42 protein-coding genes (2 of these 42 running past the window's edge) are annotated in these 57,671 nt (G+C 62.9%); 19 read left to right on the top strand and 23 right to left on the bottom strand.

Going from position 1 to position 57,671, the window contains the following annotated elements; translation table 11 throughout:
- The 5 genes from ACOYYX_RS31010 to plsY form a co-directional block, all read left to right on the top strand.
- Positions 1 to 178: the 3' portion of a glycosyltransferase family 39 protein gene (locus ACOYYX_RS31010; RefSeq protein ID WP_422926540.1), read on the top strand. The gene continues 1,460 nt to the left of window position 1, outside the view; only the last 178 of its 1,638 coding nucleotides appear in the window; its start codon lies beyond the left edge, outside the window; its stop codon occupies positions 176 to 178.
- Complete coding sequence (locus ACOYYX_RS31015) at positions 175 to 1,020, top strand: lipopolysaccharide kinase InaA family protein (protein ID WP_422926541.1); 846 nt, start codon at positions 175 to 177, stop codon at positions 1,018 to 1,020. Before ACOYYX_RS31010 ends, ACOYYX_RS31015 begins: the two co-directional genes overlap by 4 nt.
- A 204-nt stretch (positions 1,021 to 1,224) precedes the next feature.
- Positions 1,225 to 2,448: a glycosyltransferase family 4 protein gene (locus tag ACOYYX_RS31020; RefSeq protein ID WP_422926542.1), complete on the top strand. Its 1,224-nt coding sequence runs from the start codon at positions 1,225 to 1,227 to the stop codon at positions 2,446 to 2,448.
- 135 nt (positions 2,449 to 2,583) lie between these two features.
- Positions 2,584 to 3,339, top strand: a complete 756-nt coding sequence (locus ACOYYX_RS31025; protein WP_422926543.1) for a sugar phosphate nucleotidyltransferase — start codon at positions 2,584 to 2,586, stop codon at positions 3,337 to 3,339.
- Positions 3,336 to 5,108 (top strand): glycerol-3-phosphate 1-O-acyltransferase PlsY, encoded by a 1,773-nt coding sequence (gene plsY / locus ACOYYX_RS31030; RefSeq protein WP_422926544.1) that lies wholly within the window; start codon positions 3,336 to 3,338, stop codon positions 5,106 to 5,108. The genes ACOYYX_RS31025 and plsY overlap by 4 nt, the downstream gene beginning before the upstream one ends.
- Before the next feature lie 159 nt (positions 5,109 to 5,267).
- Here the strand turns inward: plsY and ACOYYX_RS31035 are convergent, their stop codons facing one another.
- The 5 genes from ACOYYX_RS31035 to ACOYYX_RS31055 form a co-directional block, all read right to left on the bottom strand.
- Positions 5,268 to 7,358, bottom strand: coding sequence for a tetratricopeptide repeat protein (locus tag ACOYYX_RS31035; RefSeq protein WP_422926545.1), 2,091 nt, complete (start codon positions 7,356 to 7,358; stop codon positions 5,268 to 5,270).
- Between the two features lie 499 nt (positions 7,359 to 7,857).
- Positions 7,858 to 8,658 (bottom strand): sugar phosphate isomerase/epimerase family protein, encoded by an 801-nt coding sequence (locus ACOYYX_RS31040; RefSeq protein WP_422926546.1) that lies wholly within the window; start codon positions 8,656 to 8,658, stop codon positions 7,858 to 7,860.
- Positions 8,659 to 8,887: 229 nt separating this feature from the next.
- A complete protein-coding gene (locus tag ACOYYX_RS31045; RefSeq protein WP_422926547.1) occupies positions 8,888 to 10,255 on the bottom strand; it encodes a DUF1501 domain-containing protein in 1,368 nt (455 codons plus the stop codon).
- A 92-nt stretch (positions 10,256 to 10,347) separates the two neighbouring features.
- Positions 10,348 to 12,870, bottom strand: a complete 2,523-nt coding sequence (locus tag ACOYYX_RS31050; protein WP_422926548.1) for a DUF1549 domain-containing protein — start codon at positions 12,868 to 12,870, stop codon at positions 10,348 to 10,350.
- A gap of 636 nt (positions 12,871 to 13,506) precedes the next feature.
- The gene (locus ACOYYX_RS31055; protein WP_422926549.1) at positions 13,507 to 13,947 is read right to left on the bottom strand and encodes a hypothetical protein; all 441 of its coding nucleotides are present in this window, start codon (positions 13,945 to 13,947) and stop codon (positions 13,507 to 13,509) included.
- Between the two features lie 295 nt (positions 13,948 to 14,242).
- Between ACOYYX_RS31055 and ACOYYX_RS31060 the strand changes: the two genes are divergently transcribed.
- Positions 14,243 to 15,910 carry a hypothetical protein gene (locus ACOYYX_RS31060; protein ID WP_422926550.1) on the top strand — a complete coding sequence of 556 codons (1,668 nt, stop codon included), beginning with the start codon at positions 14,243 to 14,245 and terminating at the stop codon, positions 15,908 to 15,910.
- A 205-nt stretch (positions 15,911 to 16,115) separates the two neighbouring features.
- Here ACOYYX_RS31060 and purD read toward each other — a convergent pair whose 3' ends face one another.
- Positions 16,116 to 17,627, bottom strand: coding sequence for a phosphoribosylamine--glycine ligase (gene purD, locus ACOYYX_RS31065; RefSeq protein WP_422926551.1), 1,512 nt, complete (start codon positions 17,625 to 17,627; stop codon positions 16,116 to 16,118).
- 262 nt (positions 17,628 to 17,889) lie between these two features.
- On the opposite strand from purD, the gene ACOYYX_RS31070 reads away from it, so the two are divergent.
- The 3 genes from ACOYYX_RS31070 to ACOYYX_RS31080 all read left to right on the top strand — a co-directional run bounded on the left by ACOYYX_RS31070 (position 17,890) and on the right by ACOYYX_RS31080 (position 21,025).
- Complete coding sequence (locus tag ACOYYX_RS31070; protein ID WP_422926552.1) at positions 17,890 to 18,906, top strand: aspartate-semialdehyde dehydrogenase; 1,017 nt, start codon at positions 17,890 to 17,892, stop codon at positions 18,904 to 18,906.
- A 144-nt stretch (positions 18,907 to 19,050) separates the two neighbouring features.
- Entirely contained in the window at positions 19,051 to 19,815 is a 765-nt protein-coding gene (truA, locus tag ACOYYX_RS31075) for a tRNA pseudouridine(38-40) synthase TruA (RefSeq protein ID WP_422926553.1), read from the top strand.
- Between the two features lie 43 nt (positions 19,816 to 19,858).
- Positions 19,859 to 21,025 (top strand): glycosyltransferase family 4 protein, encoded by a 1,167-nt coding sequence (locus ACOYYX_RS31080; protein ID WP_422926554.1) that lies wholly within the window; start codon positions 19,859 to 19,861, stop codon positions 21,023 to 21,025.
- Here ACOYYX_RS31080 and ACOYYX_RS31085 read toward each other — a convergent pair.
- Positions 20,984 to 22,693, bottom strand: a complete 1,710-nt coding sequence (locus ACOYYX_RS31085; RefSeq protein WP_422926555.1) for an ArnT family glycosyltransferase — start codon at positions 22,691 to 22,693, stop codon at positions 20,984 to 20,986. The genes ACOYYX_RS31080 and ACOYYX_RS31085 overlap by 42 nt on opposite strands.
- 539 nt (positions 22,694 to 23,232) lie before the next feature.
- Between ACOYYX_RS31085 and ACOYYX_RS31090 the strand changes: the two genes are divergently transcribed.
- The gene (locus ACOYYX_RS31090) at positions 23,233 to 24,270 is read left to right on the top strand and encodes a hypothetical protein (RefSeq protein WP_422926556.1); all 1,038 of its coding nucleotides are present in this window, start codon (positions 23,233 to 23,235) and stop codon (positions 24,268 to 24,270) included.
- Between the two features lie 158 nt (positions 24,271 to 24,428).
- Positions 24,429 to 25,862 (top strand): Si-specific NAD(P)(+) transhydrogenase, encoded by a 1,434-nt coding sequence (gene sthA, locus ACOYYX_RS31095; RefSeq protein WP_422926557.1) that lies wholly within the window; start codon positions 24,429 to 24,431, stop codon positions 25,860 to 25,862.
- Positions 25,863 to 25,887: 25 nt separating this feature from the next.
- Here sthA and ACOYYX_RS31100 read toward each other — a convergent pair whose 3' ends face one another.
- From ACOYYX_RS31100 to ACOYYX_RS31110, 3 genes are all read right to left on the bottom strand, one after another.
- Positions 25,888 to 27,030, bottom strand: coding sequence for a VWA domain-containing protein (locus ACOYYX_RS31100; RefSeq protein ID WP_422926558.1), 1,143 nt, complete (start codon positions 27,028 to 27,030; stop codon positions 25,888 to 25,890).
- Positions 27,031 to 27,128: 98 nt separating this feature from the next.
- Positions 27,129 to 28,556, bottom strand: a complete 1,428-nt coding sequence (locus ACOYYX_RS31105) for a sigma 54-interacting transcriptional regulator (protein ID WP_422926559.1) — start codon at positions 28,554 to 28,556, stop codon at positions 27,129 to 27,131.
- A gap of 179 nt (positions 28,557 to 28,735) precedes the next feature.
- A complete protein-coding gene (locus ACOYYX_RS31110; RefSeq protein ID WP_422926560.1) occupies positions 28,736 to 29,725 on the bottom strand; it encodes a ribose-phosphate diphosphokinase in 990 nt (329 codons plus the stop codon).
- Positions 29,726 to 29,970: 245 nt separating this feature from the next.
- Here ACOYYX_RS31110 and ACOYYX_RS31115 point away from each other — a divergent pair, with 245 nt between their 5' ends.
- A complete protein-coding gene (locus ACOYYX_RS31115; RefSeq protein WP_422926561.1) occupies positions 29,971 to 32,064 on the top strand; it encodes a thioredoxin-like domain-containing protein in 2,094 nt (697 codons plus the stop codon).
- Between the two features lie 87 nt (positions 32,065 to 32,151).
- Here the strand turns inward: ACOYYX_RS31115 and ACOYYX_RS31120 are convergent, their stop codons facing one another.
- Both ACOYYX_RS31120 and leuS read right to left on the bottom strand, forming a co-directional pair.
- Positions 32,152 to 35,013: an Hsp70 family protein gene (locus ACOYYX_RS31120; protein WP_422926562.1), complete on the bottom strand. Its 2,862-nt coding sequence runs from the start codon at positions 35,011 to 35,013 to the stop codon at positions 32,152 to 32,154.
- Positions 35,014 to 35,297: 284 nt separating this feature from the next.
- Entirely contained in the window at positions 35,298 to 38,120 is a 2,823-nt protein-coding gene (leuS, locus tag ACOYYX_RS31125; protein WP_422926563.1) for a leucine--tRNA ligase, read from the bottom strand.
- Between the two features lie 674 nt (positions 38,121 to 38,794).
- On the opposite strand from leuS, the gene ACOYYX_RS31130 reads away from it, so the two are divergent.
- A complete protein-coding gene (locus tag ACOYYX_RS31130; protein WP_422926564.1) occupies positions 38,795 to 39,556 on the top strand; it encodes a peptidoglycan recognition protein family protein in 762 nt (253 codons plus the stop codon).
- 124 nt (positions 39,557 to 39,680) lie between these two features.
- On the opposite strand, the gene ACOYYX_RS31135 is transcribed toward ACOYYX_RS31130, so the two are convergent.
- The 7 genes from ACOYYX_RS31135 to pyrR form a co-directional block, all read right to left on the bottom strand.
- Complete coding sequence (locus ACOYYX_RS31135; RefSeq protein WP_422926565.1) at positions 39,681 to 40,256, bottom strand: NUDIX domain-containing protein; 576 nt, start codon at positions 40,254 to 40,256, stop codon at positions 39,681 to 39,683.
- A 246-nt stretch (positions 40,257 to 40,502) separates the two neighbouring features.
- Positions 40,503 to 41,384: a succinate--CoA ligase subunit alpha gene (gene sucD, locus ACOYYX_RS31140; protein ID WP_422926566.1), complete on the bottom strand. Its 882-nt coding sequence runs from the start codon at positions 41,382 to 41,384 to the stop codon at positions 40,503 to 40,505.
- A gap of 87 nt (positions 41,385 to 41,471) precedes the next feature.
- Positions 41,472 to 42,722, bottom strand: coding sequence for an ADP-forming succinate--CoA ligase subunit beta (gene sucC / locus ACOYYX_RS31145; protein WP_422926567.1), 1,251 nt, complete (start codon positions 42,720 to 42,722; stop codon positions 41,472 to 41,474).
- A gap of 138 nt (positions 42,723 to 42,860) precedes the next feature.
- Entirely contained in the window at positions 42,861 to 43,490 is a 630-nt protein-coding gene (locus tag ACOYYX_RS31150) for an NYN domain-containing protein (RefSeq protein ID WP_422926568.1), read from the bottom strand.
- Between the two features lie 97 nt (positions 43,491 to 43,587).
- The gene (locus tag ACOYYX_RS31155; RefSeq protein WP_422926569.1) at positions 43,588 to 44,916 is read right to left on the bottom strand and encodes a dihydroorotase; all 1,329 of its coding nucleotides are present in this window, start codon (positions 44,914 to 44,916) and stop codon (positions 43,588 to 43,590) included.
- The gene (locus tag ACOYYX_RS31160; RefSeq protein ID WP_422926570.1) at positions 44,913 to 45,917 is read right to left on the bottom strand and encodes an aspartate carbamoyltransferase catalytic subunit; all 1,005 of its coding nucleotides are present in this window, start codon (positions 45,915 to 45,917) and stop codon (positions 44,913 to 44,915) included. Before ACOYYX_RS31160 ends, ACOYYX_RS31155 begins: the two co-directional genes overlap by 4 nt.
- A gap of 87 nt (positions 45,918 to 46,004) precedes the next feature.
- The gene (gene pyrR, locus ACOYYX_RS31165; protein ID WP_422926571.1) at positions 46,005 to 46,550 is read right to left on the bottom strand and encodes a bifunctional pyr operon transcriptional regulator/uracil phosphoribosyltransferase PyrR; all 546 of its coding nucleotides are present in this window, start codon (positions 46,548 to 46,550) and stop codon (positions 46,005 to 46,007) included.
- Between the two features lie 200 nt (positions 46,551 to 46,750).
- Here pyrR and ispH point away from each other — a divergent pair, with 200 nt between their 5' ends.
- The gene (ispH, locus tag ACOYYX_RS31170; protein WP_422926572.1) at positions 46,751 to 47,713 is read left to right on the top strand and encodes a 4-hydroxy-3-methylbut-2-enyl diphosphate reductase; all 963 of its coding nucleotides are present in this window, start codon (positions 46,751 to 46,753) and stop codon (positions 47,711 to 47,713) included.
- A 99-nt stretch (positions 47,714 to 47,812) separates the two neighbouring features.
- Here ispH and ACOYYX_RS31175 read toward each other — a convergent pair whose 3' ends face one another.
- Both ACOYYX_RS31175 and wecB read right to left on the bottom strand, forming a co-directional pair.
- Complete coding sequence (locus ACOYYX_RS31175) at positions 47,813 to 48,631, bottom strand: hypothetical protein (RefSeq protein WP_422926573.1); 819 nt, start codon at positions 48,629 to 48,631, stop codon at positions 47,813 to 47,815.
- A gap of 114 nt (positions 48,632 to 48,745) precedes the next feature.
- Positions 48,746 to 49,906 (bottom strand): non-hydrolyzing UDP-N-acetylglucosamine 2-epimerase, encoded by a 1,161-nt coding sequence (wecB, locus tag ACOYYX_RS31180; RefSeq protein WP_422926574.1) that lies wholly within the window; start codon positions 49,904 to 49,906, stop codon positions 48,746 to 48,748.
- Positions 49,907 to 50,310: 404 nt separating this feature from the next.
- Between wecB and ACOYYX_RS31185 the strand changes: the two genes are divergently transcribed.
- From ACOYYX_RS31185 to ACOYYX_RS31200, 4 genes are read left to right on the top strand one after another with little or no spacing between them, the layout of a single operon-like run.
- Positions 50,311 to 50,979: a CerR family C-terminal domain-containing protein gene (locus ACOYYX_RS31185; RefSeq protein WP_422926575.1), complete on the top strand. Its 669-nt coding sequence runs from the start codon at positions 50,311 to 50,313 to the stop codon at positions 50,977 to 50,979.
- A gap of 13 nt (positions 50,980 to 50,992) precedes the next feature.
- Positions 50,993 to 52,360 carry an ABC transporter permease gene (locus tag ACOYYX_RS31190; RefSeq protein ID WP_422926576.1) on the top strand — a complete coding sequence of 456 codons (1,368 nt, stop codon included), beginning with the start codon at positions 50,993 to 50,995 and terminating at the stop codon, positions 52,358 to 52,360.
- 54 nt (positions 52,361 to 52,414) lie between these two features.
- Positions 52,415 to 53,203 carry an ABC transporter ATP-binding protein gene (locus ACOYYX_RS31195; RefSeq protein WP_422926577.1) on the top strand — a complete coding sequence of 263 codons (789 nt, stop codon included), beginning with the start codon at positions 52,415 to 52,417 and terminating at the stop codon, positions 53,201 to 53,203.
- Entirely contained in the window at positions 53,200 to 54,369 is a 1,170-nt protein-coding gene (locus tag ACOYYX_RS31200; protein ID WP_422926578.1) for an HlyD family secretion protein, read from the top strand. Before ACOYYX_RS31195 ends, ACOYYX_RS31200 begins: the two co-directional genes overlap by 4 nt.
- A 10-nt stretch (positions 54,370 to 54,379) precedes the next feature.
- On the opposite strand, the gene ACOYYX_RS31205 is transcribed toward ACOYYX_RS31200, so the two are convergent.
- The gene (locus ACOYYX_RS31205; RefSeq protein WP_422926579.1) at positions 54,380 to 55,033 is read right to left on the bottom strand and encodes a hypothetical protein; all 654 of its coding nucleotides are present in this window, start codon (positions 55,031 to 55,033) and stop codon (positions 54,380 to 54,382) included.
- Between the two features lie 407 nt (positions 55,034 to 55,440).
- The gene (locus ACOYYX_RS31210; protein ID WP_422926580.1) at positions 55,441 to 56,271 is read right to left on the bottom strand and encodes a hypothetical protein; all 831 of its coding nucleotides are present in this window, start codon (positions 56,269 to 56,271) and stop codon (positions 55,441 to 55,443) included.
- Positions 56,272 to 56,592: 321 nt separating this feature from the next.
- On the opposite strand from ACOYYX_RS31210, the gene ACOYYX_RS31215 reads away from it, so the two are divergent.
- Positions 56,593 to 57,671: the 5' portion of a hypothetical protein gene (locus ACOYYX_RS31215; RefSeq protein ID WP_422926581.1), read on the top strand. The gene runs 481 nt beyond the window's last position; only the first 1,079 of its 1,560 coding nucleotides appear in the window; it begins with the start codon at positions 56,593 to 56,595; the stop codon falls past the right edge of the window.

Here is a 57,671-nt window from a genome sequence, read left to right on the forward strand (position 1 = left end):
CGGCACTCGCGAACTCGAGGCTTCGAGCAAGCGAGCCGCCACGCTCAGGGCAATTCTCAGCTATGCGGCAAAGCCCTCAGCCGAGTTCCCCGAACGTCACGGCGGACGCATCGAGAACGGCGGCATCCGCATCTATCGCTACGAACGTCCCAGCACGTGGGAGGGGATACAGGAATGACCCACGGTTCGTTCTGGGCTCGGTTGTTGAAGGGGACCTCGTGGATCTGGATGGCCGACCGCCATCGAGAGGCTCTGCCCGAAGGCCTGCGCGAGCAGGTCATGTCGATCGAGAGCCGCGATCGCTACCACGCCAAGCAGGGCCGATCCACCGCTCGGGTCGTCTTCCACTCCGGGGAAGGCGACCTGACTGTTTATCTCAAACGCCACTTCGAGCTTCCCTGGAAGGCTCGGCTGGCCGCGATCGTCCATCCTAAGGGGCGCCATACGCCGGCTTCGGCCGAGTGGGCCCACCTCGAACGCGTGCGAGCCCTCGGGATCGACGTCCCCGAGGTCGTCGCGGCCGGCGAGCAGATCGGCCCTCTCGGGACGCTCAATAGCTTCTTGATGGTCGCCGAGCTGACCGGTTGCCTCCCGCTGAATGAGGCCATGCCCGAGCTCGTGGCGATGCTGGACGCTCGCGATCTCGAAACGACGAAGCATGCCCTGATCGAGAGCATGGCGACGATCGTCGCGAAGCTCCATCGATCCTGCTTATTTCACAAGGATCTTTATCTCTGCCACTTCTACATCGACATGCGATTCGAAGGGACACCCGGCAATCATCTCTCCCTCATCGACCTCCATCGCCTCGGCGAACATCGGTGGACGGCCGAGCGTTGGCGGACCAAGGATCTCGCCCAGCTCCTGTTTTCGACCTTCGAGATATCAGGGATCACCGATCGAGACCGGATGCGTTTCTGGGTCGCTTACCGGAAACGCTTGAAGATATCCCGACAAAAGTGGCATGAGCAGATGATCGTCATGAAGGCGTCGCGCTATCTCGCTCATAACCGTCAATAACGTCCGACTCAGCCCCATGCCCCGCTGCCGGTACGTCTCCCCCCGTCTCGTACGCGAACTGGCTCGGTGATGTGTCAGGACTGAGTCGAGGCCCTTCAGTTACAAGCTTCGAGTGCCGCAGCATCGGTTTCTCAGGGATGCGGAACGGCTGCCAGCGGCGACCAGACGTCGCCCTCGGAATTCAAGAGGCGGAGGGATTTGGCGATGCGTTTGGCTCTCAATTTCCAGCGGATTGACCCGACGAAGGGGGGAGCAGAGACCTACGTGGTCGACCTCTGCCAGCGCCTGGTCAAGGCCGGGCATCAGGTGGACCTCTACGCCGAGTCCTGGCGCGAGGGCGTCCTGCCGTCCGAGATCCGCTGCATCGCCGTCCCGGTCAACGGCCGCACCCGCCTGGCACGGATGAAGAGCTTCGCCGTCAACTCCGAGGCCGCCCTACAGAAGCACTCATACGACTGCACGCTCGGCTTCATCAACACCTGGCACCACGACGTGATCATCCCCCAGGGGGGCGTCCAGCGTGCGAGCCTCGAGTCGAACTCGAAGCGATATGCGCCCGGCCTGCATCGTCGACTCTATCGCCTCGGCAAGATGATCAACCCGAAGTTCTGGGCCTACGAGGCGATTGAGAAGAAGCAGTACGACGAGCAGCGACAGGCCCGCGTGGTCGCCGTGAGCCACATGGTCAAGGAACACCTGCAGCACTTCCGCCACGTGCCGCGGACTCGGATCCATGTAATCCCAAACGCGATCGACCTCGACCGCATCAAGGTCATCAACCCCGAGGTCGTCCGCTACACGTTCCGGACCGAGCACGGGTTGGCCCAGGACGCACTCATCGGGCTCTTCGTCGGCCACAACTTCGCCCTCAAGGGCCTGAAGCCGTTGCTCCTGGCACTCGCCGAGCGGAAGAAGACCCATCCCGAAGGCCGGCCGATTGAGCTGATGGTCTGCGGCGGTGGCAAGATCGCTCCGTTCAAGCGACTCGCCGACAGCCTCGGCCTGAGCGACTCGATCCACTGGATCGGCTTCATCCCCGACATCCGGGCCAGTTACTGGTCGAGCGACTTCTTCGTGCAGCCGACCTACTACGACCCCTGCTCACTCGTCGTCTTCGAGGCCCTCGCGTGCGGCCTGCCGGTCATCACGACGGCTTGCAACGGCGCGGGCGAGGTCATGATGCAGGGGCGCGAAGGGTATATCCTCTCGGCCCCCGACGCGACCGTTGAACTCGTCGACGCCCTGAATCAGCTCACCGATTCCGAGCGCCGGAATATCATGTCGGAACATGCCCGGGAACTGGGCATGGCCCAGTCGTTCGACAACCACGTGTCGCGGCTCATCAAGGTCTTCGAAGAGGTCGCCGCGTCGAAGCCGCGTCGGGGCCCGCACATGTTCCGATCGTCGCACGAGCAAATATCGAAATGAACAGCATGCCGAGCGAAATCCCCTCTCGACGGGAATGTCATCCCATACTGTCCAATTACCTCGTCGCCTGACACGGGCCGGTGTCTCGGTCGCGAACTATCGCAACACCCTCGCCCCTCGTTGGAGTGAATTCATATGCAGGCTGTGATTCTCGCGGGTGGCAAGGGTACGAGGCTGCGACCTTTCACCCACGTCTTCCCAAAGCCGCTCATGCCTCTGGGCGAGGCCGACCCGATGCCGATCATCGAGGTCGTGCTCCGTCAGCTCTCCCGCTTCGGATTTCGCGATGTCACGGTGATTACGGGTTACCTGACCGAACTGATCGAGGCTTTCTGCGGCACAGGCCGCAAGTTCGGCACCCGGCTCCAGTATCGCCGCGAGACGACCCCACTCGGCACGGCGGGCGGACTGACCCTGCTCGATCGGCCGACGGAGCCGGTCTTGGTGATGAACGGCGACATCCTCACAACCCTCGACTACCGCGCGATGTACGACTTCCATCGCGAACGGGGCGCGGCGGTGACCATCGCCTCGTACCCTCGCCAAGTCCGCATTGACTTCGGCGTGCTCGAGTTCGCCAACGATCCGCACATCCTGGCGGGATACCGGGAGAAGCCCGAGTACTCATTCCAGGTGAGCATGGGTGTCTACATCCTCGACCCGATTGCGTGGGATTTCCTGACGCCGGGCCAACCCCTGCTGATGCCCGACCTCATCGAATCCATGCGGAAGGTTGGGCACACGGTCCACTGCTTCAAGCAGCCTTGCTACTGGCTCGACATCGGCCGACACGATGACTACGCCACGGCCAATGACATCTTCGAGACGCGCCGAACCGCCTTCCTGGGCGAGCCGGCCGGGGCGAAGCTCAAGATGGGGAGAGATCAGTGAGCCCGAACGCCTGGGCTGTCGGGTCGGTCATCCTCGCGTACCTGATCGGTGCCCTGCCCTTTGGGTATCTCATCGCGCGCTGGCTACGCGGCATCGATATCCGCACGGTCGGATCGGGGAACATCGGTGCGACGAACGTCGGGCGGGTCCTTGGATTCCGCTTCTTCGTCCTCGTCTTCACGCTCGATCTCCTGAAGGGGTTCCTCCCCACCTACTTGTTCCCAAAGGGGGTGGCGGCGTACACCGAGGGCACCTTCCCCGACCTCGGCGTCGCGGTGGCCCTGGCGACGATCATGGGCCACAACTTCCCTGTCTATCTGAAATTCAAGGGTGGTAAGGGGGTCGCGACGAGCCTCGGGGCCCTGCTCGCGCTCGATTGGATGGCGAGCGTCGCCTCGGCGGTGGGCTTCGGGCTCTCGCTACGCCTGACGCGATACGTTTCGCTCTCGTCGATGCTAGGAAGCCTGGTCTTCCTGGCCACGTACCTCTTGAGGGTCGGCGACCCGTTTCAGCGAGAACATCGGGCCATGACCATCGTGACCTTCGGGCTGGTAATCCTCCTTTTCGCGAGGCATCGCAAGAACATCGTCCGGCTCCGCGAGGGGACGGAACCCAAGGTCTCCTTCAGGCGGAGTCGCGAACAACCCTCCGGCCATGTGACCCGGATCGTCATGGTCGCGATCGCCTCGATCGCCATCGCCTTGGTGGTGATCCTGACCGCCCCGGCGCGGCGCCCTACCGAGTTGACGGTCGGTCGGTTCGAACTCAAAGAAGTGGACCGTGTTGGGACCGGACATCAGCGGGCCGACCGAGTGACATTTGCCAACAACGGCAAGCTCGTGGCCGTGAGCTGCCCCCGCTACAACCGTGTCGTCTTGTTTGAGCTGACGAAACGGATGGAGTTGGAGGAAGTTCGCGACATCGAGCTGGCCGGGCGACCGGTCGCGATCTGCGCGACGAGGGATCGCCTCTACGTCCTCGAACGACCCAGCGGCGATCAGAGGCACGTCGAGCCCGGCTGGTGGGAGACCTTCGACTTCCGCGGAGAACCTATGGGAGAGCGTCAAATGGCGGGCATGTACCCGGACGACCTCGTCGTCTCGTCGGACGCTCGCCACGTCTTCGTCATCAGCTCGGGACGAGCCGAGGGAGACGCCAAGCGACCCATGCCCGCACTCGAGGTCTTCAACGTCGAGAAGGAACGACCGAAACTCGTGAGCCGCCTCGAGTTCGACAAATCCGGCGACGACCCCGCCCGCTTCGCGCTCTCGAAGAGCGGGCTGGTCGGCGCCGTCACTCTACTCGGTACGAATCAGCTGGCGGCAATCGACCTCACCGACCTGACACGGCCGAAGCAGGTCGGACGGTCGGACATCCAGGAAGACCATGTGCCTCGCTTCTCCACGATCGACGGGGATTCGATCCTCATGGGCCTGGGTCCGGAGACAGAAGCCACCCTCGTGACCTCGCCCGTCGTTCACGACTTCCCCAGCGGTTGGATCGCCTGCGCCATGCCGAACGAGGCGAGCCTGATCCTCTATGAGGCCGATACACAGAAATCACTCGGAAGCATCCCACTCCGGGCCGGCGGCCTCAACCTGACACGCACCCGTCCGACGGCCGTCGACTTCGACCCCAATCAGGGGCTCCTGGCGGTTGCGAATCGGTCGGGTGGTGTTCACATCATCACGATCAAGGAGTCGGGAGGTCACCGCGAGGCTCTCCAGGACGCTGGAGTCTCACGGGCGTCGACAACCACGACCAAGTAAGAGGCTTGACTGAAGCGCCAAATACAACATCCTCAAGGGAGCGGGTTATAAAGCCCATTCCCTTGAGGATATGTTATTTTCCGATTTCAGCAGGAAACCACGACTGCCGCCTCCTGGTGGCCACGACGCTGGGTCGGCGGCGTCCCGTACCCGGCTCGATCAGGCATACGACTTCACCTCGACCCAGGGAGACCCGAGGCGCTGGTCGATCTGTCGCTTGATCATGGCACGGCGATCGTTCTGACGGTAGACCGACTGAGCCAGCGCTACAAAGCGGGGGCCAAAATCCCCGTCCCGGTCACACTGGCGGATTTCTTCCTCGACGTCCCAGAGACGAGCGTTGACCCGCTTCAGTTCGGCCTGCAACGCGATGATCTGCCCGGTCGACTCGACGGCGAAGCCGAAGGTCTTTCGCAGGGAGGCGAGCTCGGCGTGGACGCTGCGACGCTTCTCTTCGAGTGGGATCCGCTCGGCCTTCAGTTCAAGGATCGAGATCTTGTCGACGAGCTCACCGATGGAGATGGAGACGGTCACGGGGTCGCGTCGGGCGGCTCGATTGCGGATCATCTCGAGTTGCTTGGCCATGCGGCGGAAGACGGTTTGCCAGTCGCCGAGGGCTTCCTGGCGGAAGAGACGCATCGTGGGATACCACGGCGAATCCTCGCGATCGGCCAGCCAGCGCCAATCCGAAGCCTTGCTCAGCGGAACCCAGACGGGAATCCCCAGCCCACCCGCGAGGTGAGCGAGCGAGGTATCCGAAGTGATCATCAAATCGAGGTTGATCATCACCGCGGCGGTGTCCATGAACGCACCCGACTCCGCGTCGAGTTCATCGGCCAAGTCGATGACCTGGTGCTTTCGCGCGAAGTCCGCGAGTTGGGCCGAGCCTTCGTTCTTCTGGAGGCTGTAGAGCCGAACACCGGGAACATCGGCGATCGTCTCGAAGTGCCGCAAGGGGATCGAGCGTTGCCGATCGCCGTTGTACTGGTTCGAACCTTGCCAGTGGATTCCGACGCGGAAGCCTTCGCTCGCGGTGAGTCGAGCCCGCCAGTGCTGGATCAACTCGGGGTCGGCGAAGAGATAAGGTATCCTGTCCGGGATCGTCTCGCTCGCCGTCCGGAATGCGCTTGGCAGACTCAATAGCGCCGAATGCATGTCGAATGGCGGCAAACCCTGCCCCTTGGCGATCAAGCGGTCAATCCCCTCGCAGCGCTCGAGGATCGGCACAAGGGCCGGTTGGCACTCGACCACGACGGTCGCCCCGCGTTCCTTAAGCATCGGGGCGTAACGGATGAACTGGAGCGTGTCGCCCAGGCCTTGCTCGCAATGAAGCAGGATCGTCTTGCCGGTGATATCCTGGCCGTCCCAGACGGGCTGGTCGTGGGAGGGGAAGCTTCCGGTTTTACAACGCCAGCGCCACTCGTACTCGGGCCAGCCCTGGGCGAACTTACCCTGGATCAGCCAGCAAATGGCCCGGTTAAAGTGGGCATGTGCGTAGTTGGGATCGATCTGCAAAGCGTTCTCATAGCAGATCTCGGCGTCCTCATAACGGCCGAACTTCATGAGGGGCCAGGCCAGGTTGTTGTGGGCCTCTGCGAGGTAAGGCTTTTTCTGGATGGCCCTGCGGAACCGTTCGAAGGCGTCTTCGAAGCGGTCCAGCGCCATCAGTGTGTTGCCAAGGTTGTTCTCGGCGTCGGCGTTATGCGGGTCGACTTCAAGGGCCTTGAGGTAAGCGGATTCGGCCTCGCCAAAACGCTCGAAGGAGGCCAGGACGAGCCCAAGCCCATTCCAGACCTCGGCGGATCGAGGGTCGATCCGCAACGCCTGACGGTAGCTCTGTTCAGCCTCAGCGAGCCGTTCCAACTCGACGAGCAAGTTCGCGAGGTTGTGGTGGGCCGCGGCGAAGTCGGGATTGAGGGTGATGGCCGAACGGTAGTGCTCGGCGGCCTTCTCGCGCTCGTGGACCATTCGATAGACGGCCCCGAGGTTGCTGTGGACCTCGGCGAAGTCCGGCTTGAGTCTCAGGACCTCTTCAAAATGGGCGATCGCCGACGGGAGACGGCCCAGACGGACCAGGAGGACCCCCAGATTGGAGCGGGCTTCGAGGTGCTTCGGTGCGTGATGCAGTGCCGTCTCGAAAGACTTGATCGCGTCCTCACCACGGCCGAGCTTCCCGAAAGCGATTCCAAGGTGGTTGTAGATCTCCGCATCATTGGGACGGCTTCGCAGGAGGTGCTGGTAGAGTTCCACCGCCTCTTCAAATGATCCGGCGCTCGCAAGTGCGAATTGCTGCCCGGGCTCGCGACTGCGGATATCGAAGTGCGGGCGAGGGCTCGGGGCGGCGTTTGCCCCTCTTGCCCTGCGGCCTGCCCGAATTCCGTGCCCAGCATGATGGTTGGACATTCGCATCTCCCGGACGCCCAAAATTCCGACAGCCGATCTTCCGACGATCCTGACTTTGAGACGACGCCCGAAGCGCTCTCGGTTCGATCTTCCGTGACGGTGGCTCGCCCGTGATCGACTTGCCCACCACCCGCCGACCGGGCATTGAGCAGTTCGATCGGCTCGCACCGCCGAGCGATCGACACACGAGGGCGTACGAAACGTCGTCGGGTTCCATCGTGAGTGAAGGCGCAAAGAAGTGGCCTCGGCGCCTGCAAGTGGCGCCGAGTGCGGCGGATTTAACTCAATCCTGAATTTCGATCAACCCGAGATTCAGCGACGCAAATGACTGGCGAGGCTTTTTGACTCAATTATTGATGCGAGGCGGGATGTCATCAGGCGAGGGCTTCGGCTGATACGCCAACCAGAGCGCACGGAAGTAGCGGAGGACGCGATCCGGGTCGGTGCTCGCGGGGATCTCGGCGAGCGTGTAGCCGTTGTAGCCGGAATCGGCGAGTAACTTGAAGAGCTCGGCCCAGGGATAGGCCTCGTCGTAGAGGTCGCGGAGGTGGACTTCGCGGATCTTTGGGGCGACGAGCGCGAAGTTCTCGCGGATCGAGCCCTTCACCACATCGCCCGGGTTGGAGTTCCAGCAGACAAAGACGTTGGGGTGATCAGCGTACTTAATGATCTTCGCGAGGTTGGGCAGGTCCGAGGTAACCGCGCCGTGAACCTCCACGCGGATCTCGACGCCGAAGCCCGCCGCGTCCTCGCCCACCTCATGCAACGCGCGGCCGATCTGACGCAGGGTGGCGTCGAGGTCGGCGCCTCGGGGGATCCCGTTGGGTCGGACCTTCACGCCGGGCGACCCGATGTCGTGGGCGAGCCGGACGTACTCCTTGGTCCCCGCGATATTCTTCATCACCTCGGCGGGGTCGGTCGATTGGTACTCGAAGGCACTCCCGAGACCGGCGAGTTCGACCGGAGAGTCGGCGAATCGCTTGCGGACCTCTCGACGCTCGTCGGCGTTCAGCGTCACCTCGACTTTGTGCGCATGGCTGGTCCTCAGTTCGACTCCCTCGTACTTGAGGGCCTCCAACTTCTGGAGGATCGTCGGCAGATCCCAGTCTTTTGCGATGTTGTAGGTGATGGTCCCCAATTGCAGCATCGGGTCGAATCTCCCCTTGGCGATGGACGAGCGGGACGTCAGCCCGCGATCGCGAAACGCGGCGGTGTGTCCCGCCGCCAGGTTCGACCCGCTAATCTCCCGAATCTCCGAGGCCGGATCAAGCCGACAGCCACCGAAAGACGCCTGCCTTCGAAATGAAAGACGGCTCGCCCCTTCATGATCCTGGGAGCGAGCCGTTTGGGCTCGATGGCCCCATTTCTCGACAGTCTCAGCAAAGTTCGTGGATCAATTGACCCGTCGATCCGATCGTGATCGGGCGGCCGGCGCGATTGCGGAAGGTCGTCTCGGGATCGATGCCCATCTGCCGATATAAGGTGAACAGCAAGTCTTGCGGGGAGATCGGCCGGTCCTTGGGCACCTCGCCCCTGGCGTTCGAGGATCCGACGACCTGACCGCCGGCAAAACCGCCGCCGGCCACGAGCACGCTCATCACGTCCCCCCAGTGATCGCGACCGGGGATCGGGTCGATGCCGGGCAAGCCTTGATTGATGCGAGGGGTCCTCCCGAACTCGCCCATGACGAGGACGACCGTCGAGTCGAGGAGCCCTCGCGTGTGCAGGTCATCGACGAGGCTTCCGACGGCGTTGTCCAGCACCGGGAGCACGTTGTGCATGCCGCTGTCGAGGCTCGAGTGGTAGTCCCAGCCGCCGTAGGTGAGGGTGACGAACCGGACACCGGCCTCGACGAGGCGACGGGCCATGAGCGCACTCTGGCCCCAGACATGGCGGCCGTAGCGATCCCGCAGCCTCGGGTTTTCCTTGCGGATGTCGAATGCGGCGCGGGCGGCAGGGCCCGTGACCATCGTGAAGGCTTCCTGGGCGAAGCGGTCGAGGCCGTCCATCAGGCCCGAGGCATCGACGTCTCGGCGCACGTTGTCGAAGGCGCTCAAGAGGTTCTGACGACGGTCCATCCGGGGAGCGTCGACACCGGCGGGCGGCGTGAGGTTGGGGACCTGATAAGCGTCGGAGTTCGGGTCGCCGTCGGCCGAGAACGGGTTGTAGGCCACGCCCAGGTAGGCCGCGCCATGGTAGCCTGGTGCGAGGCCGACCGAGTGCGTGTTGGGGAGGCCGACATAGGCCGGCATTCCCGGAGTCCGAGAACCCTTGACCTTGGCGATCACCGAGCCGGCCGACGGATATTGGGCGGCCAGGTCGACCGCGTTCGAGCCGAGGTAGCCTGTCAGCATCCAGTGAGCGGCGGCGAAGTGGTCGCCATTGCGGTGGTGCATCGAACGGATGATGGACATCTTATCCATCATCCGGGCGTGGTACGGGAGCAGCTCCGAGACCTGGATCCCGGGGACTTTCGTATTCATCGCCTTGAGCGGCCCTCGGAACTCCGAGGGGGCATCGGGCTTGGGGTCATACGTCTCGTGCTGGGGCGGGCCGCCGTCGAGCCAGACGAGGATGACGGAGAGGTCGCGAGGAGCAGACTTTCCCGTCGTTGCGGCCACGCTCTTGGCTCGCAGGAGATCGACGAGGTTGAGGCCGGTGGCGCCGAGGACCCCAGCTTTGAGCAGGGATCTTCGGCTCATGCCGTCGCACCGAGGGTTGGGCTGGCCGATCAGATCAAGCATGGCGGGGTGCTCCGTCGTGAAGAGGGCACGGGCAACGCTCGGAGAGTTTGGGGTGGGCGTTTACCGCGAGGGCGTCTTGCTCCGCGTGGACGTCAGTCGTTGAACTGGAATTCCTTGGCGTTCATCAGAGCCCAGATCAGATCCTCGTAAGCCTGGCGCTTCTGATCGGGATGGGCGGCGAGATGGGCCAAGGCCGTCGCCGATTCGCCGCTCGACGGGGTCCGGGCGTAGGCCGTCCAGAAGAGTTCGTCGACCTTTTCAACCTCGGGCCGGGCATCCTTGGCAAGCGCCTCTGCACGGCTGCCGGCCGCGGCGAGCTTCGTCTGGATCTCGCCGGAGTTGATGAGCATCAGGCTCTGACCGAGGCTCGCGTCGGTGACGCGTTCGCACTCGCAAGGCGTGTCGCGCTTCGGTCGGCCGAAGGTGTCGAGGAACGTCGAGCCGACGCTCTCATCCGGTAGTTCAATGGCTCGCGTCCCCTGGGGGAGGCCGCTGAAGTCGGTCGGCACCCCGGAGAGTTGCGAGACTGCGTCGAGCAAGACCTCCGCCGACATCCGCTTGGGATAGTGGCGGGCGAAGCTCTGCTTGTCCTTGAGGTTGAATTCATTGGGTACGCTCGACAGTCCGTAGACCTTGCTCGTCGTGATGGTCCGGACGAGATGCTTGAGGTCGTAGCCGCTCTTGATGAAGTCGGCGGACAGGGTTTCGAGCAGTTCCGGGTTCGACGGCGGGTTCGTCTCACGAAGGTCGTCGAGCGGCTCGGCGACACCACGGCCGAAGAAGTGGGCCCAGTAGCGATTGACCAGGGCCTTGGCGAAGAAAGGGTTCTTCGGATCGGCCATCCAGTCGACGAGCTTCTGCCGAGGGTCGTTGCGGATGGAGATCTTGAAGACCTCACCGCCGAGCCCCTTGGGGGTCATGACCTGCCCCGTCTTGGGATGGGCCACGGCTCCGGAACGGGCGGTGAAGATCACCTCGTCATCGCGGCCGGCTCGCTGCGCGTTCATCGACGGCTTGCGGCCGACTCGGGCGAAGAAAGCGGCGAAGCCGTAGTAGTCGTTCTGACTCCACTTCTCGAACGGATGGTGGTGGCACTTGGCGCACTGCAAACGCATCCCGAGGAAGACCTGCGCCGTGTCATCGACGAAGGCATCTGCCCCCTTGATCCGGCGATACCACTGGACCGGAGGCGACGTCTCGGGCGTGCCGCTGGCGGCGAGGATCCCCCGGACGAACTTGTCGTAGGGGACGTTCTTGCTCAGGTTCTCGCGAATCCAGTCATAGAAGGTGTACGTACCGCGCTGGGCTTTCGGGTTCCCCTCACGCTTGTTGCGGAGGATGTCCGCCCACTTAATCGCGAAGAACGAGGCATATTCGGGACGTTCGAGGAGCTTGTCGACCAGCTTGTCCCTCTTGTTCGGATCCGCATCGGCGACGAACCCCTTGACCTCGGCGGCGGTCGGCAAGGTGCCGATCACGTCGAGCGACGCGCGACGGATGAACTCCGCATCGGAGCAAGGCTCGGAGGGGACGATCCCTAGCGCCTCCCACTGCTTGCGGACGGCGACGTCGACCAGGTTCGTGCTCGAGAAATTGTAACTCGCCGAGTCGAGCTTCTTGCCGAGAGGGACGATCGCGTTGTAGACGGCGACCTGCCCCTGGTAGCGGGCCATGACGGCGACCTGGCCGGCCAGGTTCAGCGTCTCCACGAGCCCACCCTCGGCGACGGAGGCGATCTCGACGTCGTTCGACTGATACTGGGCCCAGCGTGTCACATCCTCGGTGCTCCCGTCGCTGTAGCGAGCGGTCACGACGACCTGCTGTTTCGCGCCGCGCGGCATGACCCGGGAATTCGGGAAGATTTCGATGCTGGCAAGCGCGGGATCGGTCGGCTTGCCCATCGGCATACCCTGGGCGATCCAGCGGAGGATGACCTGATATTCGTGCGAGTTCGCCTCGAGCTTGCGACCGCCACCGTGGGGCATCTTCGCGGTGCCCTTGAGAAGGAGGAGGCTTTGCTCGGGGACTGCAGGGAAGAGACGGCGTCCCCTGCCCTCGTTGACGAGCGTCTCATAGTCGAGGTTCGGCTCGAACCCGAGGAGGCTGAGGCGGAAGCCGTTCTGCCCGCTGGCCTTGCCATGGCAGCCGCCCGAGTTGCATCCTAGCTTGGTGAAGACCGGGACGACCTGATTGGCGAAGTTCACCGGGAGGCCGGAGGCGAAGTCCTTCACCACTACGGACACCTCGGAGGTCGTCCCGCCCTGATCGATGACGATCGAGGTCGAACCATCCCCCTTGGCGACGACGACGCCCGAAGCATCGACCGTGGCCACCTTGGGATCGGTGGATTTGAACTTGGTATTGGTGGTCACGTCATGCGTGTTTCCGTCCGCCTCGACGCGATCGACCGCGAGTTGCTGGACGGCGTCGGGCCCACGCAGGACGAGCTTCGCAGGCAAGGGGCGAAGTGAGGACGGTGGCTGTGAGAGAACGGCGGTCGAATTCTTGACCGTGGATGAAGGTGCATTGGCTCCCAGCAGGGCCAGGCTCGCCATTCCGATCAACCACAACGAGGACAGCACCGTCCTCGAGTTTGCCGCATGCGGGCTTCGCATCGATATATTCTCCTGAGGCACGTCCCCGACATTGCGGGCCTTGAAGTCAATCTAACCCCTACTTGGAGGGTCGACAACCCGTTTGTTAAATATTTTTTTCACACTACCGCCTCAATTGCGAACATTTGATGAGCATCCAGACAGAACGCAAGACCCCGAATGTCGACACGAAGGGGTCGGGAATTCGGAAGGATGGCTAGGCGCCGGGCACTCGGGCGCTTAAGGTAGAGACTCGATTGCGATGACCGGGTAGCTCAGTCGGTAGAGCAACGGACTTTAAACGTTGGCTATGCCCAATGAGGAGCCTCACGCGGGAAGAAACCCGAACCGCGATGAGTGAATGCCGCAGTTTGCTGGAACGCCCTGAGAGCCTTCGACACCACAACGTCGCCGGTAACGGCAAGCGTGACGGTCTGAAAAGACGAAGGATTGGGTAATCAGCAGGCAAGGGACCGGCGGATCGTCGGCCTCGGCCTCAGAGACTAGACGCGGCACGCCTGCGATGGCGATGGTATAGTCCAGACTGTCAACATCGAGCCCGAGGCTTTCCGGCCGAGGAACCTCGATGGTCGGTGAAAGCCGATGCGGTAAGTTAATCCGTTGGTCCTGGGTTCGAGTCCCAGCCCGGTCACTCAACTACCCTTTCCTCTTGCGGGACGACGTGCCCGTCTTCTCCCCGCCGCTTCCACTCCCCCTCTTCGGGGTTGAGACCTGATGGGTCGTCACGCTGGCTAGCAGCATCTTGAGCCTGGCCGCGGCTTCGCCCGAGCAGCGTGACAGTTCCGACATTTCGGCGAAGCTAAGTTGAGGGTCCGGGAAGGGCAATTTCCCTTCGGCCTCCTCGGCCGTTCCCATCAGACGATAGGACCGTTCCTTCTGCTGGATCTTCACTCCGCACTTCTTCAGCAATTCCAGCTCGCGGTAAAAAGTGCGGAGTCCGATCCGCAGCTCTGCAAGGACCGCATCGCGACTCCTGGGCGTTTCCGCGAGGAACATGACGAGACGATGAAGTCTGGCGGCCCTGCTCAATGTGATGTGGACGCTGGGCCTTCGTCGAGGGCTGTTCGATCGTTTCATAGCGGCAATCCCTTTACGATGCAGGGCAGTAGGAGAAATGCGGATCGAATCCCTCGTTGGCTTTCCCTATCGGAACGACCCTCCTCTCAGCCTCCCTTGACTTCTCTAGCCGTCGATCCTAGTGGTTGTCCGGTTTGGATCGAATTTGTGGATTCCTTCAAGCCAGCCGGAAATGCTGCCGATTACGAAGAACGGTCTGGCGTAGTGCCAGGGTTAGGGCGAGGGGGCGTATGGTAGCGAGCCCACCTGCCGATCGCTCGAACCGGTCTGCCCCACGCAATTGGGAGTCTGGTCAATGTCGACGAGGAAGCTCCACCCCCGAAATCGGTCTCTCAAGCCCACCACGGAGGGGCTCGAGGATCGTAGACTGCTCTCCGCGACGGTTACGGGGACCGATAGCGATGGCGACACATGGTCCCTCCGTTTGATCGGACCGGGGGACATCAGCGTCACCAAGCAGAACGGAGCGGACGGCCAGCCCGGTGCTCTCGATTCGGCCACCGAAATCAATACGATCACCATTGCCGGTACGGACCCGACCAAGACGCGGCTCGTTGGATCCGTCGTCAAGGGAGCCAACGGTGACGGCAAGGTCTTTTTCCAAACGCTGAACAAGATCCCTAGCAATGCTGAAGGTCGCGCGACGGGCAACGGCCTCCTTTCCATCAGCATGCCGAGCTTCTGGCTCGGGAATACAACTCCTTACACCAGCACAAGCACGAGCGTCCCGACCGCACCGTCGATTACGGTACCGGACGGCGTGGGTACACTCCAGTTCGGTGGCGTAGATACCACACACGACCAGCCGACCACACCGCCGAGCCTCGCTCAGAGCGACCAGGCGACGATCCAGCTCGGGCCAGCGCTCCACGGCGGCACCTCGATCATCATCGACAAGTCGATCAGCAGCACGGCGACGATCCCCGCCTCCGGCACTTCCACGACGCCCACGACCATCCAGCACGGCGTCGTCTTCGAAGTGTCCGGCCGGCTCACACTCTTCCAGGCCAATTCGATCGATGGGAATGAGGCCATCCCGCCGGGCCAATTCTCGAACTCCAACTCGGCGGCGACCGGCTTCGGCGGTACCTGGGTCGTTTCGGGTACTCCCGGATCCACCATTTTCTTCGGTAATCCCCAGATTCTTGGTGGCTTAACCGGTCAGATCGGCAACCTCCGCATCGGCGGCAACGCAACCAACTTCACGACTGCCGTTTACGACACAACCGGCAACTCCGGTGCCAAGATCACGAACTACTCGATTGGCGGCGAGACCAGCAACGTCATGGTTGTCGCCCCTAACGGTATTCGAAATATGTACTTCGGCAACGGCATGGACCAGACCCAGGTCTATACGCACGTGCTGAACACGCTCCAGGCAAACCGAGGTGCGATCGGATCGACGATCCAGACCGATCGCGCGGCGGGCAAGCTCACCTTCGGCGGAGACGTCGTGAATACGAACGTCTTCACGGGTTACGGCCAGTCGTATGGCGACCTCGTCAACAACATCACGGGTGCCGCGACGTCGACAACCTCGCTGAGCCCGGTGCCCCCATCCTCGACGCTGAACGCTCAGGTAGGTGGTGGGATGACGGTCCTGGTCGCCGGCGACGTCACGAACTCGGTCTTCACCGCGTCGGTCCAGCCCGACAGCTCCGGCGTCTTCGGCACGGATCAGGACCTCAAGATCGCCGGTGCCCATATCGACGCGAAGGTCGAGGGCAACATCAACAACTCTTCGGCCACGCCGGACAAGCCGTCGACCGCTTTCTATGCCCAGAACGTCAACCTGAAGCGCGGACCGGTGATTCCGCCGAACGTCCCGCAAGAGCCTTACAGTGGTGGGACCCGTCCGACCCGCAGCCCTGGCGTCCCCAACGTCAACCCGACCCACTTGGGCACGGTCCGGGCGCATACGCAGACCGCACGTTCCACGCCCCGCGGTCCTCGCTCCACCTGAGGTGGGTCGAACCTCCCGGTAGACTCGCCATCAATCAAATGAAGGGTCGAGGTAGAGTTCCTTCTGCCTCGACCCTTTTTGTCCATGATCCAAAATGCGAAAGGGAGGTCTCGTCTGAATTTGGGACGAGACCTCCCCTGCATTGTCATCGAACGAGTTGGACTATTCCAGGTTGCTGCGTCGACAGAAATGGCATCCGCACAGCTCAGGATTGGGTGGCGCGGAGGGCCTTGTCGGCGATGTCGCGGCGATACCAGGCTCCCGCATACCGGATCGAGCGGACCGCCTCGTAAGCCCGGGCCTGAGCATCAGCCAGAGTCGCTCCCAACGCCGTGACGTTGAGGACGCGTCCGCCGTCCGTCACCACGCGGGGATCTCGACCCAGGCTGGTGTCTATCCGCAAGTTCGTGCCGGCATGGAAAACCTTCACGTCCTTCATGCGGTCGGCTTCTTCGAGGTTGTTGATCACCCGGTCGCGCTCATAGTGGCCGGGATACCCTTCGGAGGCCATGACGACGCTGACGGCGGGACGCGGATCCCACTTCATCGTCACGGTGTCGAGTTTCTCGTCCACGACGGCGTCGAGCACCTCGAAGAGGTCCGACTGGAGCCGCATCAGGACGGCCTGGCACTCGGGATCGCCGAGACGCACATTGAACTCGAGGACCTTAGGTCCCTGGTTCGTGAGCATCAGGCCAGCGTAGAGGACCCCCCTGAATGGGCGTCGGGCCCGCTTCAAGGCATGGACGACGGGGACGAGGACCTCACGCTCGATTTCTTCCATCAATTCGGGCGTCACGATGGGCGCCGGCGAGTAGGCCCCCATGCCGCCCGTGTTAGGGCCTTCGTCGTGGTCGAATGCCCGCTTGTGGTCCTGGCTCGACTCGAGGGGGATGATAGTCCGGCCGTCGGTCAAAGCGAGGACGCTCGCCTCCTGACCATCGAGGCGTTCCTCGAGGATCATGCGGTCCCCCGCCTTGCCATAGACCCGCCGGACCATGATCTGGTCGATGGCGTCGAGCGCCTGTCGGAGATTGTCGCAGACGTAGACGCCCTTGCCCGCGGCGAGCCCGTCGGCCTTGAGGACCATGCCTAGAGGACGACCGAGGACATAGTCCCGGGCTTCGGCCGCCGTGCTGAAGAGCCGGCGCTGGCTGCGCTCCTCGATCTCGACCTGAACGCCCGGCCCGAGCTGCTCGCGCGGATCCATGATCCGGTCGATGGCCTCGAGGGTCTCGGACGCCGTCCGACACATCAGGGTGTGCCGGATGGTCGAACGACCCTTAGACCGGACGACGAGCGAGACCTCGCGTGAGAGGATGTAGTGTTCGGCGTCGGGGGCGGAGCGGAAGATGCGGTAATCGGCGGTGGGGATGCCGGCCTGTCGCATCAATTCCTTGGCGAAGACCTTACTCCCTTCGAGCTCGGCCGCGTCGCGGCGGGGGCCGAAGATCCGCAGGCCCTCGCGCTGGAAGGCGTCGACGATGCCGTTGGTGAGGGGTTCTTCGGGCCCGACGACCGTCAGGTGGATCCCTTCACGCTTCGCGAACTGAATCAGGCCGCGGACATCATTCGCATCGATCGAGACGTTCTTGACGTCGAGCGCGGTGCCCGCATTCCCGGGGGCGCAGAAAACCGCGGTAACCTTGGGCGACTGTTTCAGTTTCCAGCAGAGGGCGTGCTCACGCCCGCCTTTGCCAATCACGAGGACTTTCAACGCGACCACCTCAATCAGGGAATCCGCCGACGGCAACTCAGTAGCCTAGCTATTCTAATGACTCGCCCACTCGATCGCACAGGCCTAAACGACCCCCGTGGGTGACTTGCGTTGAAAAGTGCCCCGTCGACGCCTTATGATGGTGCTTTTCCGCCAGCACAAACTCCCTCAAGTGAACCGTCCGATCGAGTAAGGTGTCGGCGTAACGTCCCTTCGTAGCAAAGGGTACGAGAAGGTTCCCGGGTAGGGAGAGGAGATCGCCGTGAAGAGCGTTGCCGTCGTGGGTGCCAGCGGGGCTGTTGGTCAGGTGATGATCCGTTTGCTCGAGGAGCGGAACTTCCCCGCGTCCTCGATCAAATTCCTCGCGTCGGAACGAAGCGCCGGCAAATCGTTGACGTTCGGCGGCAAAGAGTACCCCATCCAGCCCCTGTCTCCGGGAGCGTTTGAGGGGGTCGACATCGTCCTGTCGAGCACCCCGGCCTCGATCTCGCGCGAATACAGCCCGATCGCCGCCAAGGCCGGCGCCGTGGTCGTCGACAACTCGAGCGCCTTCCGCATGGACCCGGACGTCCCCCTCGTCGTGCCCGAGGTCAACCCTCACGACGTGGCGAAGCACAAGGGGATTATTGCCAACCCCAACTGCTCGACGATCCAGATGGTCGTGGCCCTCAAGCCGCTCCATGATGCCTTCCGGATCAGGCGGGTCATCGTCAGCACGTATCAGGCCGTCTCGGGCGCTGGTCAGAAGGGAATCCACGAGCTTCAGGCCCAGACCGCGGCCCTCGTCTCGGGGAACACGCCCCCGGCCCCGAGCAAGTTCGCCCACTCGATCGCCTTCAACTGCATACCGCAGATCGATGACTTCCTCCCTTCCGGTTACACCAAAGAAGAGATGAAGATGGTCAACGAGACGCGCAAGATCATGGGGGACGACTCGATCGACGTCTGTCCCACCTGCGTCCGTGTCCCGGTGGCCAACAGTCACAGTGAATCAATCCTGATCGAAACCGAGAAGCCGATCACCGTCGAAGCTGCTCGCGAGATCTGGGCCAGCGCCCCCGGCCTGATCATCGTCGACGACAACGCCAACAAGCTCTACCCGCTCCCGTCGTCGGCCTCCAACCGTGATGAGGTCTTCGTCGGCCGGATCCGCCAGGACCTCCACCGTCCCAACGCCCTGCTCTTCTGGTGTGTCAGCGACAACCTCCGCAAGGGTGCAGCGACGAACGCCGTGCAGATCGCGGAGGAGCTGGTCAAGCTTGCCCCCGCAAGCGTCTGATTTCTTCGAGCGACCCGGCCGTTTTCTGCGGCTGGGTCGCGCTGTTGCTGGCGACATCGCGAAGATCACGGCTTCCTTCGAGATGACAGTCCTTGCAACGTCCGCATCCTACCTTCAGACTCAATCGGAGCGACTCACGGATCGATGCGGAACATCAAGCTCCTCTTGAGCTACGACGGGACCGACTTCTTCGGCTGGCAGCGACAGCCGAATCACAGGACGGTCCAACAGGTCGTCGAAGAAGCCCTGGGAGCCTTGACGGGGGTCACACCCTCGATGAACGCCAGCGGCCGGACGGATGCCGGCGTCCATGCGCTTGGTCAGGTCGCGCACTTCTACACGGCCTCGAGGCATCCGTGCGAGGTCATCGTCAAGGCCTTGAACGCGACGCTGCCCGTCGACGTCCGGATCCTCGGGGCCTGGGATATGCCCCAGTCTTTCCACGCGACGCTCGACGCCAAATCCAAGATGTATCGCTACGTGATCGACAACGGCCGCGTCGCGGATCCGTTCAAGCGTCGCTACAGCTATCACGTCTACAAGGCCCTCGACGTCGAGGCGATGCAGCGAGCCTCTCGAGCCCTTCTCGGCCGGCACGACTTCCGAAGTTTCGAGACCAACTGGCCCAACCGGACGAGCAGCGTGCGGACGATCATGTCGCTCGAAGTCCTCCGGCAGGGTGATGCCGTCTGGATCGAGGTCGAGGCCGACGGCTTCCTCTACAATATGGTCAGGTCAATCGCCGGGACTCTCGTCCAAGTTGGCATGAAGCGTCGCCCCGAAGAATGGGTCCGCGAAGCGCTCGTCGCCGAGGACCGTCGCGAGGCTGGCCCCACGGCGCCCCCCGAAGGCCTCTTCATGGTCGTGGTCCGCTACAGCGATTCGCAACCACTCGATTTCAAACCCTGAGCGTGTCGGTCCTCAATGGCCTTCCCTGAGTGAGCACTCGTTCATGCGAATCGTCCACGTGATTACTCGGCTCATCCTCGGGGGCGCGCAGGAAAATACGCTACTCACGGTCGAGGGTCTCCATCACCGGTATGGCGACGATGTGACTTTGATCTCAGGGCCGGCTGAAGGGCCCGAGGGGGATCTCTTCGACCGCGCCTATCAGCAAGGCCTGAAGGTCGAGGTGATGCCCGAGTTGATCCGGGCCATCAAGCCGGGCACCGACCTCAAGGCCTATCGCCAGTTGCGGAGTGCCTATCGTCGCTTAAAACCCGATGTCGTGCATACGCACAGCTCCAAGGCCGGAATCATCGGCCGGGTCGCCGCCTGGCACGAGAAGGTCCCGGCCGTCGTCCACACGATCCACGGCCTCCCCTTCGGCCCCTCCGAGAGGCCGCTCAAGAACCGCCTGTACGTCGGGCTCGAACGTTGGGCGGCGAAGAACTGCCACGCGATCGTGAGCGTGTGCGATTCGATGACCGAACAGGCCCTGGCGGCCGGCGTGGGAAGGCCCGAGCAGTTCTCGACCGTCTACAGCGGTATGGACGTAGATGCGTTCCTGAATCCTCCCCGACCTCGGGATGAGGTTCGGCGAGAGCTCGGGCTACTCGATCACGAGGTAGCATTCGGCACCGTCGCGCGACTCTTCGAGCGCAAAGGACATGACGACATCCTGGCCGTCGCGCCTGGAATTCTCGAGGAGAACCCGAACGTCCGATTCGTGTTCATCGGCGACGGCATCCTGCGCGACAAGCTCATCGCCGAGACCGAGCAGCGAGGCATCCGCCACGCATTCCATTTCATCGGCCTGGTGCCGCCGACCCGGATTCCCGAACTGCTCGGAGGCCTCGATGCCGTGGTGCATCCCAGCCTGCGCGAAGGGCTCGCTCGCGTCCTTCCGCAATCGCTGCTCGTCGGTCGACCCGTCATCAGCTACGACGTCGATGGTGCCCGGGAGGTGGTGATCCCGGAGACGGGCGTCCTGCTCAAGACGCGAGACCTCGAAGGCCTCACCGCGGCGATTCTGCGACTCGCCGGGAATTCCAGCTTGCGAGCCTCGATGGGGGCGGAAGGCCGGCGCCGATTCGCCGACCAGTTCCGCCACGAGACGATGACGTCTCAGCTGCGCTCACTTTACTCGCGTCTGCTGGCGGGGCGGGCCCTCTGCTGAGCGGTTGACCCGCACCAGGACGAACTGGAGAACCTCTTCCGAACCGGTGTTGAGGTTCGTCCAGGTCATCTTATCCTTCAGCTCGACCTCGAGGTAAGACTTCTGGTGGAACTCCTTGAGTTCCTGGGGCAGCAAAGCCGTCACGACGGCCCCCCGTTCCAGGATCAGGTCATAGAGCTGATGCCACTTGCGGATTGTCGGCAAGGGTTTGCCGTACGCATAGATCAGGCTCGGTTCCTGGAACGAGTGCAGCACCGGCTGGGCATCGAGTTCCTTCGACAGCTCTTTGAGTCGAGCGGCGACGAAGCGAGGCGCCCGGTACGGCTCCGCCGAAGGCAAGAGCCAGCCGCCCAGTCCTGCCATCACGCAGGCCCAGGTAACGATCAGTGCGTGCATCGCCCGTTCGGTCGCTCCGCCGTGAATACGGCGCAGGGCGTAGATCGTTCCGGTCGCGAGGATCGCGGCAACAAACAGGAGCGGCCAGCGGAGGAGGGAGTCGCGCATCAGGGCCATCGTGGCCATGGCCACGACCAGGACGAGACTCGTCCCGCCGAGCAGGGCCACGGCGAGGCGTCCGAGATGGCAACGCCTGAGGTTGACCTGTTCCTTCACGACGGACACTACCATCCAGCCGACGAGCATCGAGCACGCGGGGATCGCCGGCAGATAGTAGTGGACGAGCTTGGTCTTCACGCACTCGAGCAGGATCAACGGCCCTACGATCCAGCCAAACAGGAACCCAAGTTCTGGGCTCGAACGTCGTCGGGTCCACGCAGCCAGGACCGCCGCGGGCACGAGTGCCGACCACGGATGGAAGGTGCCGAGAATCGTCACCAGGTAATAGCCCGGGAACCCGCCGTGCTTTTCCAAACCCGTCGTCACGCGGTTCACCATCTGCTCGCCGACCGCGACGCGGAAGAAGTCCCCGTGCGAGACGATCCCGACCGCGATCAACCAGGGGGCGACGAGCAAGGCGTAGATCAAGAGCCCCGAACCCCAATGAAGCCTTCGCCAGCATGAGGTCGGACCGCCCGCGCGCCAGGAGACGAGGCCGGAGACGGCGATGAGTCCTAGGCCGACTGGCCCCTTCGTGAGCGTCGCCAGCGCCATGAGGACCCAGAAGCCCGCCGCGAGCCAGCGCGATTCCCTGCGGCTAAGCTCCCAGAGGCAGAACTGCGCCGCGACAAGCCAGAGGGTGAGCGTGGCATCGGTCGTGGCTAACTTCGACTCGGCCACCATGATCGGCGCCGTCGCGAGCATGAACGCCGCCAAAGAACCGGCTCGATGGCCGATGAGACGACGACCGAAATGCCAGACCAGGAGGCAGGTCGCCGCCCCGGCCAGGCCCGAGACCAGGCGCATGCCGAAGGTGTTGTCACCTACCAGGGCCACGGACCCGCGCATGAGCCAGTAGATCAGGACCGGCTTCTGATATCGCGGTTCGCCGTTGAAGGTGGGATGAATCCAGTCGCCCCGCGCCCGCATCTCGCGGACGCAGGTCGAGTAACGGGGCTCATCCCGATCCCAGAGGCTCGTGCGGTCGTTGCCGAGCAGGTTCAGTGTCAACGCCAGGAGGACGAGTAGGCCGGGTTCGATGTATCGAGTCGCGCGACGCGCGGTCGGTTCTGGTTCGTGCGAATCATTCGCGGGAGATGTCAGTGTGGACACGGTTCCCTCCGTGCTCCCGCTCCGAGGCGAGCGACATCCTTATCGAGGCACCGTTCGCCGGCACCACGGTTCGCCTGGTCGGGGCGGTGAGTATAATCAAAGGTCCCCGGGTCAGGGAGAGGACTTTGTGATCGTCGATCCGGCCGCAATACCGAGGCGTAAGTCTTCCTCAGCGAAGAATTTCAGACAGGGACATGAGCGGGTCGAGCCTTCTACCCGAGGCGGGGCGAGGCGTCGGCCAATCGAGGACGTGGACGATGGCTGTTCAGACCGAAGCGGAATGCTTGCTCGCGCAAGGCACCTTGTACAAGAACCGGGCCCTCCTCCGGAAAGAGGAAGACACACCCATCTTGGCGGGCTTCAAAGCGGGGGCCTTCTCACTCTACTACGGCGACGAGCCGATCTTCCATTTCGACCTCGAAGGACGCTGGCAGCGTGCCTACATCAGCGGGCGGCACTTCCTCAAGTCGCTCGACACCTCGGTCCGCTACATCGACCGCGTCCGAGAGGGGGCGAACCTCGTCCTCCATCGCCAGACAATGAGCTTCGCCGAGGCGAGCGATCTGGATCATCGGATTCGCCAGGCGGCCATCGACATGATCGACCGCCTCGCCGATGACACTTCGTTCCGCATCGAGCTTCCCTCGAAGGATGAACAGCACCTGGACAAGGACACTCTCCGCGAATTCCTCGAGCGGATCCTCGCCTGGGACGCTGCTGCATGGTTTTCTCAGCGCGAGCGCTTCGTCGCCACATACCCAGGGCCTTTTTTCCAGCCACCTGACGGTGCAAGTCGGATCATCTTTCAGGCTAGCGTCGGCAACCGCGGACCATCCACCTTCGACTGCCAACCCACGGTGACCTACCAACTTCGGAACTCCGAAGCCTTCGAAAAGCATGTCAAAGCCATCGTCAAACTCTGGGGAAAGCGGGTATCACAGGCTCGAGCCGCCTTCCTCGCAGGCTCCGACATCCTGCATCAAGATCCAGAGTTGGTGCGAGCATACCTCGCGGCCATAAGGGACGCCCTGCCGCCGAGCGATTCCTCGGCGGAATCCAACACATCCGATTTGCGGTCGGATATGGCGCGCCTCGAGGGGACGCACCTCTTCCTCGAGGACTTCCCGGCTGAGGTTCCATTCTCCGCCGCACTCAAGTCCTATCGCGAGTTGGGTTTGACGAGGGTTCACCTGGGGATCGAGTCGGGCGACCCCGAGATTCGTCAGCAATTCGGCAAGAGCTGGACGAACTCGCAGCTTGAACGCTGGGTGAACGAGATCAAATCGACGATCGGTTCACTGAGCATTCTTCTCCTCGATACCCCCTGCCGCCCTGATCAGTTAGCCGGACATCAAGAGCAGACGCTGGAATTGCTGGCTCGGTTGCCGTTGGGCCCAGGTGACGTCGTAGCGATCCTTGATGGGAGTGATTTACTCACTGGGCGAGCGTTCGTCCCATCGTATGACCCAGTCGAACGGCTCCAGGGCCAGGCCAATCTCAAGAGCATGCTCAAATCAATCCAGGTCGAGCAGAAGGCGAAGGTTGCCGTGTGTTCACTCGATAAACTGTGGATGTAGAACACGGTCAGGGGGGGATTATCACCAAGCTCAGTACAGACGTCGCGGCCGAGGACGGGCCGGGCAGCTTCGATACCGCTTGACAGCGAATCTCGAAGCCGCCTACCCTCAGCCGGTACTCGGGGTGGATGCAGGCCAACACGGGAGCTTGATTTCTGATGGATGTCCAGCGCTACGACCTCGTCGTGATCGGTTCGGGCCCTGCCGGCGAGAAGGGTGCGGCCCAGGCCGCCTACTTCGGCAAGTCCGTGGCCCTCGTCGAGAAAGAGGCCCACTACGGCGGTGCCGCGGCGAATACAGGAACCCTCCCATCGAAGACGTTGCGCGAGACGGCCCTCTTCCTCTCGGGGTTTCGCAATCGCGACCTCTCCGGGCTCAACCTGACGCTCAAGCAGCAGGTCACCATCAGCGACTTCATGGTCCACGAGCAGCACGTGACCCGCGACGAGCGGATCCGGATCATCAACAACCTCGCACGGCATCACGTGCGTACCTACTCGGGCGCCGGCGCCTTCGTGGATCCTCACACGATCGCCATCCGATCGCCCGAGGGGGAAGAGACCCGGATCCAGGGGGAACGAATCCTGATCGCCGTGGGCTCGACCCCCGTCCGTCCTCCCCTGTTCCCGTTCCAGGACCACCGGGTCTGGGATTCGGACTCGATCCTCAACCTCCGCGACCTCCCCAAGAGCATGCTCGTCGTAGGGGGCGGGGTCATCGGTTGCGAATATGCCTGCATGTTCGCTATTCTTGGCGTGAAAGTCACGGTGGTCGAGCAGCGAGACCGGATTCTCGGCTCGGTCGACTCCGAGGTTGCCGCCGCGCTCCAGGCCCAGATGGAGTCGATCGGCGTCCACTTCGTTTTCAAGGATTCGGTGCTCTCCGTCGAGGCCGGCCGTGGCATCGACGTGCGACTGAAGTCGGGCCTGTCCCTTTCGACAGGCGCAATCCTCGTCTCGGCAGGGCGGAACGGGAATACTCGTACGCTCGGCCTCGAGAATGTGGGGGTCATGACTAACGATCGCGGGCTGATCAAGGTGAACCCGCAGTATCAGACCAACGTCCCCCACGTCTACGCCGCGGGCGACGTGATCGGCTCGCCGGGGCTTGCCTCGACCGCGATGGAGCAGGCTCGCGTGGCGATGGTGGATGCCTTCGATCTTAAGTACAAGAGCGTCGTCGCCCACGTCCTGCCCTACGGCATTTATACCATCCCCGAATGTTCCCAGGCGGGCGAGACCGAGGATGCCCTGAAGGCAAAAGGCATTCCCTACGTCTCGGGCAAGGCGAGCTACTCAACGAACGCCCGCGGCAAGATCATCGGGGACGACAAGGGCTTCCTCAAGCTCCTCTTCCACGCCGAGGACATGAAATTGCTGGGAGTCCACGTCATCGGCGAGCAGGCGACCGAGTTAGTTCACGTCGGCCTGACCGCGCTCCTGATGAACCAGGGGGCGGACCTGTTCATCGCGACGTGCTATAACTACCCGACCCTCACCGAGCTCTACAAGTACGCGACGTACGACGCACTCGGCAAGCGAGCCAAGCTCCAGGGGATCCCCGAGCGGATCGCAGGACTGGCGACTCCTTGATGTCGCGTCAAAGGCTTGCTCAATGTCATTGACTCTTGCGACGAGTCCTTCGCCCCCCCACGAAGCTGTCGAAGACGTACTTGCCCAGGTCGTCGGCCGAGCAGTAGGCGGCCACACCGTGCGACACCCGAGCCATCTGCTCGACGAAGTTGACGAGGCCTAAATAGAAGTAATCTTCGATCAGCGCGAAACTCGAGACGCGAATCCCGGCGGCCGCGCAGCGACGGACTTCGGTCAGAGTGTGATTCGCGGTCTTCTCGGAGGGGGGATAAATGAGTACCACGTCGCGCCCTTCGATGTGAGCGGTTGGCTCACCGTCGGTGATGACGATGATCTGCTTGTTCTGGGCCCCCTGACGACTCAACAGATTTCGGGCGAGCCGCAGGCCGGCGTGGATGTTGGTGAAGTGCTGGGGCACACGCTTCGGCGGATTATCCAGATTGAATCGCAGGTTGACGCGGCTGTCGTAGAGGCTGACGGGCTTCGGTGCCGAGCTTAGCAGCTGCTTCTCGGTCATCACATTTGCATAAGTATAGAAGCCCACCATCTGGAGCGTGTCCTGGGAGTACTGGGCCCGGACCATCGCCTGGAGGGCGAGGGCGACCTTCTTCGTCATGGCGTATTTGCCATAACGCCCCATCGAGCCGCTCATGTCGATGAGGACGACGGTCGCGCAACGCGTCTGATACTCGGTCTCGTGGACGACGTAATCTTCATACTTCAGACGCAGCGGAGTCCCGCCCCCCTGCCGCACCATCGCATTCTTGAGCGTCTCGTGCAGGTCGAGGTTCGCGAGCGTGTCGCCATACACGTAGGGGCGTGAATCTTCCAGGCGGATGGTGCCCTCGCCCTTCTGAGGCGTGTCGTGCTTGCCCACGGCGTCGCGTTGAAAGGTCTGGAAGAGATTCGTGAGGGCGTTTTCCTGGATCCGGCGCACGCCTTTCGGCGTGACCTGCCATTTCCCTTCCTCATCCTTCTCGATCAGCCCCTGTTGCTGGATCTTGTCGAGGATGTCGGGCATATCCTCGTCGTCGATCTCGTCGAGATTCCGAAGGACCTCGTCCCCATACTGGAGCAGATATTCGGTGATCTGGTCGAAGACCTTATCGGCCGACTGCGGCTGGACGTCCTGAGACCCATCCCACTTCGAATATTCAAAGAGTGACATGTGGATCCTCGGTTGGGATGAGTCGACCCGGCCTCGTCGATGACGAGGCCGGGGCATGCATCACGCTCGATCTGGGGACTTCTCTCGACCGGGGACGATCAGCGACGATAGGAGGTCGAGCCCGCTTTCACGTTCTTGTTCAGCTTGTTATGAACATGCAGCCCTTCGAGGATGAATTCGGCGGCCGCCGCGATGGAGGCCTCCCGCGCGGCCGGCTCGTTCAGCTCGGGCTGGGCCTCTCGGGCGAACTCCTCCGCACGCTTGCGGAGTTGGGGGACCTTCTCGATGCGGTCGAGCAAGGCCTTCGACGAGAGCGTATCGCTCAGCTCGATCCCCTTCCCCGACTCGAAGAAATCGACAGTCTGCCGGAATTCCCGGGCGTCGAGCTTCTGGGCGAAGACATTCTTGACAGCCTCGTCGACGATCCGACCGAGCAGCTTATCTTCATGCCCTTCTTCTTCGGTCATCGCCAATTCGAGCTTACCGCGCGAACTCGACGACACGTAGGCCAGATCCGAAGCCCTGGGGACGATCCAGCTCTCCCCATTGAGGAGCGTCCGACGCTCGGCGTTGGACACGACGTTTTCGAGGTTTGCGATCGACATCCGGACCGAGACGCCCGACTGCTGATTGACATGCGGGGACGTCCGGGCGAGGCGAGAGACCTCCTCGACGATCTCCTTGATGTAGAGGGGGATCGCGAGCTTCCCGCCGCTACGCTCGAGCCAGGCGTTCTGATCGCTGATCGCGATGCCGAGCTCTCGCGTGAGCGGATAGTGGGTCTTCACGACGGAACCGATGCGGTCCTTGAGCGGCGTGACGATCCGGCCTCGGTTCGTATAGTCCTCGGGGTTGGCCGAGAAGACCATGCAGAGGTCGAGGTTGAGGCGGATCGGATACCCGCGAATCTGGACGTCCCGTTCTTCGAGCACGTTGAAGAGACCGACCTGGATCTTGGGCGACAGGTCGGGCAATTCGTTGATGCAGAAGATCCCGCGATTAGCCCGAGGGATCAGGCCGAAGTGCATGGTCAGCTCGTTCGAGAGGTACTTTCCCTCGGCGTGCTTGATCATGTCGATTTCGCCAACGAGGTCCGCGATCGTGACGTCGGGGGTGGCGAGCTTTTCCTGGTAGCGACGCTCGCGGCCGATCCACTCGATTGTCGTCTCGTCGCCCAGGGTCTCGACGCGGTCGCGGGCCTCCTTGGAGAGGGGCGAGAACGGGTCGTCATTCACCTCGGAGCCGGCCACGACGGGGATGACATCGTCCAGGAGGTGGACGAGTTGACGAAGCATCCTGGTCTTCGCCTGTCCTCGGAGGCCGAGGAAAAGCATGTCGTGGCGGGAGAGGATCGCATTCTGAATCTGGGGAACGACTGTATCCTCATAGCCGAGAATATCGGGGAAGAGTGGCTCTCCTCGTTGCAGTTTGGCGATCAGGTTGCGCCGCATCTCATCCTTGACCGACCCGATCCGATAGCCGCTGGCCCTCAACTCGCCCAGGTTCCTGGGCCGATCCGTCCCCATGCTGCACACTCCGGTTAGTACCCGCGGCGCGCTCCTCGGACGCCTAAAGTCATGCTAGGCTTGGCACGTACGCAAGTCAACGTAAGGGGTAGGATCGCGCCGAGGCGCAAGGCCTTGGAAAGCAAAGAGCCCGCGGAATTCCGCGGGCTCCTTAGACGGACTCGATCTGGCGAGAGTGCTCAGAAATTGAAGAGTCGGCTGACGCTCTCGCGCCTGTGGATGGAGAGGATCGCCTCGGCGAAGAGGCTGGCGACGCTGATGACCTTGCAGCAAGGGGCCAGCGGCTCGAAGCGATAGCCGATCGTGTTGGTCAGCACGAGTTCCTTGATCGGGCTCTTGGCGATCTTCTCGCCCGAGCCCTTCGAGAAGACGCCGTGCGAGACGCAGGCGTAGATGTCCTTCGCACCCTTGGCCCTGCAGGCGTTGGCCATCTCGATCAGGGTCCCGCCCGAGATCGTGAAATCGTCCACGATCAGGACGTTCTTGCCCTCGACCTGCCCAATGATGTCGAGCATCTGGGCCTTCTCATTGTGGTCGGTCCGCACCTTGTTCCCGAGCACGACGGGACTGCGCATCATCTCGGCAAACTTGTACGCCTGCTTGCCGAAGCCCACGTCGGGCGAGGCCACGACGAGGTCGGGGATTTCCTTCTTGCGGAAGTAGTCGACCAGCACGGGCATCGCGTAGAGGTGGTCGACCGGGATCTTGAAGAATCCCTGGATCTGCGGGCTGTGCAGATCCATCGTCAGGACGCGGTCGGCACCTGCGGCCTCGATGGCGTCGGCGCAGACGCGGGCTCGGATCGAGACACGGGGCTCGTCCTTCTTATCCCCCTTGGCATACGAGAAGAAGGGGATGACCGCCGTGACCTGGGTCGCCGAGGCTCGCTTGAAGGCATCGATCCAGAACAGCAACTCCATGAAGTTGTCGTTGACCGGATATTCGGTCCCCTGGACGATGAAGACGTCACGGCCTCGCACGTTCTCCAGCACGCGGACGAAGACGTTCCCCTCGCTGAAGAGCTTGGTTTCCGACCGAGCGACCTCGATTCCTAGCTTCTTGCAAATCTCGCTGCCCAGGTCGCCACTGGCCTGCCCCGCGAAGATCTTGAGTTCGCCGAATGGGTCGTTTTGCTTCGAGGACGTACAACCGACCAGGGAATTGTCCATGCCGAGCGTTCTCGTCTCGTGGCTAACGACTTCGTTCCGATCGATACGAGGTACCGGACCCCGGGAATACACGCCATCTTAACAGAGAAGGACGATGCTTTCCAGTCGCCGGGCGATCACCCCCGGCATGTGAGGCATGTCGAAAAATCTCTACTTTCGCCTTGCTGCTCGATTACAATGGCGATAGCCAACACAAGGGCCTTCCATCCATACTTATCCGAACGATTCGGGAAGGGGTCGTCGGGATGCGTCGTCAGAGAACCTTGATCCGATGGATCTTCAGCGCCTTCGTTGCCGCGGGGCTATTCGCAGAGTTGCCGGTAGGGCCGTCCGCCGGCAAGGCCTGGGGAGCTCCGCCTTCGTCCAGCCGAGCCGGCAGGAGCAAGATCCGCGTCGAACGAACCGCGCGCCAGGACCAGCCGCCATTGAGCTTCGACGGGGCGACGGGTTGGATCAATACCCAGCCGATCCGACTCGAGGAACTCAAGGGCAAGATCGTCCTCCTCGACTTCTGGACCTATTGCTGCATCAACTGCCATCACGTCCTCCCCGACCTCGCCAAGCTCGAGGAGAAGTACAAGAACGAGCTGGTGGTGATCGGCGTCCATACCGCGAAGTTCTTCGCCGAACAGGACACTGAAAACATCCGGCGCAAGGTCAGCGAATACAAGATCAAGCACCCGGTGATCAATGACGCCAATCAGGTCATCTGGAACCGATTCGAGGTCAATAGTTGGCCGACCCTGGTCCTGATCGATCCCGAAGGCAAGTACGTCGGCAGCGTCAGCGGCGAAGGCCACTACGCCGCGCTCGACAGGGTCATCGGTCAGCTTGCCGCGAGGCACAAGGAGAAGGGCGATCTGAACACGTCGCCCGTCGTCTTCTTCCCCGAGAGCGATAAGCCCGACACGACGGGATTGCTCTACCCGGGCAAGATCCTCGCCGACGAGAAGTCCAAGCGTCTCTTCATCTCGGACACGGCCCACAACCGGATTGTCCTGACCGACTTCAGTGGCAAGAATCCCGTCACGATCGGGAACGGCGTCGCCGGGTTGGTTGACGGCGGCTATGAGAAGTCCCAGTTCAATCGGCCCCAGGGGATGTGCCTGGTCGACGACATCCTCTACGTGGCCGACACGGAGAATCACTCGATCCGCGCCATCAACCTCAAGAATAACAAGGTTGAGACGGTTGCGGGCACGGGAGTTCAGACCCATAATTTCAAGGGCGTCGGGGCCGGTACCCAGACAGGACTCAACAGTCCCTGGGACCTCGTACTGATCCCCGGCACCAAGTCGATAGCCATCGCCATGGCAGGCAGTCATCAGATCTGGCGTTACGACATCGAGAACGGGACGGTCGGCCACTGGGCCGGTACGGGTCGTGAGGATATCCAGGACGGCCCGATCGCCCAGGCACTCTTCGCACAACCGAGCGGCCTGGCCGCGGACGCCGATCATCTCTACGTGGCCGACTCCGAAGTCTCGGCGGTCCGGGCGATCTCCCTGGGAAGAAAGCCCCTCGTCCACACGATCGTCGGCCTCGGCCTCTTCAAGTTCGCGGACGTCGACGGCGTGGGCGAGGATGTCCGCCTGCAGCACTGCCTGGGTGTCGCCTTCGGCAACGACAAGCTCTACATCGCCGACTCCTACAACAACAAGATCAAGGTCTGCGACCCGAGAGCGAAGCGAGTCGACACCCTGGTCGGTAACACTGAGCCAGGCTCGTCCGACAACCCGCCCCGCTTCTACGAGCCGGGCGGCCTCAGCGTCGCGGGCACGGACCTCTACGTTGCCGACACCAATAACCATGCCATCCGGGTCGTGAACCTCAACGACGGCGCGGTGAAGACTCTGGAGATCGAGGGCCTCTCGCCCCCCAAGCCGCCGCGACGCGCCCCGGCCTTCCCGAATGCTCAGGTCCTCAACCTCAAGGAGCAGACGGTCAAGCCGAGCAAGGAGATCACGATCGACGTCCGGCTCCCACTCAAGGAAGGCTTCAAGGTCAACGACCAGGCCCCCTTCCCCTACATGGTTGAGGTCCCGAGCGATTCGACTATCCTGGCTTCGAACGAGTCGGAACCCAGGAAGCTGGAAACGCCCGCTCAGCGTTTCAATGTGAAGGTGAAGCTGGCCAAGGTGCCCGAGGACAGGGACTCGTTGATACTGAAGCTCTCTGTCTCGGCCTTCGTCTGCGACGAAGACTCGAACCTCTGCCAGATCAAGAGCTACGTCTGGAACGCCCCAATCAAGTTCACCAAGGACGGAAGCGTCTCAGCAACATTTGATGCGAAGGACGCGACCGCAAACGCGGCGACCGAGAAAGCCGCCTCGAAGTAATTCGAGGAAGCGCCTTCGGCCTGTAGAACAGAAGGACGGCCCTCGCAGGCAATTGCGAGGGCCGTCCTTCTTCGTTTGCGGCCGGGATCAGGCCCCTGCTGTCGACGAACTGGCCACGAGACGAAGTCCAACGGGCAGCGAGTCGCCGAGGGCCTGGCCCTGCAACTCGTCCTCCAGTTCGTGATACTCCCTCACCGGCCTGATCACCGTCTCGGGGGCTTCGAGGACCTCGAGCCTGGCGATGACCTTCAGGCGAAGATCTTCATCCAGGTCCCGAGCGCGGTCGCCAGAAACCCGGGCGAGCTGTGCCAGCGCGAAGATCCCTTCAGTCGTTTCTCGGCCAGTCGCGAAGGTCCTGTCGACGAGCAGGCTCGTCCACTTCTCAGCGACCTCGCGCGGGACCACGGCATTAGCGGGGCCATAGAGGAGGACTCGCGCCCCGAGCCGTCCGAGACACCAGGGGGCGAAACCGGCCGAAACGCCTCGTTCCAGATCCTTGGCGAGCAGATCGCCGAGGTTGACCTTCAACTCGGGAGAGAGGCGTTCGAGGCTCGCGGCACAGCGCCAGATCTCCGCCATCTCATGCGTCTCGGGCTTCGGCCGTCCCCCCTTCTTCACCGCGCTCCCGCCTTTCGAGGGCACGAGGTAAGGGGCGACGCGACGGTAAATCTCGTCGTGGTGCGATCGGGTCAGCCCGGCGGAGACCCTACGCCAGAGGATCCACCACTCGGCCCAGCATTGCAGGTCCTTGATGTGCCGGACCCCCTGATGGAACACCGGCCAGAGGGCCTTGATCCGCGTCTCGTCGAGCGGGAACCCGGTCCCGGGCCGCAGGAAATAGCCGGCGAGGTTGAACCAGCGCGACTCGTGCCGGGCGCTCTTAGTGCGGTTCTCGGCGAGGTCTTTCAGCGGCTCCCACAAGGCACGAAGGGCCGACGGGGGCCATTCATCGCGGGGCAACTCGATCGCTTCCTCAAGTCGTTTCACCAGGCGAGACGGCCCGACATCGTCTGTCGGGCCGGCGTTGAACGCCTCGCGGATCGCCGCGATCCCGCGATCGACGATCGACTGCTCGAGGACCACACGCTCGGCCTCCGCACCGCCGGAGGTGGACGAAGTCCCTGCGCCTTCCGAGGCCCCGCGGAGTTGGATTTGGAGCTTCCAGCGCCTCTCATCCGTCCGCGACTCGCACCAAAGCTCGACCGTACCAACCTCGGTGACGCGAGCCGCCAGCCGAACTGGGATGCGTTCGGCCTTTGCCTTGCGGCCCACCCGGATCAAGGAGACGAGGGGAGGTAGTTCCCGTATCGAGTCAGGGTCGGAACCGACCAGATCCCCCGGGCGATCGTCGGCTCTAACCGAACTGCTAGCCAGTGGGAACGCAACCGGCTGCCCGGCGAGGAGGTCGAAGTCGCGCTCGGCGATCGTGATCTCATCCCCTTCCTGGGCGTCACGCGGGACGACGCAGAGCCAAGGGCGATCCGTCTCCTCGGCCTGGAACCCGACGTAAAACGATCGGGCCGTCCCGCCGCCAATGCGGATGCCTCCTCCTCGACGGACGACTCCGTAGTAGGCCGCACCATATGCGACGGCCAGATCGAGCGAGGCATTCGTCAGGACGCGGGGCGAGTAGGACTGTCCGGGATCCTGTTCGAACCAGGAACCGATCACATCAACGATCCGCTCGCGCACGACCACAGGTGAGAGGGCACCACCGTTGAAGAGGATTGCATCCGGACGTGCCGGCCGATCCGGCTCCGTCGCCGATCCCCCCTGCCCCGCGACCTCCGAGCGATGTCGTCGCAGGAAGGATGCGAGGTGCTTCGGGATCGCCGGGTCCGAAACGAACGGCAGTCCGAACTCCTGAAGCCCGAGCTTGGCGCCTCGCCCCGGCTCTTCCCCTCGATCAACGCGGGGAAAGAAGCCATCGAGGACGCTGTCGAGCACCTCAGTCCGTGTCAGTTCCGACTGGATGCTTCCGCCGATGATCTTGGAGCCTCGACCGGCGATCGTCACCGGCCACCGTTCGACCGGGAGATCCCCCAGGAGCTTTTCCTTAGCCGTGCGGCAGGCGTGCCGGAGGGCACTCCACTGTTCGGCGTCGAGTCGGACCTTGCCGAGCTTCTGCTCGACGAGATGGGCCAGCGCCAGGTCAATGTTGTCGCCGCCGAGCATCAGGTGGTCGCCGACCGCGACTCGCCGGAAACCTGGACCGTCGGGAGTCTCGACGACAGTGATGAGGCTGAAGTCGCTCGTGCCGCCGCCGATGTCGCAGACCAGGATCAATTCCCCGGCCCGGACCTCACGCTGCCAACCTTCCTGATGCGTGACGATCCAGGAGTAAAAGGCGGCTTGAGGCTCTTCCAGCAGGATGATCCCCTCGAGCCCGGCTCGTTTCGCGGCTTCGACCGTCAGCTCGCGCGCGGCCTCGTCGAACGAGGCGGGCACGGTCAGGACGATTTCCTGTTGCTCCAGTCTTCGCGTCGGATCATCGGCGGCGAACTGGAAGTTCCAGGCGTCGCGAATATGCCGGAGGAGATCCGCCGAGGCATCCACCGGAGAGATCTTCCGGCCTCCCGGGGGACAGGCCCAGGGGAGGATATCGGCCTCGCGATCGACCTTGGGATGGCAGAGCCAGCTCTTCGCGCTGGCGACGAGATGCCCGGGGACCTTGGCCCCCTGGATCCTCGCGAACTCGCCAACGATCCGATCCGCATGATCGCGCCAGGGGAGCCTCGCCGCGCCCGGCGGAAGGTCGTGCTCGCCGGGGAGGTAGAGGAATGAGGGGAGCATCGGCCTCGGAGCCGTCTCGCTCGGAGCGACGAGTTGCGGGACCTCGAATAGCCGGATGTCGGCCGAGGGTCGCTCTCGACCTTTTGTGTCGACATAGGCGACCGCACAGTTGGTCGTCCCCAGGTCGATGCCAACGATGTATCGTGAGCGTGCCATGCCCCGCCATTCCCTCGAGAAGTCGAGCCGCCGTTAGGCCTCAGTCCCCGGGTGAGTCAGGACTCGCGTGTCGAGACGGATCCCAGGTCGTTAATTTTACCTCTCAACTCGAGAGCGTGACTGCTACCCCCGCTCATTCCACACTCGCCCGACCTCGAGGCATGAGTGATTGAGCCCCGGCTCTTCATTTCCACGGAGCAGAAACGTGACGAGTCTCCGATCACAGGACGCCCTGCTCTCGAAGACTCGCCGCTATCAACGGGTTGTCCGGTACCGACGTTCGCTCAGTTGTCGGTCACGACGAAGTTGATGAGTTTGCCGGGGACGACGACGACCTTGCGAACGGTCTTCCCCTGGATCGAGGACGCGACCCGTTCGTCGGCCCTGGCGGCGGACTCGATGGCATCGCGGTTGGCGTCGGCCGGCACGACCACGCGGCTGCGGAGCTTGCCGTTAACCTGGACGGGGACCTCGACCTCATCATCGACGAGGAGCGCGGGGTCGAAGGTCGGCCAGGACTCGTAAGCCAGTGACTCCTTGTGGCCAAGGATCTCCCAGAGTTCCTCGGCGATGTGAGGAGCCAGAGGTGCGAGCAGGAGGGTGAAGGCCTCCATCGCTGCCTTCGGCCGAACGTCCTGGCCGGTGAAGGCGTTCGTGAACTCCATCAAGCGGCTGATCGACGTGTTGAAGCGAAGGCCGTCGAAGTCGTCGCCGACGGCTGCGATGGTGCGAGCTACAAGCTTGGCCTGATCCTGAGTTAGAGGCACGTCCTGGACCCTCGGATCGAGGACGATCTCCTCGGCCTCGGCATCCACGATCATTCGCCAGGCGCGACTCAGGAAACGGTAGACTCCCTCGACTCCCTTCATGCTCCAGGGCTTCACAGCCTCGAGCGGGCCCATGAACATCTCGTAGAGTCGCAGGCTATCCGCACCATACTCCTCGACGACTGTGTCGGGATTGATGACATTGCCCCGGGCCTTCGACATCTTGTGGGCGCGGGCGTCGATCCGGATCGACTCGTCGGCGGTCAGGACGAAGCCTTCCCCCTTCTTGGTCACCTGATCGGGCTCGACCTTCACCGCCTTGACGGGCGTCGATTTCTTGCTGTCGACCTGGATCCCGTCCCGCTCCGCAACCTGGCTCGACGAAACCCAGCCCCCGACCCCGTCCTGATAACCTGTGTATTCGGTCTCACCGAGGATCATGCCCTGGTTGACCAGGCGCTGGAAGGGTTCAAGGGTGCTCACATAACCACGGTCGTAGAGCACCTTGTACCAGAAGCGGCTATAGAGGAGGTGGAGCACCGCATGCTCGGCCCCGCCGATGTAGAGGTCGACGGGCATCCAGGCCTTTTCCAGCTCAGGTTCCCATGCCTTCTCCGTGTTCTCGGGGTCGAGGTAGCGGAGGAAGTACCAGCACGAACCCGCCCACTGGGGCATCGTGTTCGTCTCGCGGCGGTATGCCTCGGAATAGTTGACCCAATCCGTCGCCTTGCCCAGCGGGGGCTCGGGCTTGCCCGACGGCCGGAAGTCTTCCAGGTCCGGCAGCAGGACCGGAAGGTCTGCGTCCGTGAGGCCCTTGACGGTGTCTCCTTCCCCCAGCAGGACGGGGAACGGTTCGCCCCAATATCGCTGGCGGCTGAACAGCCAGTCTCGCAACTTGTAGTTGACCGTCTTCCGGCCGAGCCCGCGCTCGGAGAGCCAGGCCGTGATCGCGGACTTCGCCTCGGGGGTAGGCTTGCCGTCGAGGCTCAACTCTGCGGTGGCGGAATTGACGGCGACGCCAAGTTCGACCTCGGCCGACTCGAGCGGTTTAGCGGCATCTTCGACGTTCGACGCGACGACCCGCCGAATCGGCAGATCGAAGGTCGTGGCGAAGTCGAAGTCACGCGTATCGTGGCCGGGGACGGCCATGATGGCGCCGGTACCGTAGCCCATCAAAACATAGTCGGCGATCCAGATGGGGACGCGCTCGCCATTCACGGGATTAATGGCGTACGCCCCCGTGAAGACGCCGGACTTGGACTTGGCGAGGTCGGTACGGTCGAGGTCGCTCTTGTTGCTCGCCGACTTTCGGTAAGCGGCGACCGCCTCTTGATTCTCGGGCGACGTCAGACGGTCGACGAGGAGATGCTCTGGCGCGAGGACCATGTAGGTCGCGCCGAAGAGGGTATCGGGGCGAGTCGTGAAGACGCGGATCACGTCCTCGGTCGACTGTTCGGGATAGCCCTGGGAGCTGCGACCGGACTTCCAACCCGCAGAGTCACTGCCGACGTAGAAGTCGACCTCGGCACCTTCGCTACGGCCGATCCAGTTGCGCTGCATCTCCTTGATCGCGCGGGGCCAGTCGACGATCTCGAGGTCGTCGGAGAGACGGTCGCCGTAAGCGGTGATGCGAAGCATCCACTGTTTGAGCGGCATCCGGATGACGGGATAGCCGCCGCGTTCGCTCTTCCCGTCGATGACTTCCTCATTGGCGAGGACGGTCCCTAACTCGGGGCACCAGTTGACGGGGACCTCCGCGCGATAGGCCAGACGCTTCGAGTCGCGGTAGAGATCGGGGTTGGCTGTCCCCTCGGGGATCGGCAACTCGGCGATGGGGCGACCCTTCCCCTTTCGAGCGTTGCCTTGCGGGTCGTTCCACTCGAAGTCGGGGTCGTACCAAGTATTGAAGATCTGGAGGAAGATCCACTGCGTCCATTTGTAGTAGCCGGGATCGGTGGTGTCGACCTCGCGATCCCAGTCATACGAGAAGCCGAGCGATTTGATCTGGCGCCGGAAGTTATCGATATTCTTCTGCGTCGTGATTCGAGGATGCGTGTTGGTCTGAACCGCATATTGCTCGGCGGGGAGTCCGAAGGCATCCCAGCCCATCGGGTGCAGGACGTTGAAGCCTCGCATCCGCTTGTAGCGGCAGATGATGTCGGTCGCCGTGTAGCCCTCGGGATGGCCGACGTGGAGGCCCGCCCCGCTCGGATACGGGAACATGTCGAGGACGTAGTGCTTCGGCTTGCCGGGGACGAAGTCTCGCGTGCGGAACGTCTTGTTCTGTTCCCAGTACGCTTGCCATTTCCGTTCGATCCGATGCACGTGATACGCAGGCATACCGACGCTCCCTCACCGCAGCTCGAAACACTCGACCTAACGACAAAAAAAGCCCTCCGCATGTTCGGGGGCTCCTCATCGCGACATCCAGAATAACGTGATCAGCCGGGCCTTGCCAGCGGCCGCAAGATCGTCCGGGGGACGGAAGATAGGGTGAGTTTCCGGCTGGCATCAGTCGCAACAGGGCGTTTGAAGACTTTGACCCGTCACGAGGACGATTCTACAAATCGCCGTCGTCGGATCGTGTTCACAGCTTGAGGAAATTTCCTGAAATCTTTCGCGGATTTTCGCCCATCGGCCAATCGCCGTGTAGACTTGAGTCGAAAGCCGGGTTTTTGGGGAACGCCAATCTCGAGGCATTCATGATTCTTCGGCACTCCGCTTGCACTAGTTGGCGTCCGCACTGACAAGTCGTCACAGCTTCCCCTGAACCCAGAAATGGAGATGGATTCATGGAACCGCATACGTCGGCCCCGATCGCGGTGCGCACTCGCCGCCTGGCGCTTTTCCTGGTACCGACATTGATTGTACTATCGACCGTTGGCTGCAGCGGTCGTCGTACTTCGCTCCGACCCGTGTTCGTGTCTCCGGCCCGCCCCGCCACCCTCGTCCCGAACGATTGCCAGGGCGCGGATTGCGGATCGTCGACGACTACGGTCGGACCTCGGACAACCGTGACGCCCGGCGGCAGCTCCGAAGTGATCGAGTCGACCCCGAGCGCCGAGCCTGGCCCCGGCCCCGCTGTTGAGGCTCCTTTCGGCGGTCGATCGAGCTCGCCCCCGTCGCCCGGCGGTGAGCCGCCGCTCGACCTCGGACCGATCACGCCCTCCGAGAAGGGTGCATCCCTGGTGAAGCCGCAGAAGTCCTCGGCCCAGAAGAACCGACGCAGCCCCTCAGTGAGGCTGCGTCAGGCGGGGCTCACCAACGAATTGAAGTCGTACGTGAACGACCCGGAGGACCTCTTCCTGCCGCCCAAATCGGAGCGGCCCTGGAAGTATGTGGTCCTCCATCACAGCGCCAATGAGGTCGGCAACTACGACCAGATCGACCACGAGCATCGCAAAACGCTCGGCTGGAACGGCTGCGGGTACCACTTCATCATCGGCAACGGGACCGGCAGCCCCGACGGTCAGATCGAGGTCTCGCAGCGCTGGTCGAACCAGAAGCACGGCGTCCACTGCCGCAACGGCAAGACGCCCGAGGTCAATGAATACGGCATCGGAATTTGCCTGGTCGGCGACCTCGACGACAAGCCCCCGACACCTCGTCAGATCGCCGCGGCCAAGGCCCTCGTGAGCTACCTGGGCCAACGCTATTCAATCCCCGCCGACCACATGGGCAGCCACGCCCAGCTCGCCAATTCCCCGACCGCCTGTCCCGGCAAGCACTTCCCCGCCCAGGCTATCCTTGGTTCGAGCAATCTGGCCTTACGTTGAACCATTCCATTGATTGCATTTGCCGTTGAATTTGCTATCGACCGAATCAAGTCTGCTCACCTCGCCTGTCTCGCGCAACTTCGACTCACCCTTCCTGACTTCCCACCTGCGACACAAACACCCATCAAAACTGATGGCCATTCGGATGAGTGGCTCGTCGGACCGCTTCATTTAGCAAGGCGATCACGCTCATCGAGTCGGTAATCTGGCCGCGCTGAAGCATCTGCCAGGCTTCGGACCATTCCACTCGCTTCACCTGCAAGCGTTCGCTCCCCTCGGGTTCGCTCTCGCCGGGGATAAGGTCGGTGGCCCGGAAGACGTACGCGATCTCGTCGCTGACCGAATTCGAGAGATGGGTCGTGGAGATCAATTCGAGCCGCCCTGCCTTGAAGCCGGTCTCCTCACGAAGCTCGCGGAGTGCGGTATCCTCGATCGGCTCGTCTTCGTTCCCGCCCCCTTCGGGGATCTCCCACGAATATCCGCCGACCGGATAGCGATACTGCCCGACGAGCCAGATCCGCCCCTCGTCATCCACCGGAAGGACGCCGACGGCCTTGTTTCGGAAGTGGACGACGCCATAGATGCCTGGTTGGCCATCGGGCCGGAGAACCTGGTCCTCGCGCACCTGAATCCAGAGATTGTCGTAAACGACCCGAGTGCTCAGAGTCGTCCACGGGTTATGGCGCTCTTCGTCGGACATCGAGTGGATCCCGGTTCGGGCGTCGGCGACCTCGGTTCCTGAGTCGACGGAACCGGTAGATACGCCGTTGAGAGGAAGTGAGTATGAACGAGGTGATCGGCCGGCGATCCACGAGAGGAATCGCATGGTCCAGTAACAAGCCTTCCCAACATCGCCAACGCCCGAAGAGCCTGAGAAGCGAAGCGCTAGGGCCCCGATCAAAGACTCCCCGGGCATGTAGCTAGAATCGCCGGAGCGATCCTCCGATCAATCCTTGAGGGCGGCCTGGAGGGTGACGCCCATGTCGGCCGGGCTCTTGGCGACCCGGATACCGGCATCTTCGAGGGCCGCGATCTTGTCGGAAGCCTTGCCCGACCCGCCGGAGATGATGGCACCGGCGTGGCCCATCCGCTTGCCGGGAGGAGCCGTCTGGCCGGCGATGAACGCGGCGAGGGGCTTGGTGAACTCCCCCGATTTCTTCAAGGCCGCGGCCTGCTCTTCGGCGTTGCCGCCGATTTCGCCCATCATCAGGACGGCCTCGGTGTCGGGGTCCGCCTGGAACATGCGGAGGGCCGCGACGAAGTCGGTGCCGTTGACCGGGTCGCCGCCGATGCCGACGCAGGTGCTCTGGCCGATGCCAAGGTTGGTCAACTGCCAGACGGCCTCATAGGTGAGGGTGCCCGAGCGGCTGACGACGCCCACGTTGCCCGGCTTGTGGATATAGCCCGGCATGATGCCGATCTTGCACTGACCGGGGGTGATGACGCCCGGGCAGTTGGGACCGATCAGGCGGGTCTTGGGGTGATGCGCCTTGAGGTAGGCGACCGCCCTGGCCATGTCGAGGACGGGGATCCCTTCGGTGATCGCGATGATCAGCGGGATGCCCGCGTCGGCGGCTTCGAGGATCGCGTCGGCCGCGCCCGGCGGCGGCACGAAGATCATCGAGGCGTTGGCGCCGGTGGCCTTCACGGCCTCGTAGCAGGTGTCGAAGACGGGGACGCCCAGGGTGTTCCCGCCGCCGCGGCCGGGGGTCACGCCCCCGACCAGGTTCGTCCCGTAGTCGCGGCACTGCTCGGAGTGGAACGCGCCCGCCTTGCCGGTGATGCCCTGGCAGATCAGACGCGTATTCTTATCAACCAGAATGCTCATTCGTCGGATCCTGAGTAGCGAGTGTAAGACATCCCGACCATCCCTCGGCCCGGTGCGATCCGCACGCGAAGGGCCGCAGGCCTGAAATCAGACGGCCCCCTTGGCGGCGGCGACAACTTTCTGCGCGGCGTCGGTCAGGCCCGTGGCCGTGATGATCTTGCGACCGCTCTCTTCGATCAGCTTCTTGCCGGCCTCGACGTTCGTCCCTTCGAGACGGACGACCAGGGGCACCCGGAAATCAATCTCGTCGTAGGCGGCGAGGATGGCGGAGGCGATGATGTCGCACTTCATGATCCCGCCGAAGATGTTCACCAGGACGGCCTTCACCGTCGGCGAGGCCAGCAGGATGCGGAACCCTTCCAGCACCTGGTCCTTGCTCGCGCCACCGCCCACGTCGAGGAAGTTCGCAGGCTCGCCGCCATGGAACTTAATCAGGTCCATGGTGCTCATGGCGAGGCCGGCACCGTTGACGAGGCAGGCGATGTTGCCGTCGAGGCTGACGTAGCTCAGCCCGCTTTTGCCGGCTCGCAACTCGGCCGGATCCTCTTCGGCCGGGTCGAGGAGCGGGGCGATGTCCTTGTGGCGGAAAAGGGCGTTGTCGTCGAAATTCAACTTGCAGTCGAGGGCCAGGACGTCGCCGTCCTCGGTCACGATCAGCGGGTTGATCTCGGCGAGCGAGGCGTCCAGGTCGATGAAGAGCTTGACGAAGTTCTTGAAGAAGATCTCCCCCTTCTTCGCCGTCTCACCCTTCAGGCCAAGGACGTGACAGACCTTGCGAGCCTGGAACCCGGCGAGGCCGAGGCCCACGTCGACCGTCTCGCGATGGATTTTCTCGGGCGTCTCGTGAGCGACCGTCTCGATCTCGACGCCGCCTTCGGTCGAGACCATGAGGACGGGGCTCTGCTCCCCGCGGTCGACCGCAAGGCCCAGGTAGAGCTCGCGGGCGATGTTGTGGCCGACGGTCACGAGGACCTTGTTGATCGGGCTACCCTCGGCGCCGGTCTGGTAGGTGACCAGCGTCTTGCCCAGGAGGCTCGCCGCCGCGTCGACGGCCGCCTTGCGGGACTGCACCAACTGGACGCCCTTGGCCATGCCCTCGGGCCTGGGTTTCTTGCCGCTGGCGATCTCGAGAGCCTCGTCTCGGTCGGCATTGGCGTCGATGGCCACGCCCTTGCCGCGACCCCCCGCATGGACCTGGGCCTTCACCACAATCAGGCCCCCACCCAACTCGTCGAAGGCCGCGCCGGCCTCTTCCGGAGTCGTGGCGACGATCCCCGCGGGGACCGCGACCCCGGCCGCCTTGAGGAGATCCTTGGCCTGATACTCGTGAACTTTCATGATCGCCTGATTCCTGCTGGTTGGTTACCGATTCGGAGCTCCGCACGGGCCAGCCACACCCGGGGGCGTTTTTACCATAGGACTTCCCCCGTCGGCCAGACCCAAGCGGGCCCGAGCCGTCGGGGATTTGCCAGAATATCAAATGTCTTTGCCGTACCGGCGTTCGAACTCGCGCTCGATCTCCCGCTCGATCTCGGCGATCTCCGCATCCGTGGGGATTCCCAGGGGGTTCTGGAAGACTTCGCGGGTCTCCGGGAGTTCCTCCAGGGAGCGGAACTCCTCCTGCCAGAAGGCCGACTCTGCCTCCGAGAGGAGTCGTTCGCGGGGCGGCTCGGGCTTAAGCGGCTTCGAGGGCTCCTCGCGCTGCCGGCGTCGGGACTGGAGGAACTCGAGGAACTCGTCGGCCGAGAAGACCTTGGCCTTCCTCCGGGACGCGGCGATGCGGATGCGGTTGTCGCTCGAGATCACGGAGAGGTTTTTGGGGGAGGAATGCTTGGCGATGAGCTGTTCGATCCGATCGTCCGCGCTGTCTTCCGAGACGGCATAGATGACGGAGATCCCCTTGTGCTTCATCTCGCGAGGCTGTTCGCGGGGGGGATCGAGCGCGTCGAAGACCACCGTCGTCAGGTGAGCCTCGATCGGCCCGAGGCCGTCGTGGAGGTCGTTGAGGAACCGGGTCCGCGCCTTTCGAAAGCCGTCGAGGCCGAAGCGCTTCCCCATGAGCCCCTGCGCATGCATCAAATTATAACCATCGATCAGGAAACGCATCGGGCACACGGCGCGGGGGACGAGGCATCGAACAAGGTCATCGGAGAGGATCTATCTAGTTTCGCCCGTCCACCCGTTTCCCACAAGCCCCCATCGATCAAGATGCGATGCGAGCCCCGGCCTGCACGATCCCGCCGAGCGTGTACCGCACCTCACCGCTGACGATCACCGTGTGCGCCCTTCCCCTGACCTTCCACCCGCCATAAGGGGTATTCCGACTCTTCGAGCGGAACTGGGCCGGGTCGACCTCCCAGCGAGCCTCGGGGTCGATCAGCGTCACGTCGGCCTCAGCGCCCGGAGCGAGCGTACCCTTGCCGATCCCCAGGAGTTTCGCGGGATTGACCGTGAGCTTGCGGATGACCTCGGGCCAATCGAGGTGCCCCGGCTCGATCAGGCCATGCACCGTGATCGGGATTAGCGTCTCTAGGCCCACGATCCCGAACGGGGCCTGGTCGAGTTCCCTCAGTTTCTTCTCGGGGGCATGCGGCGAATGGTCGGAGGCCAGGATCTCGATCGTACCGTCCTTCAAGCCGCCGATGACGGCTTCGATGTCGCTCCAGGTCCGGAGTGGCGGATTCACTTTGTAATTCGAGTCGAACGCCTGGAGAGTTTCGTCGGTCAGCGTGAAATGGTGGGGACAGGCTTCGGCCGTGACGCGGACTCCGCGACGTTTCCCTTCGCGCACGAGCTCGACCGAGCGGGCCGTCGAGATGTGCTGGATGTGGAGCCGCCCGCCGGTGATCTCGGCGAGCCGGATATCCCGGGCGACCATGATGTCTTCGGCGGCCGCGGGCATGCCGGAAAGGCCCAGCCGAGTCGACTCATAGCCGTCGTTCATCACGCCGCCGAGGGTCAACTCGGGGACCTGGCAGTGCTGCATGATCACGCGATCAAACATGGACGCGTACTGGAGCGCCCGACGCATCAATGAGGCGGAAGCCACAGGCGTCCCACCGTCGCTAAACCCGACCGCACCTCCTGCGACGAGCTGGCCGATCTCGGCCAACTCTTCCCCCTTGCGCCCCTTGGAGACGGCACCGACCGGATAGACGTTGGCCTTGCGGGCTCGCTGGGCGAGGAGGACCACGAACTCGGCGGCGGCCTGGTTGTCGATGGCGGGCTGCGTGTTGGGCATGCAGGCGACGGAGGTGACGCCCCCGGCCAGTGCGGCCTCGGCCCCGGAGGCGATCGTCTCATCCTCCTCGTTTCCCGGCTCGCGGAACTGGACGTGAGCGTCGATGAGGCCGGGGCAGACGATGAGCCCTCGCGCATCGATGACGACCTCGGCCTCGTCATAGCCTTCGCCGAACGGGAGGACATGGCCCCGGCTGATCCAGAGGTCGCCGATCCGGTCGATCTCCTGGCTGGGGTCGATGATTCGCCCCCCCGTGATGTGGATCGTCGCCAACTCAGGGACCCCTTTCATTTCGTTGCCGCCATGTCACCGAGGATTTCTTCCGTGGTCGACCGGCGCGCGTTCATGCGACCGCTCAGGAGGTAAAGCACGGCCATCCGCACGGCCAGGCCATTCGTCACCTGGTCGAGGATCGCCGAATTCGGTCCGTCGGCGACCTCAGGGGTGAGCTCGACCCCGCGATTGATCGGGCCGGGGGCAAGGACTAAGAGGTCGTCCTTGCCGCGCCTGACCCTCTCCTGGGTCATCCCATAGAGCTGAGAATACTCCGCAATCGACGGGAAGAGCGCCTTCTGCTGTCGCTCGAGCTGGATGCGGAGGACGTTGACCACGTCGCATTGGGGAAGGATCTGATCGAGGTGGTGGGCAACCTCGCAGCCGAGGCGCTCCATGCTCCTGGGCACGAGCGTCGGCGGGCCGCAGAGGATCACCCGTGCCCCGAGCTTGAGCAGGCCCCAGATATTCGACCGGGCGACGCGGGAGTGGCTGATGTCGCCGACGATCCCGACGGTCAATCCCTCGACCTTCCCCTTCTTGCGCCTGATCGTCATCAGGTCGAGGAGCCCCTGCGTAGGGTGCTCGTGGGCCCCGTCGCCCGCGTTGATGATCGACGACTGGACGTGCTGGGCCAGCAGATGCGGGGCGCCCGGGGTCGGGTGCCGCACCACCATCACGTCGGCCCCCATGGCCTCGATGTTCCTGGCCGTGTCGATGAACGTCTCCCCCTTGGAGAGGCTGGAGACGCTGGCCGAGAAGTCCTGCGTATCGGCCGAGAGCCGCTTGGCGGCAAGGTCGAAGCTCGTCCTGGTCCGGGTCGAGTTCTCGAAGAAGAGGTTGAAGACCACACGTCCCTGGAGCGTCGGCACCTTCTTTCGGCTCCGCGAGGAGACCTCGAGGAAGGAGTCGGCCGTGTCGAGGATGCCCGTGATCTCGGCCTTCGAGAGGTCCTCGAGGCCGAGTAAGTGCTTTCGGGACCAGGCCACAGGATTTGTGGACGCGGCTTGGGGTTCCATGGACGTGGTCGAGCTCCCAGCCCCGTTGCACCGGACCCCACCCCACTCCATTCGGGCGGGATGCGAGAATCGGCGAAGGGGCTCATCTCAGTCGTTCAGGGCGATCCGGACAATCTCATCAACAGGTTCGACGGGGGATACCCGCACGTGGACGCGTTCGCCAAGCTCGGTGCTGACGTGCAGGCCGACGACGTCCGGCTGGATCGGCAGCTCGCGGTAGCCTCGATCGATCAGTACGGCGAGGCGGACCACAGCGGGACGGCCGAGGTCGCAAATTGAGTTCAGGGCAGCGCGGACGGTTCGCCCGGTGAAGAGCACATCATCCACCAGCACGACTTCGGCATTCTCGACGTCGAAGGGGATCTCGGTCCCGTGGAGGACCGGCCAGCGCTCGGCATGGCCAAAGTCGTCGCGGTACAGGGTGATGTCGACCGCCCCGACCGGGACCTCCTCGCCGAGCAGGTCTCTGAGGCGAACGGCCAGTCGCTCGGCGATGGGGACGCCACGGTTCCGGATCCCGACCAATCGCAAAGGAACGCCGGATCGCCTGCCGTCGACAATCCCGCGGGCCATGCTGTCCAGGAGGCTCGCCAGCGCGTCCGCATCGCAGAGGCGAGTTTCTCGATCGGTCATAGAATCGCGTCCCTCGGGGAAGGTCGAACCATCGTCCTGCCTTCGGCTTGGGATCGTAGCACCCCAATCATCCTCTTGCAAGCAAACCGATGCGAACTTGAGATCACAAAGTTGGTTGCCTCTCAGCCTTTTCGCCATTGAGCAAAATGCTTAGGATAAGGCCTTCAAGGATTCGATCCCCGCCGGAGGATGCCCCCGCGATGAAGATCATTTTGGCCAATCCCCGAGGTTTCTGTGCGGGGGTCAACATGGCGATCGAGAGCCTCGAGCGCGCTCTCGAATTCTTCGGTGCCCCCCTCTACGTCTACCACGAGATCGTCCACAACAAGTACGTCGTGGAACGTTTCCTGCGTCGCGGGACCATCTTCGTCGAGTCGCTGGAAGAAGTCCCCGCAGGGGCTCCCCTGCTCTACAGCGCCCACGGCGTCTCGCCGCAGATCCGCGAACAGGCCAGGAAACGCAACCTCCGGGCGATCGACGCGACTTGCCCTCTCGTGACAAAAGTCCACCTCGAGGCCGTCAAGTACGCGAAGGAAGGATACACCATCATCCTCATCGGCCACGAGGGACACGACGAGGTGATCGGGACCATGGGCGAAGCCCCCGAGCGGATGGTCTTGGTCGAAACGGCCGAGGACGTCGAACGCCTCGAACTCCCCGAGAACACCAAACTCGCCTATCTCACCCAGACGACCCTGAGCGTCGACGACGCGAATCAGGTCATCACGGCCCTCCGCAAGCGTTTTCCGCAGATTACGAATCCCCCCAAGGATGACATTTGCTACGCCACCCAGAATCGTCAGGAAGCCGTCCGCGAGTTGGCCAAGCGTGCGGATGTGGTCCTGGTGCTCGGCAGCCAGAATAGCTCGAACAGTAAGCGCCTCGCCGAGATCGCCAACGCCCTCGGTCCGCACGCCCACCTCATCGACGGGGTTGCCGAGACCAAGCCGGAGTGGTTCGAGGACGCTGAAACCGTGTTGATCACCGCAGGGGCCAGCGCCCCCGAGGACGTTGTCCAGGAGTGCGTCGAGTACCTCCAGAGCCGCTACGGTGCCACGATCCAGGAAGAGATCGTTCGCGAGGAGAACGTGCACTTCCCGCTGCCGAAGTCGCTCCGCGAACTCTTGCCCGCAGGCACCGCGTCCTCGCGAGTCGGGAGCTGATGCGAGGAATCTCTCCGAACCACTCAAAAGGACCCGGCCTCGCGAAACCTATCGCGAGGCCGGGTCCTTTTGCGTTCTGCACGAGTGTTAATGATCAAATCACCATCCGAAGGCGGTCGTCTCTTTCTCCCTAACCGTCTCTTCGTGTGAGAGGCCGAACAGGCCATTGTCCTGATGAGCAGGTAACTCGAAAGTTTCCTGCTCGCGATCCTCTTGATCCATCTCCGAGAGCACTCGAGAGGCCTGGCGAGTCGCCGCGAGGGTCAAGGCGGAGAGCTGGATAAGGATGAGCGCCCAGATCATCTGCGTTCCGAAGAAGAGGTAGAACGACTGGATGTTGCGAATGCCTCGACGCATCAGGGGCCAACCCTGATGCCAGGAGGTTTGCTCGATGAAGTAGATCATCCAGATCACGGCGCCCGTCGCCGCCAGGGAACGAGTCGCCTTGCCGGCATCTTCGGCCTGATTGACTCCGAGGTGGGCAAGCAAGTCGCAGGCGAGGCTGGCGATCAGGGCGAACTCAGCCCAGCCGAGGGCCTCACCCAGTCCCGAACGAAGCCATTCGTGACCGACCGTCTCGAGCCGCAGCCCGAGGCTTTCGCCCTGGTCCATGAACCAGAGGAGGCAGTCCATCGAGTTCATGAACAGGAGCAGTCCCACGCGACGTTGCCAGCTCGGTTCGGACCAGCGACCCCAGAGGAGGTACGTTCCGACCAGACTGCCCCAGGTGATCGGCACCGAGAGGTAGCGGTTGAAGGACGATTGGAAGAACCAGCGGAACAGCTCGATCCTGAACTGCATGCCGATCAGAAATATGACGAGTGGGATGGCTGCGAGGATCAGTGACAAGGAGAGCAGACCGAATCCAAGGCGGCAGAGTTGATAGGTCTGACGTAGTTGATCTCGTTCAGTTTCCATGGTGGACAACGCTCGATCAATGATTGTGCGTACATGGGTGTTATTTCGGTGGCAGGCAGGGACTATTCTAAGTCCGGCCTTCAATCACGCCAAGACACTCACGAAATTGACAGCTCATGAGTCCGTTGTGGGCCACATCGCCGGGAAGCCCTCCGGCTTCCGCCCAGGATCCATGCCGAAATGCTGCAGGATGACCCGTGAGATCCGCTCCGATGCCCAGCCATCGCCGTAAGGATTCGACGCGACCCACGTCGATGCTTCCACGGCTTGCCCCGGATTGAGGAAGGCCTCGGCCCGATTCACGATCGCTGCCGGGTCGGTCCCCACGAGTTCGAGTAGACCGGCGTCGAACGCCTCAGGACGCTCGGTCGACTCGCGCAAGACCAGTACGGGCTTACCCAGCGAGGGGGCTTCCTCCTGGATTCCCCCCGAGTCGGTCAGGATGAGTGACGAGCCTTTCATGACCGCCACAAAGTCCGAGTATCCCAGCGGTTCGATCAGTCGCATCCGTTGATGATCGCTCAGGAGCCGTTCCACCGCCCCCCGGACGTTCGGATTCGGGTGGATCGGCCAGACGATCCCGAACGCCGGGTTCCGATCCACGAGACTTCGCAAGGCATCACATACGCGCTCGAGTGGGGCACCAAAGCTTTCTCGTCGGTGCATCGTCACGAGGATGTAGCGATCGAGATCGACCGATGGTGGCAATCGAAGTTCTCGCTTGGCGATCAGTTTGAGGGCGTCGATAACCGTATTGCCGGTGACATGAACCGCCTGCTCAGAAATCCCTTCGCGTAAGAGGTTGCGACGCGCCTGGGGTGTTGGGGCGAAGTGAAGGCTTGCCAGGTGTGAGGCGAGGACACGGTTCTTCTCTTCCGGGAATGGATCGAAGGCCTTGCCGGTCCGCAGTCCCGCCTCGACGTGACCGAACGGGATGCGCTGGTAGTAGCTCGCCAGGGCCGTGGCGAAGACCGTCGTCGTGTCCCCCTGGGCCAGGACCAGATCGGGGGGCGAATCAGCGAGATAGGCGTGTAAGCCATCGATGGCTCGAGCCGTCAGGCCGGCGAGATCCTGTCCGGGCCGCATCAAGGCAAGGTCGCCGTCCGCCTTCAGGCCGAAGTCTGCCAAAGCTTGATCCAGCAGGGATCGGTGCTGTCCCGTGGCCAGGAGTCGAACTTCGAGGCGTGCCTTCTCCTCACCGAGACGCAACACCAGAGGCGCCATTTTCACGACCTCGGGCCGAGTTCCTACCACGCAGAGCACCGACGGTCGCATCCTTCGGATCTCCCTACCCTTCGACCAAATCCTGCGCTCGCGGGCGCGGTCCCAAAGTACAACGATTCTCACGCGGGCAATCAAGCCGCGATGTGCCCTGCACCATCGCCGCTGGCCTTGAGCGGCTTGCCGATGAGGCTCCTCCCACGGTGGAGACCTCACAAGACTCGGCGTTTCCACCTTTCAGCGTCGCCATCACATCCGATTTCCTCACCAGATAATTCAATCTAACTCTTTATAGCAAATCGAATTAAGTCCAAAGTCAGCCCACGCCAATACCCGTGCGTAAAAACCTATTGACCCGAAGTGCGTTTCGATTAGAATTTGAAATCAAACGGCTGTTTGAAACGGTCGTTTTATTTCTTAAGACCAAGCTTAAAAGACGCGGCCGGGGATCGACGAGGATGGGCGATCAAGACCTGACTAAAGCTCGATTGTTGGAGGCGGCCGGCGAGGAATTCGCCGAGAAGGGGTACGAATCCGCCCGAATCCGTTCGATCTGCCAGAAGGCGGGGGCAAACTTGGCCGCGGTGAATTACCACTTCGGAGACAAGGAACAGCTCTACATCGCCACGGTATTGCACGCGCACCACGCCGGTGCCGGCGCTATGCCCGAGTGGCTCACGTCCCAGACGCACGGTCCCGCGACACAACTGCGTCTCTACATCCGCCACTTCCTGACGAACATCTTCAAGTCGCGACATCACAAGGATTGGCAGCAGGCCTTGATCCTTCGGGAGATGATCCAGCCGACGGCTGCGTCGGAAGCCGTCGTCCGCGAGGCCATCCGGCCTCGCTTCGAGCGGCTCATGACGATCCTCCGCCAGATCTGCCCCGAGGCCGAGGAGCGCAGACTCCACGCGTTGATCTTCAGCGTGGTCGGGCAATGCCTCCATTACAAGGTGTGCCGACCGATCTCCGAGCTCCTGGTCGGGCCCGAGAGCTATGAGGCCCTGGATATCGACTTCCTGGCCGACCACATCGCCTCGTTCTGCCTGGCGGCGCTGGGCCAGGGTCCGACACTGAACGAACAAGGCCAATTCGCGGCGGATGACCCCGCGTTCACTCGCTGACTGGAGAGTGGCCATGTCCTGGATCGCGATGAAGATGCTGATGGGTGATCGGGCGAAGTTTTTCGGGATCGTCCTGGGCCTGACCTTCGCCTCGCTCCTCATCACCCAGCAAGGTTCGATCTTCTGCGGCCTCATGTGCCGCACCGCCGGCCAGATCTACGACATCACCGGTGCCGACCTCTGGGTCATGGATTCCAACGTCCGTTACATCGACGACGTGAAGCCCATGATCGAGAACAACCTCTACCGGGTCCGCGGCGTCGAAGGGGTGGAGTGGGCCGTACCGCTGTACAAGGGGAACGCCCGGGCCAAGCTCAACTCCGCGAGCATCGACCCCGCGACGAAGCGGGTCGTCAAGCACCAGATCATCGAACAGGTCGTGATGCTCGGCCTCGACGACTCGTCGCTCGTCGGTGCCCCGCCTCCGGATCGAATCATCGTCGGCAACCTGACCGACCTGCGAAAGCCGGATGCTGTGCTCGTCGACTTCATGCGGCTCCCGAAGCTCTATCCGGGCGAACCCTGGTATCTCCTCCAGGAGAAGAAGAAGGATTCGTTCGGCACCAAGGTCGGCAAGGCAGCACGAGGCCTGTTGGCATTCGCGAAAGAGCAGGCCGCCTCGCTCGGCGGTCAGCCTTCGTCGAACCATTCGAAGACGAGTCGGCCGAAGCCCGTCGACGAGGAATCCGAACGCAAACGAGCTTTCTACGCCCGCTTTATCGGCCGGGAGCTCGAGATGAACGACCACCGCGCGATCATCATCGGGGTCTGCGAGGCGACCCCGACGTTCCAGTCAAATGCCGTCATGTACACCACATATTCTCGTGCCAAACGATTCATCCCACAGGAGCGTAAACTCCTCTCCTACGTCCTGGCCAAGGCCGAGAAGGGTCTGAAGCCGGAAGTCGTCGCCGAGTCGATCCGTCGCCAGACGGGGCTGAAGGCCCGCACGAGCCAGGAATTCATCTGGGACACGATTTATTACTATGCCCAGTACACCGGCATCCCCATCAACTTCGGGATCACCACGCTCCTGGGATTCTTGGTCGGGACGGCCATCGCCGGCCAGACCTTTTACAACTTCACGATTGAGAACCTCAAGCAGTTCGGGGCGCTCAAGGCGATGGGGGCGACGAACCTCAAAATCGTATCGATGATCCTGCTCCAGGCGATGGTCGTCGGCCTCCTCGGCTACGGCATGGGGGTGGGCCTCGGTGCCCTGTTCGGGACCACGACGAAGGGGGGAGAACTCGCCTTCTACACCCCCTGGCAACTCCTGCCCGTGACTGCCGGGGCCGTGGTCATGATCTGCATACTGTCGAGCGTCCTCAGCGTGAGGCGTGTCATGGTCCTAGAGCCGGCCGTGGTCTTCCGGGGCTGATCCAGGTCCAGGTACGAACGACACGGCCGAAGGGCCGAGAAAAGGGCCATTCTCATGGCGCAGACGACGACCCGACCGAGAATCTCCCCCCCGTCGGCGGCCGAGGAACTTGCCGTTCGCATCCGGGGCGTGACCAAGCATTTCGGCAGCGGTGACCAGAAGGTTGTGGCCTTGCGAGGTGTCGACTGGGAGATCGCCAACGGGCAGATCTCGATGATCGTCGGCCCCTCAGGCTGCGGCAAGACGACCTTGCTCTCCGTCATCGCGGGGATCCTCAACTGCGACGCGGGAGATGTCGAGATCTTCGGCTCCCTCGTCTCGAAGATGCGAGATCGCGAGCGGACCCGGTTCCGAGCCCGCTATATCGGCTTCGTCTTCCAGCAGTACAACCTGCTCCCCGCCCTGACGGCGGCCGAGAACGCCGCGATCCCCCTGGTGATCGCGGGCTATTCGAAGGACAAGGCCGTCGCCAGGGCCCGCGAGGTCCTCGACACGCTGGGCATGGGCCGGAAGGTGGAGAGCCTCCCCTCACAGCTCTCCGGCGGCCAGCAGCAGCGGGTGGCGATTGCGAGGGCCCTCGTCCACGAGCCCAGGCTCCTGGTCTGCGACGAGCCGACGGCCGCGCTCGACCACGAGACGGGCCTCAACGTGATGGAACTCTTGCGGCAGGTCGCCCTCAAGCCCGACCGGGCCGTGGTGATCGTCACCCACGACAACCGCGTCTTCCACTTCGGCGACAGGATCGCCCACATGGACGATGGTCGAATCGTCGAGATCGAGGACAGGACTCGGGAGTCGGCCGACCGATCCAACACTTCTCCTACCGAAATGAGTCACACATGATCAATAAATATATCCTCCCGCTTCTGTCGGTCGTTGGCGTGCTCTTCGCCGTCTTCACGGTCGTCCAGGCGAGGCAGACCCCGCCCCCATCGCAACCCATCGTCATGCCCCCGACTCATCCCAAGATGAAGTCGATCGCGGGCGCAGGGCTCATCGAGGCCCAGCGCGAGAACATCCCGATCGGGACCAACATCGTCGGCGTCGTCTGGGAGATCTTCGTCCGCAAGGGGGACTTCGTGAAGAAAGGGGATCCCCTCTTCCGGATCGACGACCGCGACCTCCAGGCGATGCTCAAGGTTCGGGAGGCCGACCTGGCCTCGGCCAAGGCCCAGCTTCACAAGCTGAAGTCGGCCCCCCGTGCCGAGGACATCCCGCCGGCCCGGGCCGCTTTCGAGGAGGCCAAGGCTAAACTCTCCGACACTGAGGCCGCCACGGCCCGCTCGGATAGGCTCTACCAACGTCAGATGCTGGCGGCGAGCGAGTACGACAAGGATCGGTTCCAGTTCTACGCCGCGAAGGCCGCCGCGGCCAAGGCGGGTGCGGACCTTGAGAAGATCCTCGCCGGTTCGTGGAAGGAAGACATCGACATCGCCGACTCGGCCGTCCAGCAGGCTCAGAGCCAGGTGGAGAGCGTCAAGACGAACCTGGATCGATGCACCGTGCGGGCCCTCGCCGACGGCCAGATACTCCAGCTCAACATCCGCCTCGGACAGTTCGCGGCGATGGCCTGGAAAGAGCCGCTGGTGGTGCTCGGCGACGTCAACCGACTGCACCTCCGCGTCGACATCGACGAGAGCGACCTCCCACTCTTCGAGAAAGGGGCCGAGGCGATCGCCACCCTCAAGGGGAGGCCCAATGTCCGCTTCCCGCTCAAGTTCGTCTATGTCGAGCCCTACGTCATCCCCAAGCAGAGCCTGACCGGGTCGAACTCCGAGCGAGTCGACACCCGCGTCCTCCAGGTCGTCTATGCCCTGCCCGACAAACGGCCGATTGACCTCTACGTCGGTCAGCAGATGGACGTCTATCTGAAGGCGGCCGAGGCTCCCCAGGGGCTCTCGCTCGACGCCAGCCCCGACAACCGACTGCCGTTCGAAGACGAGAAGGTCCTCAACTCCCCGTCGCCAGCCCCATCAGCGTCCAGGCCGGCGGCTCCGCCTCAGTCATGAGGTCGAGTGCTCAGGGAGACATCCGGGATGTTTCGTGGCGAGGCGGGGCAACCCGCCTCGCTTGCTTTTTGGAGACTCGCGAACCGGCGTCGGGCTTCTCCTCGGCCTTCTGGTCGGGCATGACGGCGGGGATGATCTTGAAGGAGACGGTCTGCGTGGCGGCCGGGTCTTTCGAGAGCTTGTCGTGCAGGGTAATGTCGAACTCGTAGTCGCCGGGCTTCAGCCCCTTGATGGCGATCGTGTTCTTCAGATAGAGCGGCCCGGGCGTCTTCGTCCCCTTCCACTCGTAGTCGACTAGCTTGTCCTTCCGGAAGAGGATCGCCTTCTCCCCCTTCTTGCGAAGCTGGCCTTCCTGGCTCAGATGGATGTGATACGAGTCCCCGCCACGGTCGACCGCGTAGCGATGGGGGCGGTAGTAGATAAGGAGCTTCTCGTCGCTCGTGAGCGCGGAGTCGGGCATCTCCTCATACTTCTCATACCCCTCGATCTCCCGGCAGACGATCCCCGGCGACATCGAGAGCAGGTCATCGCGTGCGACCTCGAGGTCCGAGAGCGGTGGACCGGCATGCAAGCTCTCTTCACCGACACCGACGATAAGGACGACGCTCAGTGCGACGGATGCCCAGGTCGCAACCAGACTTGATTTGGTTCTCGCGACTCGCATGTGCGGACATAGCCTCGGGTGTTGCTCTGTTGCCGACTCCTGGTCCAGCACGTTAGTCGGCGCCAGGATCAGCCGCAAGTGACTCGCAGACAAACACGTCGAGAAGCTTGGAAACACAGATATCTATCTGGGTCCCATAGCAAGGAATGACATCACATTTTACCGGACCGGACAAGGTCCCGGGAACCGAAGAGTCAGCCGGGCCGCACACGTAAGATTTGGCGGGGAGGTACTTTGCGGAAAGGTTCCGGGCCGTAGTGTGTGTGGCGACGGATATCGCCACGGCCGGAAAAAAGATCGGGACTCGGAGGCCAGGCCGAGACGATGAAAAAGACGGCAACCCACGGAATGGGCTGCCGTCTCGCGTCAAGGACGATTTGATGTTGCGAATCCCGCCTAGCGACGACTTACTTCTTGCCTCGCCGGCGAAGCTGACGGATCGAGCCGCCCGCGATGAGCGTCCAGGCGAGCCACGTCGTGGGCTCGGGGACGTGCTGCGGCTGGAAAGCCGGGATCTTGATCAGCCCCGTCGACTCCTCACCGATAGGACCGTCCTGCGCCGAGCCGGCATAGGCCTGGATCCAGAAGCCCTTGGTGGGGTCGAGCGACGGAGAGATCTTGCTGAAATTATTGATCGTGAATTCAAAGTCGGGAGTGGACGACGACGGGTTGAACGCGAGCGACCCGGCGCCGCTACCGAGGGACGTACCGTAGTTGTACTGGATGCCCTGATTGGTCATCCCCTTGTAGGTAGCGACGGTGAAGCCGATCTTCCCGGAGGGGTCTGCCGCCGACTTGTCTGCGGGGACGCCGGCCACGATGACGGGCTGCCCCGGCGTGGTGACGTCGTTCGGGCTGCTGCCGACGAACGACAGGGTGATGGACTTGTCGCCGCCGAGATTGGCGGGGTCCGCGCCACCCTTCGAGGTCAGGATTTGATCCATCGCGGCGCCCGTGGCACCATCGGCACCGACGGCGGTGCCGGCGATGCTCCAAGCATTGACGCCCACATACAACTTGTCGGTGTTGAAGTCGTAGTAGGTGCGAATGTCTTTGATTGCATACCCGTTGATCAGGTTGTTGCCGTTGCTGGTCATCTGGGGCAACTGGTAGATCGTGTTGAGCGGGTCGCTATCGACGTTGCTGATGTTGACCTTGGTGTTCGAGCTGGGCATGTCGGTCTCGACGTTGCCCGTGAAGTTAATCGCGTCGGCCGAGGCCAGGCGCGTACTCAGCATCACCACTGTCACCAGAGTCCAACGGAACGCGTTTCGGCGCACCATTACGAGTCTCCTTCCACGTAAGGTTTGTTCGTCCCGCGTCAACCGCCGCGTACCGGATGCACGCGCTGACCTGGGGACAGAAGCACCCCCAGAACCACCGCAAGGGCAAGCCGGCCGAATGCGGCCATGACCACGGTTCAATTCCGGTAGGTGAGTTACTCCGAACCACCGGCTCGTCCCAAAGCATTCGGCCGCTCCGCAACCGAGCTATGAGGACACTTCCCTGGAGGTCCGTTTCCCGTCGGATACGGACCCGTTAGAAAGGACGATGGCGCGATGTCACTGATTTCCAGGCTGCTTCATGCCGTTCAATCGTGGCGGCGTCGTCCGGGTGGCCCTAAAGCCACCAAACGGGCCGCCGTGTCGATGGAACAGCTTGATCATCGGCAGCTCCTAAGCGTTAACTTCACGGGAAACGTTGCAACCGATTTTCCCGCTACACAAAGTCCAGGCGTTGTGGTTCTCCCAGACAACGCAGGCGTTACACACCCGGGCATCCCCCCCAGCTTGCAGGGGCTCGTCAAAGTCTCAGGCTTTGACATCTCGGGGCTTCGTGTTTCGTATGACTCGGCTTCCGACACCTTGAGCGTCGGGATAGAACAACCGGCGAGTCAGCAGGCAGGACAACCAGGTCCTGTGATTGCGGGCGATTCTGACAACAATGGCGATGACGGCACCGTCAATCCCGCTGTCAGTGCTATCTCTTCAGGGTTCCAGGACAACCCTGACTTCGGCGCGTCGGAATACATGGGCATCTTCCTTGACCTCAATGGTGACAATACCCCTGATATTGTCGCCGGGTACGCCCAGAATGATCCTCGGGCTTTGAAACAATACCAGGTGGCCGAGGCACCGGTCAACGGACCTTTAAACAATTTCGGCACGATGCTGCCGCAGTTTACCGGTAATGTCTACAAGGTAAACTCTCCGGCCCACCCCGCGCTCGAGTTCTCCATCAACAACTTCTCGCAGCTCTACCTCCAGGAGACCGGGCAGCAACTCACTCCGCAGTCGGTGCTCTCAATGGGCGGATTTGCGGGCTCGGGTAACGATGGCGGCATCGGCGAAGCCTTCTTCCCAGGACAGACCTTCACATTCAACCAGGTCGAGCCGCCGCCCCCGCCGCCGCCGCCCCCGCCCCCGCCCTGCCCCCCGCAGTCGCCCCCGGTGCAGATCAACCCGCACCTGAACTACCACATTAATACGGCTCACCCGACCGACATCCGGGCGACGGTCTTCGGCACCTCAGGTTTCGACGTCAATCAGATCGACCCGAGCACAGTGCGACTGGGCGGGGCTTCTCCGGTCCTCGCCTATACGAGGGACGTGAACCACGACGGCTTCCTCGACGAGAC

The organism is Singulisphaera chitinilytica (assembly GCF_049331405.1).
In the GTDB taxonomy this organism is placed as follows: domain Bacteria; phylum Planctomycetota; class Planctomycetia; order Isosphaerales; family Isosphaeraceae; genus PoT.

Excerpts from the sequence above, each read along its gene's own strand:
- ACOYYX_RS31200 (WP_422926578.1), top strand. The coding sequence starts at position 53,200 with ATGATCAATAAATATATCCTCCCGCTTCTGTCGGTCGTTGGCGTGCTC.
- ACOYYX_RS31155 (WP_422926569.1), bottom strand. The coding sequence starts at position 44,916 with ATGAAAGGGGTCCCTGAGTTGGCGACGATCCACATCACGGGGGGGCGA.
- ACOYYX_RS31045 (WP_422926547.1), bottom strand. The coding sequence starts at position 10,255 with ATGCTTGATCTGATCGGCCAGCCCAACCCTCGGTGCGACGGCATGAGC.
- ACOYYX_RS31020 (WP_422926542.1), top strand. The coding sequence starts at position 1,225 with ATGCGTTTGGCTCTCAATTTCCAGCGGATTGACCCGACGAAGGGGGGA.
- ACOYYX_RS31185 (WP_422926575.1), top strand. The coding sequence starts at position 50,311 with ATGGGCGATCAAGACCTGACTAAAGCTCGATTGTTGGAGGCGGCCGGC.
- ACOYYX_RS31205 (WP_422926579.1), bottom strand. The coding sequence starts at position 55,033 with ATGCGAGTCGCGAGAACCAAATCAAGTCTGGTTGCGACCTGGGCATCC.
- ACOYYX_RS31190 (WP_422926576.1), top strand. The coding sequence starts at position 50,993 with ATGTCCTGGATCGCGATGAAGATGCTGATGGGTGATCGGGCGAAGTTT.
- ACOYYX_RS31195 (WP_422926577.1), top strand. The coding sequence starts at position 52,415 with ATGGCGCAGACGACGACCCGACCGAGAATCTCCCCCCCGTCGGCGGCC.
- pyrR (WP_422926571.1), bottom strand. The coding sequence starts at position 46,550 with ATGACCGATCGAGAAACTCGCCTCTGCGATGCGGACGCGCTGGCGAGC.
- ACOYYX_RS31135 (WP_422926565.1), bottom strand. The coding sequence starts at position 40,256 with ATGTCCGACGAAGAGCGCCATAACCCGTGGACGACTCTGAGCACTCGG.
- ACOYYX_RS31150 (WP_422926568.1), bottom strand. The coding sequence starts at position 43,490 with ATGCGTTTCCTGATCGATGGTTATAATTTGATGCATGCGCAGGGGCTC.
- ACOYYX_RS31060 (WP_422926550.1), top strand. The coding sequence starts at position 14,243 with ATGTCGACGAGGAAGCTCCACCCCCGAAATCGGTCTCTCAAGCCCACC.
- ACOYYX_RS31115 (WP_422926561.1), top strand. The coding sequence starts at position 29,971 with ATGCGTCGTCAGAGAACCTTGATCCGATGGATCTTCAGCGCCTTCGTT.
- ispH (WP_422926572.1), top strand. The coding sequence starts at position 46,751 with ATGAAGATCATTTTGGCCAATCCCCGAGGTTTCTGTGCGGGGGTCAAC.
- ACOYYX_RS31090 (WP_422926556.1), top strand. The coding sequence starts at position 23,233 with ATGAGCTTCGCCGAGGCGAGCGATCTGGATCATCGGATTCGCCAGGCG.
- ACOYYX_RS31055 (WP_422926549.1), bottom strand. The coding sequence starts at position 13,947 with ATGAAACGATCGAACAGCCCTCGACGAAGGCCCAGCGTCCACATCACA.
- ACOYYX_RS31040 (WP_422926546.1), bottom strand. The coding sequence starts at position 8,658 with ATGCTGCAATTGGGGACCATCACCTACAACATCGCAAAAGACTGGGAT.
- sucD (WP_422926566.1), bottom strand. The coding sequence starts at position 41,384 with ATGAGCATTCTGGTTGATAAGAATACGCGTCTGATCTGCCAGGGCATC.
- ACOYYX_RS31015 (WP_422926541.1), top strand. The coding sequence starts at position 175 with ATGACCCACGGTTCGTTCTGGGCTCGGTTGTTGAAGGGGACCTCGTGG.
- ACOYYX_RS31210 (WP_422926580.1), bottom strand. The coding sequence starts at position 56,271 with ATGCTGAGTACGCGCCTGGCCTCGGCCGACGCGATTAACTTCACGGGC.
- ACOYYX_RS31080 (WP_422926554.1), top strand. The coding sequence starts at position 19,859 with ATGCGAATCGTCCACGTGATTACTCGGCTCATCCTCGGGGGCGCGCAG.
- wecB (WP_422926574.1), bottom strand. The coding sequence starts at position 49,906 with ATGCGACCGTCGGTGCTCTGCGTGGTAGGAACTCGGCCCGAGGTCGTG.
- sucC (WP_422926567.1), bottom strand. The coding sequence starts at position 42,722 with ATGAAAGTTCACGAGTATCAGGCCAAGGATCTCCTCAAGGCGGCCGGG.
- ACOYYX_RS31050 (WP_422926548.1), bottom strand. The coding sequence starts at position 12,870 with ATGCGAAGCCCGCATGCGGCAAACTCGAGGACGGTGCTGTCCTCGTTG.
- ACOYYX_RS31100 (WP_422926558.1), bottom strand. The coding sequence starts at position 27,030 with ATGTCACTCTTTGAATATTCGAAGTGGGATGGGTCTCAGGACGTCCAG.
- ACOYYX_RS31025 (WP_422926543.1), top strand. The coding sequence starts at position 2,584 with ATGCAGGCTGTGATTCTCGCGGGTGGCAAGGGTACGAGGCTGCGACCT.
- ACOYYX_RS31120 (WP_422926562.1), bottom strand. The coding sequence starts at position 35,013 with ATGGCACGCTCACGATACATCGTTGGCATCGACCTGGGGACGACCAAC.
- ACOYYX_RS31105 (WP_422926559.1), bottom strand. The coding sequence starts at position 28,556 with ATGGGGACGGATCGGCCCAGGAACCTGGGCGAGTTGAGGGCCAGCGGC.
- ACOYYX_RS31175 (WP_422926573.1), bottom strand. The coding sequence starts at position 48,631 with ATGGAAACTGAACGAGATCAACTACGTCAGACCTATCAACTCTGCCGC.
- ACOYYX_RS31160 (WP_422926570.1), bottom strand. The coding sequence starts at position 45,917 with ATGGAACCCCAAGCCGCGTCCACAAATCCTGTGGCCTGGTCCCGAAAG.
- sthA (WP_422926557.1), top strand. The coding sequence starts at position 24,429 with ATGGATGTCCAGCGCTACGACCTCGTCGTGATCGGTTCGGGCCCTGCC.
- ACOYYX_RS31110 (WP_422926560.1), bottom strand. The coding sequence starts at position 29,725 with ATGGACAATTCCCTGGTCGGTTGTACGTCCTCGAAGCAAAACGACCCA.
- truA (WP_422926553.1), top strand. The coding sequence starts at position 19,051 with ATGCGGAACATCAAGCTCCTCTTGAGCTACGACGGGACCGACTTCTTC.
- leuS (WP_422926563.1), bottom strand. The coding sequence starts at position 38,120 with ATGCCTGCGTATCACGTGCATCGGATCGAACGGAAATGGCAAGCGTAC.